We start from the raw sequence: 56,613 nt of genomic DNA, 5'->3' as shown, positions 1-56,613 counted from the left end.
CCGAACACATCCTGAAGGTGCCTGTCGGTCAAGACCTCTTTCACCGGACCAGCTGCCTGCAGGCGGCCACCCTTTAGCAAGACCATCCGGTCGGCAAAAAGCGCGGTCAGGTTGAGATCGTGCATGACGGCGATGACGCCGCCGCCGCGTCGGCAGAATTGCCGGGCGAGCGCCATGATGGTGAGCTGGTGGCTGATATCGAGGCTGGAGACCGGCTCGTCGAGCAGCAGCCAGCAAGGCCTGCCGTCGATGACGGGCTCGGATATCTGGCAGACAACGCGGGCGAGCTGCACGCGCTGCTGCTCGCCGCCGGAGAGCTCTTGGTAGAACCGCCCCTCGAAGCCGCCGAGGTCGACGGAAGCAAGCGCCTCGGCGGCAATGCGATCGGCCTGTTCAGGATGCCGGTTGCGACCGCTGGTGAGGCCCATGCGAACGATTTCGCGCACGGTGAAGGGGAAGGAGATCGAGCTTGCCTGCGGCAGGACGCCCCGCATTTCTGCGAGCTGCCATGGTTCCAGACCACCGACCTCGGCGCCGTTGATGTGCACCGAGCCTTTGTAGGCCAGTTCGCCCGAAATGGCTTTCATCGTCGTCGTCTTGCCGGAGCCGTTCGGGCCGCAGATGGCCGTCAGCGTTCCCGGTTCCGCCGCAAAGGATACGTCTTCGACGATAGCCTTGCCGGCAAGCCGGACAACGAGATTGGAAACATTGATCATCGCAGGCTCACAGGCTGAGGCGCGAGCGCTGCCTGAGCAGCATCCACAGGAAGAAGGGACCGCCAACGCCGGCGGTCAGAATGCCGATCGGCAGTTCGGCCGGGGAAACGATGGTGCGGGCGACGACGTCGGCAATGACCAGCAGCGAGCCGCCCAGCAGGGCCGAGGCGGGAAGCAGAAAACGGTGATCCGGCCCGATCACCATGCGCAGGATATGCGGGACGACGATGCCGACGAAGCCGATGCCGCCGCTGACGGCAACGGAAGCGCCGACGGCTGCGGCGACGCTGACGATGGCGACATTTTTCAACCGCTGTACGGCGACGCCCATATGAAAGGCTGCCGCCTCGCCGAGCGTCAGCGCATTCAGGCCGCGCGCCATGAAGGGAAGGGGCAGCAGCGAAAGCATGATGATCGGGCCGGCGCCGGCAACCTTGCTCCAGGTCGAGCCGGCCAGCGATCCCATGCTCCAGAAGGTCAGGTCGCGCAACTGCCGGTCGTCGGCCATATAGATGAGAATACCGGTTGCCGCCAGGGCGAGCGAGCCGAGCGCGATGCCGGCAAGCAGCATCGTTGCGATCGATGTCTGTCCGTGTCGCGTCGCAATCCGATAGAGCAAAATCGTTGTTATCAGGCCGCCGACGAAAGCGGCGATGGGCAGCGAAAAGATGCCGAAGATGTGCGCGACTGGGGCGAGTACGCTGCCGCCGAGCACGATCATGGCGACCGCACCGAGGCTGGAGCCGGCGGAAACGCCGATCAGGCCGGGATCGGCCAGCGGGTTGCGAAACAGACCCTGCATGACGGCGCCCGAAACCGCAAGCCCACCGCCGATCAGGAAGCCGAGAATGGCGCGGGGCAGGCGGATGTCGAAGATGACGATGCGGTCGCGAATGCTGAGCGCGTTTTCTGCCCGGCCGCTCAGCATGCTGGCGATCACGTCGACGATCGACGCGTTCGAGGCGCCTGTGGTGATCGAGACGGCAATGGCAGCTGCCGAAACCAGGACGAGGCTGACGATGACGAGGATCGCAAGTGCGGTGCGATCCCCTTCGCGACGGCGCGCCGTGGTTTGCGACATCTGCTTCAGCCCTGCCATGGCATTGTTGAATGCCACGTCAGCCTCCGTAGATGGCGGCGTTCAGCTCGCGGATCGCACTGGCGGTACGCGGTCCGAAGCCGAGCAGGTGCAGGCCATCCATGCGTATGATCGCCTTGCGGCTGGCGGCTGGCGTCAGCGAAATCGCCGGCTGCTTGAGCAGGTCCTCGTTCGACATCGACAGCGGGCCTTCGCGATCCATGATCAGGATGGCGTCGGGCTTGGCTTCGATGATCGCTTCGTCGGTGACAGACTTGTAACCGCTGAAGCCGCCGATGGCGTTGATGGAGCCGGAAAGCTTGATGATGCCGTCGGCTGCCGTATTGCTGCCCGAAGCGAGGATCTTGCCGTTCTGGTTGCTGAGCACGAAGAGCACGCGCTTGCGCTCGGCCTCCGGGCGCTTGGCGGAATCGCCGATGGCGGCATCCAGATCGGCGGCGACCTTATCTTCCAGGGCCTTCGTCTTTTCCGGCACGCCAAGCAGAGAACCGACGACGTCGATCTTCTTCAGAATGCCGTCGCGATCATAGGTCTGGGGCACGGTTTCAAACGGCAGGCTGGCATTGCGCAATACGGCCAGCGCCTCCGGCGGGCCGGAGCCTTCGACCGCGATGATGGCCGTCGGGTTGACGGCCAGGATGCCTTCCGGCGAGAGCGCGCGCATGTAGCCGACATCGGGAAGCTTGGTCGCTTCCTTCGGATAGAGGCTGGTGGAGTCGCGGGCGATCAGCCGCTTCTCCTCGCCGAGCGCATAGACGATCTCGGTGACATCGCCGCCGATGGAGACGAGGCGGGTGGTATCCAGCTTCTTCGGCGTTTCTGCGGCATAGGCATGCCGGACAAAGCCGCCATAGCCTGCGATGGGGCTTGCCGGCACGAGCGGCAGAGTCATCACCGCCATAGTCAAGGCAATTTCCCAAGGCCTGATGCGCTTGAAGTTCTTAAACATCGTCATTGACCATTTCTCATGCAGCGACGCTGGCGCCGTCTTTCGTCAGGTTTTCGATGATGGCGCGCCAGTCGGGGCGCTCGTCGAAGCCTTCTTTTCGCTTGCCGAAGAACTGGATGATCATCTCGCCCTTGGTGTTGTAGGCTTCGAGCGAAGTCACGTGGCCGTCCTTGGTCGGCTTGCGCACGGCCCAGGTCTCGGCGATCTGGTCCTGGCGCAGGTGCAGGTGGAAGGTCGGATCCATGACGTTGATCCACGGACCCATGGTCTGCACGTTGACGATCGGGCCGGAATGGATCTGCACGGTGCCTTCGTTGGCGACGAAGCACATGATCGGCAGGCCCTCGCGCACGGAGGCGTGCATCATCTCGGCGACGGCACCGGCATCCAGCTTCCATGCATAGTCGTCGCCGACGGTGCGGATGGCATCCTGGCGGCCGATCTTCAGCTTCTTCAGCATGCCGAAGAATTCGTGCGTGTCGGTCATGCGGCTCCAGTGGTCGCGCAGCTCGTCGCGGCTGACGTCGCCGTCCGCGGCGCCATTATCGTAGCCGGAGCGGTCCTCGACGAATTCCTGTGACTGATCTTCGATGCGCAGCTCTGCGACCATGGCGTGATAGGCTTCGACATTCGACGCGGGGCGCAGATGCACCTTGTGGACGGCATCGCCGGCCTTGTCGAAGAACTGCAGGCTCAGTTTCTGCTGATCGCCATCGAGCTTGGTGACGGCAAAGCCATGCACCCAGCGCTTCGGGAAGATGCGCAGGTCGATATTCTCGCCCAGCACGATGGCCGCCTGGACGCCGAACTTCATGTTTTCATAGACGCCGATCTTCTCGTGCACGGCGCTTTCGTTGCGCGACAAGGCCATGATTTCACCGAGCGAGGCGATTCGCGCCAGGAAGCGGTCGACGCTTGCGTCGATGCGGGTAGCTGAGATGCCGACTTCGGCAGCCACCAGGGCTGCTTCGGAAATGTTGAGGCGGGCGGCGATATCGCGTTCGCGCATCTTCGGGTTTTCGGCGCGGAAGGCGCGGATTTCGGCGGGTGTCGGTCGGGTCGTTTCAGTCATTTTTTCATGCCTATTTGTTGAGTATGAGCTTGCCTTGACGCGTAATCTTCATGCGATAGATGACGCCTTCGTGCCTGATCATGATTTCGGTCTGGCCTCGGAAAATATCCGTGCTCTCGACGATTCTTAATTGCGGTGCCGCCGTGCTTCGTGCCGGCGGCGTTGGGGTCTTGTCAGCAATCATCCTGTTTGGTTTTGCCTGAAAATTCATCGGTAGCCGAACTGCTGTCCGGTCAAATTTATCTTGACTTTAATACTCATGGTTTCATAAAGACGCAATAGGATACCAAGAAAGTCAAGTTTAAAAATTTCGACGGTACACGCCAGGGCGGTTAGTTGGTTGGCTGGCGCGCGTCGACACCTATTTCGGGAGACATGCCGATGCTGACGAAAACGATCTTGGCGCTCGCTGTCTCGGGGATTTCCATCGCGACATTCGGCGTCCCGGCCTTTGCCGAGGATGCAAGCGCGGCCCCGGCAACCGCCGCGCACAAGCTCAATGTCGAGCTCAATGCGCTGGCACCGTCACAGAAGGGCTGCATGATGACCTTCGTCGCCGAGAACGAGATGGCGACGCCGATCAACAAGATCTCTTTCGAACTCGCCTTCTTCAACGACAAGAATGCCGTCGATCGCGTCACCGTCCTCGATTTCCGCGATCTGCCGCTCGGCAAGAAGCGCGTGCGGCAATTCGACATGCCCGGCGTGAAATGCGAAGCCGTCTCCCGCATCATCATCAACGATACGCCCGTATGCGATGGTCCGGCGGCGGGCGAGTGCAAGGCCGCATTGGCGACCCGCTCGCAAACATCGGTTCCTTTTGAAGGCTGACGGCCATGGCGATGCGCTCGGTCAAGGTTTCCATGGAACGCCGCGACAATGGCGGCTTGAATGACAACTATCCGAGCGCGCTGCCCGGCCATGAATTGACCGGCCTCGAAGGCGTGCCACGCCCGCCGGCCGGCGAGACGGTGATACACTATGGCCGCCTTACGCAGATCAGCCCCTTCCCGGAGCATCCTGCCGAGCCGGCTCCAATTGAGGCGGCGGAACAGCTGCCGATGGATGCGCTGCCTGAGAAGCTTCAGGTGGCAGCTTCGGGCGGCGGAAAGCGGCTTGTTTTTTCCAGCCTGGGCTCCTGCCTGTTTCATGCGCTCGTGGTCGCATTATTGCTGCTAACCTTCATTGCGACGCCGGAGGAGGCGAAGGAAGAGGCGGGCGATAGCGTCAGCGTCGTCATGATCGGCAATTCCGATGCCGATCAGATCGCAGCCGGCGACGAGAATCAGCAGCCAGAGCAGCAGCAGGTGACCGCCGAAGCAGTCCAGGCGCAGACGGTGCAACCGGTCGAAGTCACCCCGGAGCAAGCCCGGCCACAGGCGCCGCAGCCCGATGTCGTTCAGCCGCATGCTGTTGAGGCTCAACCGGTCCAGACGGCTGAAGCTGTGCAGCCGATCGAGCAGGCGCCTCCCGAAACTATCGTTCCCGAGCAGCCGCAGATCTTGGCGACACAGGCACCGGCCGACACGACGGTGATCCAGCCAGTTGAGACCCAGATTGCCGAGATTCAGCCGACCCAGCCTCAGCGGGAGGTCGCGACGCCCGTTGCGAAACCGAAGCCGATCGAGAAGCCGAAGGACATCAAGAAGCCGGTCGCAAAGATCGTCAAGGCGAAATCGGGGTCGAAAGGGGAGGGTCGGGAGGACGCCAGGAGAGGTTCTGTCGACGGAACCGAAGTGGACCGATCCGATAACAACAACTCGGTTGTCAACGCTCGACGCACCGGTTCTGGCGACGCGGTCATGGCAAATTACAAGGGCAAGGTTGAGGCGCGCGTCAGGCGATTTGTCGGGCGCGTGCCCTCGAAATACAAGACGGGCCTGACGGTTGCCATGTCTTTGACGATCGGCGCAGGCGGCGAACTCCGCTCTCTCTCCCTGGTGAGGAGTTCCGGTAACCCCGAATTGGATCAGGCTGTGATGGATCTCATCCGCCAGGCTGCGCCATTTCCGCCACTGCCTCCTGAGTGGGGGAGGTCCGCATGGCCGGCCACGCAGGCCGTTCAGATTGGATCGCGATAGTCGGTCATCATGGCGTGCATGGTCTGCGATAAAATATGATGAAAACTATCAACTTTATACTTTACTATAAAACTCATGTTTACTAAGGTCGCCTCGCGCTCGGCGGAATCGAGCGTGCAAGAGCAACCAGCAAACGGGTGATGCATGGCGCGTAAGGGGAAGAAGGATTCTGGCCGCGGGAGCCGTGAGGTGCAGGCGACGGTACAGACCTCCGGGAAGTCCAATCTCGATGTGCGCAGCTTTCTCTATGTCGGCGGTCGCGATTGCCAGGTGGCCCATCTGCGCCAGATCGCCAGCAACTTCGGGGCCGAACTGATCCATCACGATGGCGGCCTTCGTGAAGCGGTGTCGCGTATCGATACGGTATTGCCCTCGGTCGACTGCGTCTTCTGCCCCATCGACTGTATCAGCCACGATGCGTGCCTGCGGGTGAAGACCGGCTGCAAGAAGTTCGGCAAGGCCTTCATTCCCTTGCGCAACGGCAGCAAGTCCAGCCTCGAGCGGGCGCTGCAGACCATGAAAGAACGAGACGTTTCCCAATGATCGATAATGGCCCTGACGGGGTTGTTCTGATCGGCCTGCACAAGCTGGCCGCGCAGAATGGCGATGGGCTTGTGCCCGAACTCTATGAATTGCTGATGCGCCGCGCCGAAGAGCAGCATCGCGCCGCGAATGTCGCGACCTTTCCGGCGTGGAAGGCGCGCATGCCGGGAGAAGCGCCGGATCAGCCGCTGGACGTGGCCAGCCGTGACGGCGCAAATGTCGTTGCCTTTGCGCTTGACGTGGATAAGACTGTCGCACGCCGCAAAAAGGTCTGATCGTCGAACGAGGTTGCCATGTACATCGCCATGAACCGCTTCAAGGTCGTCATCGGTTTGGAGGGCGAATTCGAAGAGGTTTGGAGAGGGCGCGATTCTCGGCTCTCCGACGTGCCCGGCTTCCTGGAGTTTCGCCTGCTGCGCGGCAAAGCGGATGTCGATGGTGGCTATACGCCGTTTTCCTCGCACACGGCCTGGCACAGCGAAGAGGATTTCATCAAGTGGACGAAATCCGAGCATTTTCGCATGGCGCATCGCCGCGCAAGCGATAACAAGCGGCTCTATTGGGGGCCGCCGCAATTCGAAGGCTTCAGCGTGGTTCCCGGCGTTTAAGCCGGTCTTCTCAGCTTGCCGATGACGACGCCGGCCCTAAGCTTTTTCGGCCTTCGTCCTGAAGAAGGCGCCAAGCGCGATTACGGCCCAACCGGCAATCATGCCCATTCCGCCCGTCGGTGCCGCCATCGGAAAGAGCGAGCTGCCGCCGAAGTGACGGTTGATCAGGTCGCCTGCGAAGATCAGCGTTCCCAATCCCAGCAGAACAGCGGCGACAGGCGCCGTGCGAATGCGGTCATAGCCGGCGTAGAGCGCCAGGAGGGCAGGGGCGTGGGCGAGGCTCATGGTGGAGGCTGCACCAAGGAAATGCGTATCGCCGCCATGAGTGGCAGCTGCAGCAAGCGCGACGCCGCCGCCGCCGAGAATGCCGGCGATAAACAGGGTGGCCGGACGGATTGTGGCGCCAATGCTCATATCTTCCTCATTCCCTATTCTGCATGTGGAAGGCCAGACGCTCGACGGGCTCCCAGATGATGGCACGCAGTTTTTCGTTCTCGATGGTTTCGTTCATGGCTCGGCGGAAGCAAAGTAGCCACTCATCGCGTTCGGTCGGGCCGATGGCAGCGACGAAATGCCGGCTGCGCAGGCGGGGATGGCCGCGCTTTTCGATGTAGAGCTGCGGCCCGCCAAGATAGCCCGTCAGATATTCGTAGAACTTCTCCTGCGAACCTTCGAGGCTCGGCGGGTGTACGGCGCGGCAATTGGCTGCCTCGGGCAGCGTATCCATCAATTCGTAAAAACGCGAGGTCAACGCCCGCACCGTGCGGTCGCCACCGATCGCTTCGTAAAGTGTGATGGTTTCTTCGCTCAAGCCTCGGCCCCTGTTTGCGATGCTCTACATGGCAACTGACGGGCGCTGCCGCAACCGCCGATATGGCCGGTGCGGCGTTTCGGCGCTGCCTTATTTGCCGGTCGTCAGGTGAAAGGCGTCGCTTTCGCCGGGAACGAGTTCGAGCGGCCAGGTCCTCTGGCGCTTCGTGTTGGGGTAGATATGGTTGTAGGCGGGCATGCTGGAAAGCAGGATTTCCGCGAGTTCGACCCCGAGATCGTGCAGCGAGGTGCGAAAGCAGGTCAGCGCCGGCTGCAGGAATTTGGCGCGCGGCGCCTCGCGAAAGCCGACGACGGCGATATCGCGACCGGGAATGATGCCAGCCTCCATGACACGCCGATAGAAGCCGATCGCCATCAGCTCATAGATCAGGATCACAGCCGTCGGCCTGTCTTCCAGGCGAAGCAGTTCATCGGCGACCTGATAGCCACCCTGTTCGCTCGATTTGGCGCGGATGACCAGCGCCGGATCATAGGGGATGCCATGCCGCTCCAGTGCACGGCGATAGCCTTCTACGAAGACGAAGCCGAGATTGATGTCGCTGGCGGGCGTGCTGATGGCAATGCGACGGTGCCCGCGCGCGACGAGGCGGTCGACGGCGCAATTGGCGACGCCGTCGAAATCCAGGTCGGCCCACGGATGCTGCACGCCCGAGAGGCTGCGGCCAAGCGCCGCGAACGGAATTTTCGCCTTGGCGAGCATATCGAAGCGCTTGTCGACGCGCTGCGTCTCGGAGAGGATCAGCGCATCGACGATGCGCCTTGCCACCATGCGTTTCAGATATTCGTAAGGGTCTTCGTCATGCGGGCAGGGGAGCATGATCAGATCGAGATTGTGCCGCGAGAATACGCTCTGCAGGCCGCCCGTCACGGTCAGGAAGAAGTTGTCGCTATTCTCGACCGTTTCCCGGCTGGACTGGATCATCAGGCCGATGACATTCGTCGTGCCTTGCCGCAGGCTGCGTCCGGACTGGTTGGCCACATAGCCGAGTTGTTCTGCGGCCGCGAGCACGCGCTTGCGGGTCTCTTCGTTCACATCCGGCTTGCCGTTCAATGCGCGTGATACTGTGCCGATCGAGATATCGAGATGTTCGGCAAGCTGGCGAATTCCCTTCATCGGCCGCGGTTTTCCTCCATGCGCCATTTTCCGTTGTCCTCCTCTATTGACACAGGAAAATCTTTTCGCATAGTATCGTAAACGTTTACGGAGCGCGTGTCATGAGGGGTTGATCACCGCCCGCTGGAGGACATCGTGAAATTCAATGCCATTTTGTGCGGGTGCGGAGCTATGTCTAAAGGCTGGCTCAGGGCCATCACCTCGACACCATCGCTTGCCGAATCCATCCAGGTCGTCGGCCTGGTCGATCTCAATCGTGCGACCGCTGAAAACCTTGCGAAAGAGTTCTCTCTGGAAGATGCCGTCATCGGCTCGGATCTCGGCGATGTCATCGCGGCGACGAAGGCCGATCTGGTTTTTGACGTCGTCATCCCGGCGGCACGCTTCGCTGTGGTTTCGACGGCTTTGAAGGCTGGCTGTCATGTTTTGAGTGAAAAGCCGATGGCGACGTCGCTTGCCGAAGGCGACGCCCTGATCGACCTTGCCGCCAAGGCCGGCAAGGTCCATGCCATCATCCAGAACCGCCGTTATATCTCCGGGATCCGTCGCCTGCGACGCTTCGTCGAGGAAGGGGCGATCGGCGAGCTGACGGGCGTCCACTGTGATTTCTTCCTCGGTCCGCATTTCGGCGGTTTCCGCGAGGAAATGGACAGCGTCCTGCTGCTCGATATGGCGATCCATACGTTCGACGCCGCTCGCTTCGTTTCCGGCAAGGTGCCGCTCTCGGTCTATTGCGTCGAAAAGAACCCTGCAGGATCCTGGTACAAGCATGGCGCATCGGCGCATGCGCTCTTCGATTTTTCCGACGACGTCGTCTTCAGCTATCGCGGCTCCTGGTGCGCCGAGGGCCGGCGCACGAGCTGGGAAAGCCAATGGCGGCTGACCGGCAGCAAGGGCATGCTGACCTGGGACGGCGAAGAGAATTTCGAAGCCAGTGTCGCCGGCAATGAGCCCGGCCTCCTGCATGGCTTCGCGCCGATCGAAGTTCCCGGACCGAAACATGAGGAAGAGACGCACGGCCACGCCAGCGTCATCGCCTCCTTCATCGAGGCGATCAGGACGGGCAAGGCGCCCGAGACCGCAAGCGAAGACAATATTCGCAGCCTCGCCATGGTTTTAGGCGCCATCGAGAGCGCCAAGACCGGCCGGCGCATCGATATTTCAGCACAAGGACAGTAAGATCATGACTAATCCGGCAAAGGCCATCCGCATCGGCACGATGATCAGGGCGACGAACGAGGACGCCGCCAGGAACATCGCCAAGATCGCCGATCTCGGCTTCGAGAGCTTCGAGCCCTTCTTCTGGCAGACTACCAATGGTCAGAACCTTGCGGATCTCGGCAAGCGCTGCCGCGACGCAATCGGCGATCGCGACATCACCATCTCGACCCTCGGCATGTTCGGCAATCCGCTCGAAGAGCGCGAGATGGACCTGCAGACGCTGCAGGGCTGGAAGGATTGCATCGACAACGCCCATCATTTCGGCGCCACCTGCGTTGCCGGCTTCACCGGCCGCATCCGCAACAAGCCGCTCACCGACAGCCTGCCGCGCTACAAGCAGGTCTGGAGCGAGCTTGCCAAGCGCGCTGCCGACAAGGGCATCAAGATCGCCTTCGAAAATTGCGCCATGGACGGCAACTGGGCGACCGGCGACTGGAACATCGCCCACAATCCCGACGCCTGGGAGCTGATGTTCAACGAGACCCCGGACGACAATCTCGGCCTGGAATGGGAGCCGTGCCATCAGATGGTCTATCTGATCGAGCCGCTGCCGCAGATCCGCAAATGGGCGAAAAAGATTTTTCACGTCCATGGCAAGGACGCGACGATCCGCTGGGAGGTCATCAAGGAGCACGGCATTTTCGGCAAGGAGAAGTTCGTCTTCATGCGCACGCCGGGCTTCGGCGACAGCAACTGGACTGACATCATCTCCGAGCTGCGCCTTGCCGGCTGGTCCGGCTCGATCGACATCGAGGGCTGGCACGATCCGGTCTATCGCGATGCGCTCGAGATGACTGGTCAGGTTCACGGACTGAACTATCTCAAGAGAAGCCGGGGCGGTGAATACGTCGAGTGACCCACGCATTGGCGAATCTGCATCGATTTAGGAGGCGAGTTGTGCGTTAATCAAAGGCGTGGGGCGGCCAACGCTCTGCGCGAGACGGGCAACCAAATGGAGGACTGCCGCGCATTTGCTGATCGTTCCGAGGAGGGCGGGCGAATGCACCGGCAGCAATGAGGGAAAAGCCGACGGCAGCGCGGGCCATGTCGTCGGTTCAAAACCGTCACGGTTCGCAGGTGGAGGAGAATATATGAATATTTTTTCGAAGCTGGCGATCTCGGCCGGCATGTCGCTTCTGTTGGCTGCCGGTGTGGCGCAAGCCCAGGGCAAGACATTTAACGTCTGGTGGTACGAGCTGCCCGACACGCCTCAGGCCGTGGCCTGGACGAAGGCACTCGGCGCATTCAAGGCCAAACACCCCGATGTAACCGTCAATTTCGAGCAGAAAACCTTCGATCAATTGCAGAAGGCTGGCAGCCTTATTCTGAATTCGGATCAGGCGCCTGATGTGCTCGAATACAATAAGGGCAATGCGACAGCGGGCCTCGTTGCCTCGCAGGGGCTGCTGACACCGCTCGATGATGAGTTCAAGAAGCGCGGCTGGGACAAGGTCTTGAACGAAACCAATACGCAGCTCAGCAAATATGACCAGAATGGCGTCTATGGCTCGGGTCCGATCATCGGCATCCCGGCACTCGGCGAGTTCGTCTCGGTCTTCTACAACATCGACATGTTCCAGGCTAACGGCATCAAAGTGCCGACGACGCTGGCCGAGTTTGAGGCAACGCTCGATACCTTCAAGAAGAAGGGCATCACGCCGCTTGCCTATGGTACGGTGGATTCGAATGCACAACACCTGCTTTACACGCTGGCGCTAACGCAAGCCGACGACACCTGGGTCAAAAACTATCAGGGTCTCAAGGCGCCGCTCGATACCAAGCCCTTCCTGTTCGCCGCTCAGAAGATTGCTGACTGGGTGGGCAAGGGATACATCTCGAAGGATTCGACCGGCCTCAAGGGAACGGACGCCGCCAACGTATTCTCTTCGGGCAAGGCGCCGATGTTCGTCAGCGGTACGTGGAACAACGGCAATTTTGCGAACACTATCAAGACGTTCAAATGGAGCCAGTTCATTTTCCCGACGACGAAGTACACTGTCGGCTCGACTGGCAGCATGTTCATGGTGCCGAAGAGCGCCAAGAACAAGGATCTTGCCTATGATTTCATCGATCTTGTGCTGAGCAAGGGCAATCAGAACGAACAGGCAAATCTTGGCGGTGTGGCGATTGATGCAGATCCGGCTGCCATCACCGATGAGGTCGGCAAGCGCAATGTCGAGCTCTTCCACCAGATTTCCAGCAAGGGTGGCCTCGGCTTCTACCCGGACTGGCCGGTGCCTGGCTATTACGAACTGCTGATCCAGGCGACCACCGGCCTGGTGAACGGCTCCACGTCGCCTGATCAATTGGCTGCACGGTTGAAGAAGGCCTACGACGACGTGCAGGCGGCGCAATAACACCATCGGCGACAATCACAACGGCGGGACGGCCCTGATGCCGCCCGCCGTATCGGACTGGAGGAATTCGATGGAAAAGTCGAAGAGCGCCGGCAGGGCGGGGTACTATTTCTACATGATCCCCGGAATGCTGGGATTTGTGCTGGTGGTGCTCATTCCCCTGATTGCCAATTTCGCGATCAGCTTCACGACATGGAAGGGCGGGGTCATTCCGCCGCGTTATGTCGGTTTTGAAAACTATCAGAGATTGCTTCTGGATACTCTCTTTTGGAGTTCGATCCAGCATACGCTGCTGTTCATCATTTCGATGACCATCGTACCGATCCTCCTCGGGCTGGTGCTGGCGGCGGTGCTGTTCGACTATATCAGCGCGCAATTCAGCGAGACGTGGTCGAGTTTCTTCCGCGCCGGTTTCTACCTGCCGCAGATCCTGCCCCTGACCGCGGCTGGCGTCCTGTGGGGGTGGATCCTCAACCCGATCGGTATCATCAACGCGGTATTGAAAGCCATTGGGCTCGATTTCCTCGCCAAGAACTGGCTGGGGGACGCAAATTATGCGCTTTGGGCCGTTTCCGCCGTCATCGTCTGGGTCCAGGTCGGCTACTGCCTTGTCGTGTTCATGTCCGGATTGGCGCGCGTCGACCCTTCGCTCTACGAGGCGGCCGAACTCGACAATGCAAGCTGGTTCGGGCGCTTCCGCTCCATCACCATTCCGATGCTGATGCCAGAGATTTTCGTGGTGGCGCTGACGACGCTGATCGCGGCGCTCAAGGTCTTTGCGCCGATCTACGTGCTGACATCGGGCGGCCCCGACAATGCGACCACGGTGCCATCCTATCTCTCCTACTATCATTTCTTCACCACGAACCGCGTCGGCTATGCCGCGGCCATCGCGACGCTGCAAACGGTCATTACCATCATACTGGGCGTTGTGTTCCTGCGCATGCAATCGAAACAGGCTGAGGGAGGCCACTGACATGGCGGTAACGTCTGCGATTTCCGCCCCGGCCGTTTCGGTGCATCACAGCCAGAAGAAAGGGATCGGCCGATGGGTCGTTCTGGCCATCCTGCTTGTTTTCCTGGCAGGTACGTTGTTTCCGTTCTTCCTGGCCGCCTTCAACGCCATCAAGACGCCGTCCGACTATGCCGCCAATGGCCCGCTTGCCTTTCCGCATAGCTTCGACCTGACGGCGCTCAAGAATTTCTGGATGAATGTCGATTTCCCCCGGAAACTCTTCAACAGCATTCTGATCAGCGGATGCACAGCGATCTTGGCCGTCGTTCTAAGCCTGCTGAACGCCTATGCCATCGGCATCGGCCGCGTACGCGGCGGACAGGTGATGCTCGTCATCCTGCTGATCTCGATCATGGCGCCGCAGGAAGCCCTGGTCTATCCGCTCTACTACATGTCCAAGCAGGTCGGCCTGTTCGATTCGATGCTCTCCGTGATCTTGATCATCGGCGTGCTGCACACCGCCTTCGGGACCTATCTTCTGTCTTCGGTGCTGGCGACCTTCCCCCGCGAAATCATCGAGGCGGCGCAGATCGACAATGCCACGCGCTGGCAGATCCTTTGGATGGTGATCGTGCCGGTGCTGCGGCCGACGCTGGCGGTGCTGGCGACCTTCTTCTTCATCTGGACCTGGAACGAGTTCCTGATCCCGCTGGTGTTTCTGGTCTCCAACAACAACCAGACGGTTTCCGTCGCCATGGGCGTGCTGTCGGGCGCCAATACGCAGGAGCCGACCGCGATTGCGGCGGCCTCGCTGCTCGGCATCACGCCGACGGTGATCTTCTTTCTGATTTTCCAACGGACCCTGACGCGCGGTGTCGCCGTAGGTGCCGTCAAATAACCAATGCGGAAGCCCCGTTCCGACTGTGATCGTCGGGCGGGGCGCGATGAATGGCAAGTCTGACGAAGTTCGATTTTTCCGCAGGAGGAGCAAAGTGGCAGGCATCAACATCAAGTCCCTCACCAAGCATTTCGGCGCCGTGCAGGTTCTCAACGATATCGATCTGACGATCGAGCGCGGCGAGTTCGTCGTCTTCCTCGGCGGCTCGGGCTGCGGCAAGTCGACATTGCTGCGCATGATCGCCGGTCTGGAGTCGATCACCAGCGGCGAGATCTGGATCGGCGGGCGGCGGGTCGATCAACTGCCGCCCGGCGAGCGCGGCGTGTCTATGGTGTTCCAATCCTATGCGCTCTATCCGCACATGACCGTTCGCGACAACATGTCCTTCGGCCTGCGCAACATCAAGACGCCGAAGGCCGAGATCGCCAGGCGCATCGAGGCGGCCGCGAAGATCCTCGAAATGCCACACCTTCTGGATCGCAAGCCTTCGGCTCTATCAGGCGGCCAGCGCCAGCGTGTCGCGATCGGCCGCGCCATCGTGCGCGAACCTGATGTCTTCCTCTTCGACGAGCCGCTTTCCAATCTGGATGCCGGATTGCGCACGCGTACGCGTGTCGAGCTGGCGCAGCTGCATGAGCGGCTTGGCGCGACAATGGTGTTCGTCACTCACGACCAAGTGGAGGCGATGACGCTTGCGGATCGTATCGTGCTGCTCAACAACAAGAAGATCGAGCAGGTGGCGTCGCCAGTCGAGATCTATACACGCCCGGCGACGCGCTATGTCGCTCAGTTCGTCGGATCGCCGGGCATGAACTTCATCAGCATTGCCGGCGTTAGCGAGGCAGGCGGATTGGCGACGGCGACGTTGCCGGATGGATCGGTCATCAAGACGGCGGTCGGGCTTAACGGCATTTCGAATTCCGGGCTGACGCTCGGCATCCGCCCCGAGCATCTGGTCGTCACGACGGCGGAAAAGGGCGATATCGGCGGTCAGGTCGAGACCGTGGAGCGCCTCGGCGACCGGTCGCTCGTTCATGTCCGGCTCAAGGACGGCTCGAAGATCATCGGCACCGATCCTGGCATGACGAGCATCACGACAGGTTCGCCGATCGCCTTCGCCGTCGAGGCAACGAAGGTGAGCATTTTCGATGCGAGCGATGCGGCACATCATTCGGTAAACTGAACTGAGGAGAGAGCCATACGAGGATCATTCACAAACAATAAGGCCTAGAAGTCGCCAATCAGATTATTGACGAAACCGTCCAATTGGTATGTTATGTCGCCATGTCCACTGCACACCATAGGAAGAAGCAGCCTTTGTTCGTCCGCCAGCAATTGCTGGAGGTCGCGGCGCGGCTTGCTTCCGAAAAGGGAATGGCCGCGGTGACGCTGGATGCCGTTTCCGGTGCGTCCGGGGTGAGTAAGGGTGGCCTGCTGCATCACTTTCCCAGCAAGAACATGCTTCTCGAAGCGCTGTTCGACAGCCTGCTGGAGCGGCTGGATGCGGCAATCGAGGAAGCGATGCGCGCGGATCCATTGCCGCATGGTCGCTTCACCCGCGGTTACCTGCATGCCTGCCTGGCACTGCGCGATCAGCCGCAGGGCAACAAGGACTGGGCACAGGTGACGATGGTGCTGCTTACCGAGCCGCAATTGCGGCAGCGCTGGCACGAGTGGGTGCGCGAGCGCAGTGAGGAATATGTCGGTACGGATTCCTCGGTGGATGCGGCAATCGTCAGGTTGGCGGCCGATGGGATCTGGCTCGCGGACCTGCTCGGCAGTCACGACATGGACGCAGGCGCGCGCGCGACGCTCATCGGGCGGCTTGTCGAGCTCACACACCTCTAGGAATCGTCGGAGACATGGGAATGGCGAATGCATCGGTCTATGCAATGCTGCTGGTTGCGATCGTGCTGGAGGTGATCGGCACGACGGCGTTGCAGATGTCGCAGCAGTTCACCCGCCTCGGTCCGACGGTCGTTCTGGTGGTCTGCTACACCGCGGCGTTCTATTGCCTTTCGGTAACGTTGCGGGTCATTCCGGTGGGCATCGCCTACGCAATCTGGAGCGCGCTCGGCATCGTGCTGATTTCGGTTGTGGGGGTCGTGCTTTTCCGTCAGAAACTCGACCTTGCCGCCATCATCGGCCTGGGGTTGATCATTGCCGGCGTGCTCGTCGTCAATCTCTTTTCAAAATCCGTGTCGCACTGAAAACAGAGGTGTTGTTCATGGCCAGTTTTGCCTTTGTCAAATCGCTTTGAAGGCTCTATGTCTCTATAAAGCAGGCTGATGAAGGTTTGAAGTATGGCGCTTTCCCAAAGCGCTTTGGATCACATAACCTATTCAATCCTAATAGAATTAGAGGAGTGCCGTAATGACTATTCGCGCCGTCGTTTGGGGGGAGAACATTCATGAGCAAACAAACAAGGTCGTCGCCGATATCTATCCGGAAGGCATGCACAACACCATCGCCAAGGCGCTGAATGCCGATGCCGGTATCCAGGCTACCACTGCAACGTTGCAGGAGCCGGAGCATGGCCTCAGCGAAGCGCGCCTGAAGGACACCGACGTGCTCTTGTGGTGGGGTCACAAGGATCATGGAGCCGTTAACGACGAAGTCGTCGAGCGCGTCGCCAAGCGGGTGTGGGAGGGCATGGGCCTCATCGTTCTGCATTCCGGCCATTTTTCCAAGGTCTTCAAGCGCCTGATGGGCACGCCCTGCGCGCTGAAATGGCGCGAGGCCGGCGAGCGCGAGCGCCTGTGGGTCATCAATCCCCGCCATCCGATCGCAGCCGGCCTCGGCGAGCATTTCGAGCTCGAGAACGAGGAAATGTACGGCGAGCAGTTTTCCGTTCCGGAGCCGCTGGAAACCGTGTTCATCTCCTGGTTCCAGGGCGGAGAAGTCTTCCGTTCGGGCATGACCTGGCGCCGCGGTGCCGGTAACATCTTCTATTTCCGTCCGGGTCACGAGACCTATCCGACCTATCACAACGCCACGGTCCACAAGGTTCTGATCAACTCCGTGAAATGGGCCCACAATCCGCTCGGCACCCAGGCCAGCATCCATGATGCGCCGAACGTTCCGGTCGAGACGGCGTTGGAGCCGATCGTCGAGCGTGGCCCGAAACTGCACCAGGCCGGCGAAGCCGGTTATCGCTGAGGTATCATATGCGTCTCATAGTAGTTGGCACGGGCGGCATGGCGAAGAACCATGTGGAGCATTTCGCCCGCATTCCTGGCGTCGAAATCGTCGGCGCCGTCGATACTGACGCGACGAGGCTCACCGCCTTTTGCGATACGTTCGATATCAAGAAGCGCTTCCTGTCGCTCGACGAAGCGCTGGCCTGGGGCGAGTTCGATGCGGTGACCAATGTCACGCCGGACAAGGCTCACCATCCGACGACCCTGCCGCTGCTTGCCGCCGGCAAGCATGTTCTCTGCGAGAAGCCGCTTGCGGAGAATCATGAAAAGGCTCTCGAGATGACGGAGGCTGCCGAGAGGGCAGGGGTCGTCAACATGGTCAACCTGACCTATCGCAATGTCGCGCAGCTGCAGAAGGCGCGCGAGATGGTGATCTCGGGCGAGATCGGCACGGTCAAGCATGTGGAGGCGTCCTATCTGCAGAGCTGGCTTGTCTCCAGGGCCTGGGGCGATTGGCGCAGCGAGTCCAAGTGGCTTTGGCGTCTATCGACCGGGCACGGCTCGAACGGCGTTCTCGGCGATATCGGCATCCATATCCTCGATTTCGCCGCTTATGGCGCAGCGACGGATATCGATCACGTCTTCGCACGCCTGAAGACCTTCGCGAAGGCGCCCGGCGAGCGGATCGGTGAATATACGCTTGATGCGAACGACAGCTTCTCGATGTCGGTCGACTTTGCCAACGGTGCGCTTGGGGTCGTCCATGCGAGCCGCTGGGCGACGGGACATCTGAACGAGCTGAAGCTGCGTATCTACGGCGAGCGCGGCGGCCTGGAAGTGACCCACAGCCCGAACGGCTCCGAACTGCGCGGTTGTCTTGGCGATGATACCGAAACAGCGACGTGGAAGGTCATCGAGGTGCCGCCGGTGCCGACCAACTACGAGCGATTTGCCGATGCCGTCATGACCGGCAGCAGCCAGGATCCGAGCTTCCGTCACGCAGCCAACTTGCAGCGCGTGCTGGATCTTGCCATGGTAACGGAAACGGAGCGGCGCGAACTGAAGGTCTGATGGCAACAGCGCCGCGCGTCGCATGTGAGGCGCATAGGTCGCTGTAGTACTTTAAATCTGCTGCATAATTTAATCCTTAAATCTGCTGCATAATTTAATCCTTGAATCGAATCCGATTGAAGGAATTATGCAGTAGGACACCTTCGGGCAAAGCCTTGGGAGCACACGCATGTCCACCGAGGAAAAAGTTGCCAGCCATTACACGCATGGATCGCTGGAAACGGCGATCCTGCAAACCCTTGTCGACAACGGCAAGGATATCGACAACCTGCGCATCCGCGATCTGGCGGGCGTCGATGAATTCCACCTGGGGCGGCATGCGGCCACGGTGGATTTCGCGCGGGATCTCGATCTTGCCGCCGGCCTGCGGCTTGCCGATATCGGATCGGGACTGGGCGGACCCGCTCGTCATTTCGCCGATTCCTATGGATGTATCGTCTCGGGCATCGATCTTACCGAGGAGTTCGTTCAGGTTGCCAATTTGCTGACGGCCCGCTGTGGTCTGGCCGACCAAGTCTCCTTCCGGCAGGGGAGCGCTCTCGCCCTGCCCTTCGAAAGCGATAGTTTCGATCGGGCGACGCTCATCCACGTCGGCATGAATATCGAGGACAAGGCGAGACTATTTGCGGAGATCAGGCGCATTCTCAAGCCGGGTGGCCGTTTCGGGCTCTATGAAATCATGCAGATGCGCGACGGCGCGCTACCCTATCCCATGCCCTGGGCGATGGAGCCGGAAACGAGCTTCGTCTGCAGCCCAGACGTTTACCGCAGTTTGCTCGAAAAGGCCGGCTTTGCTGTCGAGCTGGAACAGGATCGCAGTGCCCTGGCGATCCGGCTGGCGCATGAGGCGCGCGCCAAGGCTGCAGCAGGCGAGGGTCGGGACACTGGGTTCCGTACGTTGATGGGGCCGCGGGCAAGTGAGCGGAGCAGCAACGTCAACATGTCGGTGGAAGCAGGGTTGCTTGCGCCGATCGAGATGATCGCCCGGGCGGTGTGACGGAATGCATCTGGCGGGCCAGCTGCGGCGCATTGACAGCAGCGGGACTGTATCTATATTGAAAATTCAACGGTAATGGATTTCTGCCGGGCCATGGTGGCCGAACCGCTGCTCTGATTTTCCAGGGAAGCTGATGACTCCTACTCAAAACGCCTGAAAGGCGAAGGAGTAGAGTCATGTCTGTTTTCCTGCCGTTATTCCACTCATGTTTCCTATCTGGTATCCCCGGGAAACCGTCCGCCGGCTTCGCGGGAGGGGCAAACTGATGTCCGCATCCGCATATTTTCAACATCGTCTTCAGCAATTTCGCAGCCTGTTCAAATGGATCCTTCTGGTCGTGCCGATGGCCGTCGTCGTCGGCTCGCTCTGCGCCCTGTTTCTGTGGAGCCTGGACAAAGCGACCGCGGCGCGCTTCGACCATCCCTGGCTGATTTTTCTGATGCCGGCCGCCGGCTTCCTGATGGTCCTGGTCTACCAGCATTTTGGACGCGGCTCGGAAGGCGGCAACAATCTGATCGTCGATCAGATCCATGAATCGGGCAGCGGAGTGCCCTTGCGCATGGCGCCCTTCATTCTGGTCTCGACGGTTCTGACGCATCTGGTCGGCGGTTCGGCGGGGCGCGAGGGAACGGCGGTGCAACTCGGCGGCAGTATTGCCAGCGCCTTTGCAAAACTCTTCAGGCTCAGCCACGCGGAGATCCGAATTCTCCTCATGGCGGGCATAGCCGCCGGCTTCGGCGCGGTCTTCGGCACGCCGATCGCGGGTGCGGTCTTTGCGCTCGAAGTGCTGACGATCGGGCGAATGCAATATGAGGCTCTGATCCCCAGCCTTGCGGCTGCGATCGCGGCCGACTGGGCATGCCATGCCTGGGGTATCGAGCATATCCAGTATCAGATCGGCTATCTCGCCGGTACACCGGCAAGCAGCTTTCATCTGGATGCTTTGCTGCTCCTCAAGGTCGGCATCGCCGGCGTACTCTTCGGCCTGATGGCGCGTTCCTTCAGCGAGGTCTCGCACAGGGCCTCTGCGGCATTCAAGCGGTTATGCGCCTATGCGCCGCTCAGGCCCGTTATCGCCAGTGCGATCCTGATCGGGCTCGTCTATCTGCTTGGCACTCGGGAATATCTCGGGCTTGGCGTCTGGTCGCCCAACCCAGGCGATACGACGATCCTCGGTTTCTTCGATCCGGCTCATGTCGATTACTGGAGCTGGTTCTGGAAGGCGGTCTTTACGATCGTAACGCTCAGCGCCGGCTTCAAGGGCGGGGAGGTGACGCCGTTGTTCTTCATCGGTGCAGCGCTCGGCAACGTGCTTGCCGCCATTCTCGGCGCGCCGGCTGATCTCTTTGCCGCGCTGGGCTTTGTTGCCGTGTTTGCCGGGGCAACCAACACGCCGCTCGCCTGCATGATCATGGGCATCGAGCTTTTCGGCGCGACGCATACCGTCTATCTCGCCGTCGCCTGCTTCCTTGCCTATATCTGCAGCGGCCATACCAGCATCTATCTGTCGCAGCGTCTCGGCATTGCCAAGACCGCGGCCTCCGGAGAGATCCTCGCCGATATGCCGCTTCGCCACATTCGCGAACGCCACCTGGAGACGCGGCGGGAAAATGTCCACAAGATCGAAAAGCTTTAATGCAAGGACGACGGGAGATCGTCGTGTTCCATTTTGTCGCCTTTCGCGGCGGTATGTCGCAGGAGGTGCGGTTGCTTCTGACAGCGGGTGTTCTCGGCGGATTCACGACATTTTCGACCTTTGCGCTGGAAAGCGTGGTGCTCTGAGAGTGCGGCCTGTGGATACCGTCCATCGCCTATATTGCCTTGTCCGTTTTCCTGTCGATTGTGGCTTTGATAGCGGACTTGCAATTGTCCGGCTAATAATTCACGCTCAATCGGCTTAACGAAAGAGGGTCGGCGGATTTCGCCGTATTTTTGCCGATTCTGAGGTGAATGCCTCCGGGAATTGCCAGGGATTCCTTCCATCACAAACTACCGCTCGTTGCGAACGGACTCTCTTGCGAAATTCGACCTATCAACTCATATAATCGCCTATTGCAATCACCGCATAACAAAGGAGTTGGGTGTCAATCGGGAAGGGGCAGGCGAATATCCCAAGTTCTAAGCCTGCTACCCCTTCGGGATTTGCATTCCTCCGGGCCGGCAACTTCCTCCCAGGCAGCCCTTAAAGACAGACATGACGGAGAGCCCCTTGAGCGCACCTGCTCCCACTTCCAACCAATCTCATACTCCGGAACAGACCTTCGGCACGGCCGGCATCGCGCCGATGGATCGCCCCAGCGCCATGACGCGCTTTTTCATGGGCATCGTCGCCTGGGCCGAAAGCCTCAATCTTAAATACGCCAAGCTCGGCAATCCGCCTGTTTACGACACGGCGACCTTCCCTTGGGCTGCAGAGATCGAGAAGGATTACCCCGCAATCCGCGCCGAGCTGGAAAAGGTGCTGCTGCGCCAGAGCGAGCTGCCGACTTTCCAGGACATCTCCACCGACGTGAAAACGATTTCGACCGATACCCGCTGGAAGACCTTCTTCCTCCTCGGTTTCGGCGTGAAGTCCGAGCAGAACATCAAGGCATGCCCGAATACCTGGGCGGCTGTGCAGAAGATCCCCGGCCTGACGACGGCGATGTTCTCGATCTTCGAGCCGGGCAAGCATCTCCCCGCCCATCGTGGCCCGTATAATGGCGTGCTGCGCCTGCATCTCGGCCTCATCGTGCCGGAGCCGAACGAGAAGCTTGCTATCCGCGTCGACAAGCAGGTGTGTCACTGGCAGGAAGGCAAGGCGCTGATCTTCGACGACGCCTATGAGCATGAAGCCTGGAACCATTCCGACAAGACCCGCGTGGTGCTCTTCGTCGATTTCGTAAAGCCGCTGAAGTTCCCGGCCCGCATCGTCAACTGGGCCCTGATGAACCTGGCGATCTTCACGCCCTTCATCAAGGAAGGCCTCGACAATCACAAGGAATGGGAAAAGAAGTTTTACGCTGAAGCCGAGGCGTTCAGAAACCGCCCGAAGGCCTGATCGCCTTGGCCGGCGAGTTTAACGAAAACTGACCGATTGAATTTAGGATGACTTAAAATTGAAAATTTTTGCCTCATCCTGAAAGGGTCAGTGCCTCCTATTCCATTGTATTAAAAGAAAAAATTGGTTCGCTCGATGAAGCTTCGCGGGCGAACCTTAGATGTCCCAACTCGATGTACGCTTTCGTTATCATCAGCGAAAATGGTCACACGAATTGAAAATTTCTGACTTAGCGGAGTTGTCTGAACATTTTTGACTTGGAAGCAGTAAGGCCGGAGAGGTGCCTGCTTCAAGCATTCTAGCTACGAGGCAGCGGAGTCATTCGATTTCGCCGGAGGGTACGTCGGCCCGTTATTGGTGCTCTTCCCTTGTTGCGTCGGCAAGCTACCAAAGGTAACTCATTCAAACAAGAGCACGCGTTTCGAATTGCAGGTTCCGAAAGCGGAGGGCAAGCGCAGAGTCCGGTTAGAGACCGCCGAGTGGAGGTCGGGAGCAAGTGGTCCAGACTACCTGCCTTCTTTTTGGACCGACCTGTTGCGCACCACCACACTCTCCAGCTTGTTGAGCCGAAAGTCATCACCAACCGCGTTGTTGTTGACAAGGCCCCAACCGGCTCCGCTGGTCGGTGGGAGAAATTCGATGCCACTGTTCTGATAGAATTTCTGCAATTCGACCGCAGAATTCAGCACTCCGCCGCGTCCCCGTTCGACCCGTTGGATGGTCGATCGTGAAACGTGAGTATGCGCCTCGACCTCATCCTGGGAGAGCCCGAGGAATTCCCTGGCGAGTTTAAGAATGATCGCGGGCACTACCAACATAAGGATTCATTGGCATGGATCAGAACGCCGATCAAATCGGCGAAAAGAGATCTTGACCAATGAAGCTTTGGGCGTCAAAGAAGACGCCATTGGCGTCAAATATGACGCCAAGCGAATCCTTTGGGCATGGTGAAGAAATGGAATCACGAATCATGAGTTCGCGGCTATCGGTGGAAATCGACCGGCTTGAGAGTCTTCTTAGAGATCTTCGGCGCGTTGAGATGGGCACGCTCCGCGCGAGCGACCTGGGAGACGCGCTGCCGACGCTCGAAGGATACAGCCTTTCAATAGGGCACGTATCATGTTTGGAAGGCATCGCGTTTGGCCATCCGAAGCTCCCCGATGGAGAGAGGATTGTCACCAGTCAGATATACGCCTTCCTCGAATGCGATGGACAGCTTTTCGGGCGAACGAAGAACCGCTGGTACAGGTTGAATTCGATCGAAGATCGAGGAGGCCGGGTATGAAACATCGGATCACCGCCGCGGCGTTCAAGGAACTAAAACGGAATCTCGGCCTCTTTCTTTCCACTTGCTCCCTCCGGGCGACCTTGAGACCCTTCTGCCAATTCAGGCACGACACGCGGGGAATCTTTGTCGTGATAGTCTCGGCCAGGTGGATCCGAAGGTATGAGCGAGCTGCCGAGCTCCTGATTACAGGCGAGCGCAGGGTTCTCTTCCAAAGGGACGTGTCACGCCGGCTTGTTCATGTCATCGAGCCTTCGTCGAAGCAACGGAACGATGAACGGATCGATACGCTCGGCGTGCATCATCAATTGATTGTTCTCACCACTTCGTTCGATATCGTACCGGCAAATGTGCGCCGCGCGGCGGATGTGATCATCGATGTCCGGTCGCCGACGGCGCGACACATTGCAGCGGGGCGCAGGCTCGCGGGACTTCCTCCGCTTCCGCGCGATCTCCTGCGAAAGCTTGCACAGCAGGATATGAACACAATCGAATCCTTGGCAGGCCGTCAATCGTTGTCGGAGACCGATTTCCCACTCGTAGATGCGCGGCAAAGCGTGAACAAGATTCCTAGACTCAGCGGGCTTCCAGGATTCGCTATAGCTCGAACCTGGGTCGCCGAGCTTAAAAGGGACTTGCGGGACTGGAAAGCCGGCACGTTGGGCTGGAAGGATGTCGACCACGGTGCAATCCTTTCGGGGGCTCCGGGGACGGGTAAGACATTCTTCGCCGCGGCGCTCGCGGCCGAACTCGAGATTCCATTGATCGCGACGTCCGTCGCAGCTTGGCAGGCCAGCGGCGACGGATACTTGGGCGATATGCTCAAGGCGATGCGGGCGTCTTTCACAGAGGCCCGCTCGAAGAAGTGCGCGATCCTTTTCATCGACGAAATCGATGGTATCGGGAGACGGGGATCCCGTGGGCGAAACGCGTATTACGAGTCCAATGTCGTCAACTGCTTCCTGGAGCTGACCGACGGGCTGGTCGATATCGAGGGGGTCATTCTCCTAGGGGCGACCAACCGCTTGGAGGACATAGATCCAGCCGTACTTCGATCTGGGCGCTTCGAAGAGCATTTCTACTTCGATCTTCCCAACGACGAGGAACGGGCCGCGATATTATGTCATCACGTCTCACAGGTCGTCGACGTCTCGCAGGTTCGAAGCGTCACTGACGGCCTTCGCACTGCGACGCCAGCCGATCTTCAGAAGCTGGCACGGAAGGCGAAGCGCAGCGCGCGAAGCAGGGGGAGCGCGGTGACGCTGGAGGACCTGAAAACGAGTCTTCCCGCGAGGAGAAAGCTTCCGGAAGCTGCGGTCCATCGCATTGCCGTGCACGAATGCGGTCACGCTATCGTCGCGCTGGCGAGCAGGTTGGTCGATGAACTCGTCGTGGAGCTGGAGGACAGCGTTCTCGAAGAACGTGTCGACCTCCAGCAAGGCGGAAGGGTGCACTATCAGATGACGGAAACCGTTCTTCCCACCGAAGCAACGCTTCTCGCTCGAATCCGCATTGCGCTCGCCGGCATGGCTGCAGAGGAGGTCGTCCAAGGCTCTCGTTCGATCGGAGGCGCGGGCGCAACCGGGTCCGACCTCGACACGGCGACGCAAATCGCGAGCAAAATGGTTCTTTCTTATGGGATGGGCAAAAGCCTGAGATTCCATGCCGACCAGCAGAGGATTGCAGCGGGCTTCATGCCCACGATGGAATTTCATGCGGAGATCAGCGGTATCCTCAGTAAGGAATATCGAGCCGCCAAGGAATTGCTTGGCAAAGAGAAGGCCAGACTGATGAGAATGGCTGCCGAGCTTGTCGTCGATCGGCGAATGGAGATCAAACGAGATGCACGGTTGCAGTGATGACGTCGTGACAGCGCAGTCTAGTAGATAGATTGAGCATTGCACCCCCTACACGTTTCGAACCCGTCGATGCAGAGCTTGGTGGTCATTCCGCCCGTGATATCCTTGCCACCCGGTTGCCAGTCCTCATGCCCGATGCTTCGTGTCGGAAACACTGGCTCGGCTGGGGCGGGTGAACAGGAGATTATCATCCGGTCTACCGAACGTCTCCAAGGGGCAGGTGAAGTATTGTTCAGCGTCTTCAAACGGGGCCCAATGGCAGCGGTGTATGTCGACACCGATGGTGTTGTCGTCGCTGAGCTCTCCCGTATTAGTGTACCCTAAGGCGACTTCGCTCGGCTTCCCAAGTCGGGCGCATTCTCTTTTCATATAGCTGGGCCTTTACATCAGGGTCGTCCCGAATTGGATCATAGATCATCTGCTTGTGCCTCCCGTTTCGAATACCCACCAGTCAGGTACGGTTTGAATTTCGCCACCACTGGGGTGAAGACGTCATAGTGAAATCGGACCGCCACGATCCCCGCACGAATCCTCCACGCGCGATTGTTTGTCGGGGGATCAGCATCCCACAGGCCTAGTGACACCATTTGCACGACCTTAGCACGGATCGGCCCTTGCTGAGCCCCATCTTGGTAAAGATACGTGTGGAGGAGATCTTGGAGCTTCACGCTGGACCCGTCTTTAGGATCTTTTCCGTCCGCCACGAGCTGCAGATAGGTCCTCATCAATCTCTCATGTAGAAACCATTCGGCCAAGTTCGTCGACTTGTCGTTGTAGCTGTTCGCGTTTTTCGGAAGTCCCTCGATCTCATTCAAAATGCCGAGAAAGCGAGAAGCACCTTCTGCAAAGGTCTTCAGCCGCAATGCGGAAAACCGGAGATCAAGTCTCATCTGATCATCGGTTTCGTCAAGATCAGGCAGGGGCACGTCTTCCAGTCGAATCCAAGGTTCACACTCTCCGATGCCTCCATGGATAGTGGGCGTGTGATCATATTTGAGCAGGAAATCCCTGGTCCGGGGGACACATTCCTCGACCTTAGCGCGCGTCCCCGGCTGGCAATACCAGTCCTTGAATTTCTCTATCAAGTCGGCCGCTTCATCCGCCATCACAGTGTTGAGATGCATCGGTATTTGCGGGCGCGTGTCAGGTTCTTTGGGCATTGGGTCCCCCTTCTACGTCGCGATAGTAGGTAGTTCATCTACGATCTTAAGCACACCTTCTATAATCTAGGAAATTATAAAAATTCCTTTTTAAAAACAATATGTTACTGTGACGACATCGAAAGCGAAATCACTCGCCAACGAACAGAAATAGGAGCCCTGAAATGCGCACCATCCTCGTTGCAACCCTCATCACCCTCGGCGCCATCGCGGCCCAGGGCACCGTTGCTCAGGCCGGCGGCTGGACGAACACCGGCGGTTTGGCCTGGTTCAAGTAACCGATGCGCCGCGGCTACGTGCCGCGGCGACCACCTCTCTCGGCGGACTGTCGGCAGAGGTGCGGCAACCTAACAGATGGAGACTTCGTTGAGGAAGATTACCACGATCTACGTTACGATGCTGAGTTCGGCAGCGCTGATGGTCGGCGTTGTCCCTGCCTCCGCGGGCGGCTGGGGCCATGGCCCGAGTTTCTCTCAAGCTCGGCGCTTTGCCCATGACACCATCCATCAGGTGGTCGTTCCGACCGTACTGGGAACGATTAACACCCTAAGCGGCGGGGCGGTATCCGTCGGAAATAGAACGTACAGGTATTGCCGACTTCGATTTCGGGATCGATCTTCTCGTTAGTGGTAACCCGCTCAAATTTTAGAAGCTCACCGCTCGTATTTTCGACGATCACATAGGCGTAGTGCCAGATGTCGTCGATGACATCCAGGCCATTACGGCCCATGAAAGTTCTTCCGTTGATTTCCCGGATCGTGCCGGTGACCTTGATGACGTTCGGGTTGTTCCCGATGGACATGTGCATCTCCCTGTTGTTTCGGGCGACGCTGCCTTATTTCTATTAAAGGATTCGTCATTGAGCTAGGGCACGAGTGCCCGATTTGGATCAGCGAAGAATGGCACCTAGCCAAGCTCGTTGTGGGTCGCCACTAATGCGGCTTCCAATGGTGAGGTTGACTGCGCATTGCTGCTGTCAAAAACCTTTCGACCTAACTGCGGGGTCGTCTGGGCGCCCCTCGTCATGGCCGGAAAGGACTCAAGCCTGCCGCTCATCGAATACGCGAAGCCCGAACGACAGAAGTTAGCGCACCGACGAACCTATCGATTTTTCGAACGCCGGGAAGATCGCAACCCTCCTCAAGCTATCGGTCATAGTTCGTGGTGAAAACATGAAGCCGCTCCCACGAGGCAGATCGTCGAAAATCAAACAAGCAGAGAATATACGCGGTTCATTGTCTTTATGCGCATTAGTTGTTCTTGCAGAATCACTAATTCTATTCTCAATTGTCTTGCACTGACGATGCGAGGATCTTATGCCGCTAGACAATTTGGCAATCAATCGAGTTTGCTTGCACGAGGTGTATCAGAGAGCAGATAGCGGAGCAGTGGTGCCTCCGACCTATGGAGCCGGTCTGCTCGTGCTGGATGATCGGGCCTTGCAGGCCTTTCGGAGCAGAGTGAGCGCAGCGTTTCAGAGCTCGTCGCAGTGCATGGAGATGTCAGTCCGGGTGCATGGGCAAGGAAGTGTGCTGGCGAACGGCGTTGACGCCCTTGCTACAAATAGCGATCGCTTTGCGCAGCATTCGAGGTTGTTCGCAGACGCCCTCGCCAGCGCACAGACGTCTAGGCAGATGCCAGGCGGTCTGGTCGTCGTTTTCGACGGAACGGTTGGGAATCCGGCAGCGCCATTTTTCGCCGTTATGAAGGCGGAGTTGCATGAGGGTTTCGTCAAGACTAACGACCTGCAAGCGCAATTCGTCTCGGATCTATTCCTCAGTCCCAAGACAAAGCTTTATAAGATCGGCATATTCATCAGCGATGGCGCTCATCCTCGTCCAGCACTGCCCGAAGGATGGAGCGCGATCGTTTACGACAGCGCGATGACGGCGTCGCAACGCGACAATGCTGCTACCTATTTCTATAGCGGCTTCTTGGGCCTAGACATACCCGTGAACGCGGCCCAGCAAGTGCGCAAGTTTTTCGAGGAAACAAAGGCTTTCATCCGCGCGGCAGAATTGGCCGAGGAGCGAAGGGTAGATCTTTATAATGGTCTCTACGTTTACTTGAAGCTCGATCAGGGTAATATAATTCAAACGTCGCGTTTCGCGGAAACATATATGGACGAGGATCTCGCGGAAGATTATCTGACACACATGCGACGAGTTAGGTTCCCCGTCGCTGCCGTGGCAAAGGATCTCTCGGAAGTAGCGGGAAGCCTCCGACTTCGAAAATTCAAGTTCGCGCGTTCAATCACCCTGAGTGGGCCGCCGGATGCGGTTCGTGACCTGGTAACCGTACAGGCCATCGAAGGCGAGCACGGAGCGACTTGGACACAGGTAACGATACGCGGACGGATAGAGGCTCAAGAGTGACGCGGGAGCAAGAATTCCTCGATCGTTGGGAAGCCGAAAAGAAGATCTATTTCGCATGGGGGCGGCTAGTCTCCCAGGAGATCCAGTCCCGCCTTACGGATATCGTTGCGCCTCAACAGCCGGAATATTTTCTTCGTATCCCGGCTGTGCCCAGAATCAAGGAAAGCCAGAAGCTGATCGAAAAGGCGTTCTATCGTAATAAAGATTATACCAATCCATATGACGATATAACCGACAAGGTTGGAACCCGATTCGTTGTCTTGCTCGGAAGCGAAATACGAAAGGTCGAACAGGTCCTTACCTCTGTTGAGCATTGGCAGCATTCAAAAGATCGAGATTTTGAAGAAGAACAAAAAGGGAACCCTTTAAAATTCGATTATGCGGCTGTACATTATGTCGTGCGGCCTGCCGTTGATTTTGAATATGAGGACCTACTGATTCCAGCAGGCACGCCCTGCGAAGTGCAGATCAAGACCATTCTGCAACATGCTTATAGCGAGTTAACGCACGACACCATCTACAAGCCCCAAATCGCGGCGACGCCGATCATGCAACGCGACGCTGCTAAAGCAATGGCTTTGCTCGAGGCAACGAACGATTACTTTGAGAAGGTTGCGAAAGATGTGGAAGTCGCGCTATCGAGCGTCCGTCACATGACAACTGATCTGTCATCCGTATATCGCGACGCCTTGGGTATCGATCCTAAGCCATCCGTGCTTGAGGGGCTCCTTCTTGCTGCCTACGAGAAGACGGTTGGGGCAGATTATCGGTCGGAATTGGACTCCCTGTTGGCTGAGAAACCATTCATTGCGGAGCGGATCAAGGACCATATCAAGCGCCACAATCCAATATTCAATCAACCAGCGGTTCTTCTGGTTTATCTTTCTGTGTGGAAATCTCCCAGAAAGGCAAAGACGGCCTGGCCATTGACCCAGGCTGAGATGGAACCGCTCTTGAACGATTTAGGTGAAAGCATCCATTAGCGGGTTCACGATAGCGGCATTGGCTCACGTCCGAACGATACGCCACGCTACGAGCACGACCTTCCCGATCAGTCCAAGGCGAACATTCTCAATGAATCGCCGTCACAGTGAACCTGATACTTCATATTATACTACCTCGGACTCGGCTTCACACAATACGCCTAGAGGACCCGATCAACCACATCTTCTCTCCGAGACATCCCGACGAAGTAGGTGCAGAAATGGTCGCTGACGCGAAAGCGAAAGGTTTTCTGCCGCCTGCTCATCGAATCGTCGTCGGAGTCTTCGACTTCTACGAATACAAGGGTGCGCGTTGGTGATCGTCCTGCATTCTGGATGCCCTATCTCGTAGGCCGCGTCGTATCGGCTTGATCGAGGCTCTCGGAGCTTCGCCTGATCTCATCGCAGAGTTCAGTAGCGGTCAGTGATTTCACGCGTTCGCGAGAGAACCGGACATTCTTACGAGTTACCTCAATTGCGGATCGTAAGCTAGCATCCTCGACGATTGGGAGCGTTAAAGCGATTACCCTTTCACGGCAACGCAACTGCAAACCGATACAGGCCGCAATGATCGCTTTGACAATGGGATCTGACATCGCCTGCTCCATACTGCGAGAAGCACCGGCCCTGATTTTCAGGGCCATAGAAACGAAAAAGGCTCCCGCAAGAAGCCCTTCCCATGGCGTTGCCGCCGAACGTGTGTGCCTTACCGTGGTGTACCCACCTTCTAAAGGTGCATTTGCAACAGCGACCTTCCGGAAGCATCTTTGTCTGCTGCTGACGAAAAATATAACCCGATAGGCGCCAAATTCAAACGAGGACATTTTTGCTTTGATCGTAAACGCTCATTTCCCTGCACGTTGACGCCCGCGATTCCGGCGCGGTGTTCGACTTGGGAACGGTTTCTGCGTTGATCAGGCCGCTGCGGCCTTTGGAAAGTTGAATGGCAGCAGGTCAGAGATGTCGGCGTCGTCGGCGCGCTGCGGCAACTCGGTGAGGACGTGGCGCAAGTAGGCCAGTGGCTCGACGCCGCAAGCCCGGCATGTCAGCATGAGGCTGTAGACCACGGCGCTGGCCTTTGCTCCATCGACGGTGTCGCTGAACAGCCAGCTTTTTCTGCCAGTTGCAAAAATCCTGATGTCACGCTCCAGAAGGTTGTTGTCGATCGGCATCCTGCCATCATTTGTGTAACGCGTCAGATATTCCCATTGGTTCAGCGTGTAGGAGATGGCATCGCCAAGCTTGCTGTCCGGCAAGACCTTCGGGGCGATTTCATCGAGCCATTTTTTCAGGGCATTCAGGATGGGAACGCTATGTTCCTGGCGAAAGCGGCGAATGCAATGATCTCGCGTTTCGCCGTCATCCGGTATTTCGTCGCGCGCTTGCTTTTCAATCCGGTAGAGTTGTTCGAAGAACTTGAGGGCCTGCTCCGGTGGGCCGCCGGGTTTGTTTCTCGTCTTGAGAGCATTGACAAACCGCCGTCTTGAATGGGCCATACATCCAATGTGGGTGGCCCCCTCCAGCGTGCGCCAGGCGGAATAACCATCGCTCATCAATATGCCGCGGTAATCGCCGAGAAAGGCCTGCGGATAGATCTGTCCGCGGCCCGGCTGATAATCGAGAAGCACGATCGGCTCGGCACTGTCCTCACCGCTGCGATAAGCCCACATGAAGGATGTGTCGGTGGCCGCTCTGTCCTTTTCCTTCAGGACCTGAACAGTCGTCTCGTCGCCATGGATGAGAGACTGTGATCGAAGCCGCAGCTTCAGCGCGTCATAGATGCGGACGAGATGCTTCTCGCTCGAGCCGATCACCCAGTGCCCCAGAGCACCGCGGCTGACAGGAACGCCGGCGCGCTCGAAGGCCTGTGCCAGACGATAGAGTGGCGTGCCATCGACATATTTGTGCACCAACGCGAAGGCTAGCGTCGAGGCCGTGGCAATGCTGCCCGGCAAGGGTTGCGCGGGCATCGGCGCAATGATGACCGGCGTGTTGATGCCGGTGCGGTCGCAATTCCGGCAGGCATATTTGAACCGCACATTCTGAAGGACCTTTGCCTTCACCTCGATATGAAGCTGCTCGCTAACGGCCTCACCCATGCGATGCATTTGGTGATGGCAGCAGGGGCAAGCCTTCTGATCGTCGGGCAGGTCATATTCGACGCGTTCGCGCGGCAGGTTTTCCGGTAACGGTCGGCGGCCGCGCTTCTTGCCTTCCTGCTTTTCTGCCGGCGGCAAGCCGGTGTCCGGAAGATCGACGACATCGCCTTCTTCGCTGTCATCCTCACCGGCGACCTGTTCGGCTTCATTGAAGAGGCGATCAATGTGCTTTTCGCTCTTCGGCGCAAAACGATGTGAGCGAGCAAGCGCCAGCTCTTCCTCGAGTTTGACGACGCGCTCGGCAAGTTGACGGTTTTCCGCCTGCAGCGCGGCAATGCGCGCCATCAGCTCCTCAACAGTCGGTTCGCCAGTTCGATTCATCAGATTCTTGAATCGAAAGCATGCCGCCGCGTCAACCGCTCAATTCGATATCCTTCAGCCAGCGACTTGATATTGCCGCACCGGATGGCGAACCATCGCGTCAATGTCGATGCCGTCGAGAATCCAGTGGAGCTGCTCGGTCGAAAGCGTCACCACCGCAGTCTCCCGGCGTGGCCATCGGAACCTGTCTTCCGTCAAGCGCTTCAGGACCATCACAAAACCGGACCGATCGAAGAACAACAACTTCATCCGGTCGCGGCGGCGATTGCAAAACGCAAAGATCGCAGGCGCGAACGGGTCAAGCTCCATCACCTCCTGCACCAGGACCGCAAGGCTGTTGATGCCGGCGCGAAAGTCGATCGGTTCGCGATGCAGATAGACGTTGAGATCAGCGCCCAGTCTGAACATGGCCGAGAGCTCCGATGATTGCCGTCAATGCATCCACATCACCGCATTCCAGCGTCAGCTTCACGCCATTCGGCAAAGCCGCGCTCACCTTGGCTGGGAGTGGCGACGACCTCGACAGCCGCTCCTCACCAGGCAAAGCAGGCCAGCCCACCGAACTGCTCTGCATCGGCAAACTGTGCTGCGCAGCGCTGACTTGAACCGGAATGAACGCCGACAGCGCAGGTGGCGGCAAAGCAACGGCGTCCTTGGCCGTCTTTATCCATTTCCGAAGAAGGTTGGCATTGATCCCATGTTCAAGCGCAAGCCGCGATACCGACACGCCGGGCTCCAGGCAGGCAGCAACCAGCCGCTCTTTCGACGCCGGATCGTATCGACGGCGGCCGTTGCGCAAAATCCGCCTCACCGCCAGTTTCTGTTCATCGCTCTCAATCACGTGGTGTCCACCTCCGTTAAGTGGACACTTCATGCCAAAACACGCTCAATGCAAAAAGGTGCGGCGAAATTCGCGCTTACCTTTGATCCCGTAGCGCATTGAACATCAGCGCAGGAATGTCGCGCGTTAGGCGGGCATCACAAAATCGAATCCGGCATTCGGCTCCTCGGTCCGATTACGCAGCTTCCCAGACCTGATTGAGTATGCGTGCGGCCAGAGCTGCCTTATCCTGTGGCAGGAAGCGGCCGTAATGCTTCGCCACCATGTCCGCAGTGTCTTGGATGGCGTAGCTCGCCTGCTCGTAGGAACCCGTCTGCTTAAGAATGTGGGTTGCCAGCACATCGCGGACATTGTGGGGGCCATGAGGTAGCAACCCCTTGATCGCGCCTCGGCCCGTGTATGGGTTATAGATGCCGTATCGCTGAATAATGAGCCGCCAGGCCTCATAGAAGCTGGTGATATCGTAAGCGGCTTCTGTGCTCGTGGTCTTCACCGTTTTGACAAAGAAGGTGCCCGGATCCGACGCCGTCCGCAACAACACCGCCCGATGGGTTTCGACATAGGCGTCAATGTATTTGTAGAGGTCCAGCAAATCGGGAAGAACCAACCGGAAGGGCTTGTCACCGAAGAACGAGGAGTGTGCGTTTTTGAAAGCGATTGCTGGGATAAGGACTTCCCAGCCTCCAAGAGTGTCGCTCCACCGGATTTCGCCACGTTTCATCTTCTCAAGAATACGCTCGGAGCGGGGCGTTTGACCACGCGGGCACAACATCAGTTGGCGCAGGTTCTTTTGCCGAAGACCGAGATGCAATCCGAGCCGCAGCATCAAAAAGGAGCGCACTGCTTCAGCGGCTGGGCGCGGGTAGCGCCCTTCATCCGGCATAAGACGAAGGATCTCTTCGGTAATCTTGCGGTACTCGCCCACGGGACTCGCCGACTCGAGCACCGGCATGATTGGCTCGAATGGATCGCGGTGCACGCGGGCAATGCGCTGGATTTCCTTCACCCTGTGTGACGCGTGTTTATGAAAATCGGCACATGCACCGTGCCAGTCGTCCCTCGCATAATCGATTTCGCTTTGCGAGATGAGACCAGAGATCGGCTGGACCCGCTGGAGAAGTTCCGGATGCTGCCGAAGCCAACCGGTATCCTGCTTGGTGATAGCCAATGCAATGCGCAACATATCCACTTCCCAGGTGGTATAGAATCCGCGCCGACTCTCCCGCCACTGCAAATACCAGTCCCAGATGCCGGGAAACAGAAGCAGGCCGAAGGTCAGTTGGCGAACAGGCACGCCGTACCCACTGACCTCGCCTTGCTTTGAAGCGGCCAGTGCGCCGAACATGAGCCCCAAATGTTCGATCTTCTGAGAAGCGGTATCCTCTGCCCAGATCCCGTTGCGCTGAAACCCAATAGATGTCAGGGCCGACGTCTTGAAACGCACAAGATCTGCCATTTCCATGGCAAGTGCCGGCGGCGCATCGATAACGCCGGATAGAAGATCGGGATCCTCAATCCACCCTTGCTCATCGTCGACAGGTACCGCAATCTTCCCGTTCTGCGGCGCCTGTCCTCCATACGAAACGCCGGGAAAGCGGATTGCGTAACGCTGCCTTACTGCGGCCGCCTGAAATTGCCGATAATCGGTCGATCCACTGATGACCACCCGACGAACCCATTCGACAATTTCCTCCCGTTTCTGAAACGAGAGCGAATTGAAATCCTCCGGCAGGTGCCATGCCATGCGCCGTCGCTCCGCGGGATCGATACCAGAGAGATTAAACCCTGATGCCGAGCGTGATGGATGCGGCAGTTTCGCTTTAAAGTACCCTTCCGGTAACCGATAACGCCGCTCAATGCGACCAAGCACCTCGAAGCTACGGCCGATCTTGCGGTCTGGCGCCCAAAAGCAGTCATGCTCATATTGTCTTTTATTACGATTTGCTTTCGCTTCCGCCGCCTCTGGCGATCCCCGGCAGCATGCTGGACGAGCATTTTAGGTTTCCGGTGCGTGCCGCCATTGAGCGAGTAAACACGTATTTCATCGAACGTTTACATGCTCTTATTGAGCAGGACCCGTGAGAGAAACGGCTGTGCGGGGATACGATTGAGGATGGCCCTCCTCACGAATTCTTGAACTCTGTTAGAATATTACTTTTTAGGTAAATCTGCAGTTGGCGACGAATCAACCTTGCTGTCGCTTCTGATTGGAAATGACTAATCTTCTGACAGTGGCGCAATAAAAGCTGGCGGCGCTGTTGGTCAGTGTCGAGATGCGAACGCTTACGTTTGAAGTTGTCAATTGGCGCTAGGACGTGTCCTCGCGATGTCCGCTTGTGGGAGGCGTCTAACGCACGTAGACGACCGAAGTGAGGGCGCGAAGCTGCGCCTACCTCCCAGCCCGCTAAAGTCCGCTTTGGGCCGATAGCGAACTTCTCTCCGAAGCGATCTGCGCCTTCACCTCGTCCGGCCTGTGCCGGTGAACCTCACGTCCAGACCCCTGGACGTGAGAACCTCCAATGTATTCTCGATGGAGAAACTCCCGTTGTTCGTCCAAGGAAAGCCGATCACAGATCAAGGCGGCGAGGACAACGTGGGAGCGGAACACCGGTTACGGATCACATCGTTGGGAGAAAGGTGATCCTAGGCTCGCCGCTGGATTCGTGAAGGTTTCACGGGAGGTTTTGCGCGGAGCGCTGCTTTAGCCACTCGATGAACGCGTCCATGTCGTCCGCGTGCAAAGGCTCATGACTGTGGGTCTCCAGTTCCAACACAGCGCGACGGACCACGGTGATGACGAAGCCCTCCATCTCACCGCGGCTGCGGCCGAGGCGCGTGTTCAGGGTCGACCAGCTACCGCAAAGAATGCGAAATCGCAGCGGTGCATGATCTCGGTATCGAATCCATCAACCGCGTGAGTCTCGGATGGCAATATTGTCAACAATGGGGTTTGCCCCTAGCGAGTCGATCTGCTCCATATGCGGGCTGCGGAATCGGCAGGTGCAAAGTCGCCTGCCGATTCCGCAGTATAGCAACCCAAGGCAGGCCGAATCCTTCATGTTGATAAGAAGCCACGGATACGCCTATTCGAATAATTTGAAGGATTCGGGGCGTCCTGTCTGTAATGTTGACAATTCTCCGGGGATGCGCGGCTATGATCCACGAAGCGCGCCGACTCCTAAGTCAGAGAACCAGTATCCACCCTCAGTATGCACGAATTCCTCCGCTCCCCAGAGAACTCTTCCGATCTGCTTGACCGGGTTTTCGACAGACAAGGAAATCCCCTTGGACGACATTGCCTGATAGATCTCCAGCGCGGACATCGGGCGTCGGGTATCACGAAGTATTTCAGACGTATGGCGGCGCACCAGATGCGCCGTGCTGTTGAGATGAAGCTTCTTTCGTCGCTTTGGTGCGCTGGAAAGGGGCAGAGAATCAGACGTCAGCGCCCTTAGAGCCTCTTCGAGCCGTGCTTTCTTAATTTGCATCGCCTCCAGTCGCGCGCAGGTCGCACGCAATTCCTGCTCGAGGCTTTCGACCAGTTGGTCCACTCTTGCCTCGTCGTACATAGGAACTTCGGAAGCGGACTGATCGACCGGGCGATGAGCCAAATCACTTTCCATCTTCATTTTACCTTCGAATCAGCTCATTGTATTGGAAGCTTTATTGAGGGTTTTTCGAAGAGACTACCGCTCCGAAGCGCCCGAACCTTAACTTAGCATGTGTAGCTGCGTCCTCGTACAAAAAATCACCAGTCAGATTTTTCGCCTGGTCTGTCGCGAAGGAGCCTATCGATGCATCACCCGGCGTCCTGCGCCACCGCGCGCGTGATCTCCGCCAGGATCGTCCGCTCGACGGACGGCGGGCCTATCCGGAACATCATAACTGGCAGGCATAAGAAACCCACTGGAAGGTATCCAGCCTTTAAGGCGTCAGGAAGGGCGATGCCTGAGGAATCACCGGCAGAAGTTTCGGTTATGCAGATATGCGAGGTGTCGCCCTACGTGCAAAGCTTCCTTGCTCAGCCTCACAGGCTTGAGATCGTGGTCTGGGGCCGCAGCCGCCCCCTGGTCTATTTTCCTGACCTCGAAATGCAGGCCGATGCAAGGCTTGCAGCTCTGCTCGACGAGCACCGCCCATTCGGCCTTGCAGCGCTAGAATGGCCGCCGCGTGCGACAGGATCTGGCCATCTCCACACCATCGTGGCCGAGGTTAAGAGACCTGGAGACAATAGGCTTGCGGATCCAGAATACAGGCTGAAGCTGCGTCTCGCTCGTGAAGTCTACCAAAGCCTCGGCTTCCACTTTGCCATAATCGAAGAGGGTCGGGACATAACATGCGTCGATGGCCGAACGCTGCGCCTGATCGCGTACCACACCTTCGTCAAGGTGGATATCCTCAGCCGCTCGTCGAGGTGGCGGACCAGGAGGCGCTGGATTTCGTGACCGGGTTGGTCGATCCGGATCCGGGCCTGAGGAGGGCCGGATCCGGCTATCTTCACTCCGACCTGGAGAGCCTGTCGAGGGGCGAGGTGTTCGAAATGGTGGTATCGCTCTGCTGCGCCATCATTCCAGAAGCTGGCGAGAGCCCGAACTCCTTGTGGCGCCCGCTTAATAAGGAGGCCTATCGACGCTTCACTCCGGAGCTGGTCGCCAGGGCGGGACGAACTATCCTGGGATGTCGGAGATCTTCTCGATCGGCTTGACGGCTTCGGCAAGAGCGGCTGGCACGATGCGGATGCGCTCGCGGGTGATCTCGAATTCGATGATGGCGGGGCTGAGCTTGTTGCGGGCTTCGTTAAGCAGCGCCTCGCTTTCGGCCGTCGCCTTACCGGTTTCCAGAATGCCCTTGGCCTTGATGATGGCGGCATCGGCTTCTGCCGTTGCCAGCGTCTTGATGGCATCCGCCTGGTCTGTCGCCGCCTGCTTTTCCGCTTCTGCAGCGATCGTAACGGCGGTCGCCTGGGTCTGCGCACGCTTCTGCGCGTCGATCACGGCGATCTGCTTTTCACGTTCTGCAATCTCAACGGCCTTGGCGGTGCCGACCTTTTCTTCGGCAGCGATAGCGAGTGCGCGGGCAGCCTCTGCCTTCGCCTTGGCTTCCGACTCCTCGCGGCTCTTGTTGGAGACCGCAATGGCGCTTTCCTGCGCGACGATCTGAATGTCGCGGCGGGCTTCGGTGTCGCGTTGCTGCACGGCGCGGGTCGAGTCGATGTTGGCGGACTCGCGGGCCTGCTTAGCGGCGGCTTCGCGTTCGGCAATCGCCTGTTCGGCGGCGATGCGGGCTTCCTCTTCCGCACGCTTGGCGGCCTGTTCCTGCTGCGCGGTTTCGGCGCGGGTCGCGGCGGACTTGTTGGCGATGTCGCGCTGCTGGTTCAGCTCGGCTTCGCGCTTCGTCCGCTCGATCGTCAGCGACTGCTGACGGGCTTCGAGGTCCTTCTGGGCGATGGCTACTTCGGTATCGCGGACGACCTCGTTGCGCTCCTTCTTGCGCGCCTCGGTGACGCGGGTCAGCGCGGCAAGACCATGGGCGTCGAAGAAGTTGTTGGCATTGAAGTGCTTGATATCGGTCTGGTCGAGGCGCGTCAGCGACACCGATTCCAGTTCGAGACCGTTGGATTGCAGGTCGGAACCAACCGCATCCTGCACCGCCTTGACGAAGTCCATGCGCTGCTCTTGCAGGGCGTCTAGGTTCATCGTGGCCGCGACAGAGCGCAAGCTATCGACGAATTTCGCTTCGATCAGCTGGCGCAGCTGCTCGCTGTCGTTGGTGCGGCTGCCGAGCGTTTGTGCGGCAAGGGCGATGGACGAGCTGTCGGGTTTGACGCGGACGTAGAATTCGGCGCCGATATCGACGCGCATGCGGTCCTTGGTGATCAGTGCGTCATTCTCGCCGCGCTGAACTTCCAGGCGCAGGGTCTTGAGGTTGACGCGGGCGATCGAGTGGAAGATCGGCAGGACGACGGAGCCGCCGTCGAGCACGACTTTCTGACCGCCGAGGCCGGTCCGCACATAGGCTTCATCCCGGCTGGAGCGGACATAGAGCGAGGCAAGGACAAAGCCGATCCCGAGGATCAGGACGAGGCCGATGCCTGCGGGAACAATAAGGTCGTAAAGGTCGGTCATGAATGTTTCTCCGTAGAGGATTTGTCACCGGGCTCCACAAGGTCCGATGGGGCGGAAACTGCGATGAAGATGTCGGCCTTGCGGTCGACCAGCAGGACTTTGGCGCCGATCGGCAAAGGGTTCTCGCCCTTGGCGGCGCTGGCGCGCAGCTGATGCCAGTTGCCATAGGCATCCTTGACGCTGACGCGGCCGGGCAGACCCTGGTCCAGAGGGCCGATGGTGACCGTGCCGGTGCGGCCGACGAAGTCTGCGGTGTCGACGGCATAGGTTTCATCGCGGGGGATGAGCCGCGCGATGGTGCGGGTTGAGCCTCTCACCAGCGGAATGGTGAGAACGGTGGCGGGAACGACCGCGACGATTGCCGGCAGCGGTGCAGAGATACTATCGGCGACCGTCTGTACGGCGAAACCGGTGATGGCGAACATGCCGAGCAGCAGCATGATCAGGATCAGCAACGGCACGCCGCCGATATTGATCCACGAAAGCAGGCCGGCGAGGGCACCTTCATGCCCATCGAAATGCGGCTTGCCGATGAGTTCGCTCAGCGAGAAGCCGAGCAGCATCGACAGGATTTCGATTGCCGTCAGTCCGATCAAGATCATTGCCGCAACGGCAAAGGGCGCACATTCGGGTGCGAGAAACAGGTGCATCGTTTACTGGCCGTTGGCCTTGAAGCGGGCAAGGCGTGCTTCGATGGCCTGCTCCCGGTGCAGGCGGTCGAGCTCATCGAGCTCGGCACTGGTTGCGGGTTCGCCAGCCGGCACGCCTGTCAGGCGGGAGACGGCTGCTGCTGCGCGTGCAGCGCCGGACGCCGGCTTTGCACGTGGATTTCCGCCCGTTGCTTCCTCCGGCGTGTGGCGGGCAACGCTGCGCTTGAAATCGACGAGCCGGGCCTCCGCCTCGCGGCGGGTGGCAAGCACGGCCTGCAGCGCCTTCTGGCCCTCGTCGATCTGCTCGTTCGCATCTGCCAGCGCCTTGTCGAGCGCGGCGATCTGAGCTTCGAGATCGATCTGGCGGGCAACGCCGGCCTTGGCGAGGTCGTCGCGGCCGGTGGAGACGGCAAGCCGGATCTTGTTGTCGAGGGCCATAAGGTCATCGCCGATTTCGCTTCGGCGGCTCTGGATGCGATATTCTTCGGCGCGGGCCTTGCCCAGATCGGCGCGGGCTTCGTCTGCGGCCGCATCGATCTCCCGCAACGCCTGCTCGATGACCGCGATCTTGTTTGCGCCTTCCACCTTGTCGATGGCGGTGTTGGCGAGGCCGGCGATCAGCCGCCCCATGCGGGAAAGAATGCCTTCATTCGTCATGATGTTTTCCTCCGTTCGGGGGGAGTTGGGCGTTACGCCGATGTGAATCGCGTAGTGGCCGTCATCGGCGATCAAATAGGCGGGAAAGACGCTCTCCCAGCCCTTGAAATAACCGGCCACATCGAAGGGCACGGCGACGCGGCCGCGTACCGTCGAGATTGTCAGGTCCGACGGGCCCTTGATGGCAAAGAGTTTTTCATCGAGAGGCAGGCGGTTGGTATCCGCCAAATCACCTCTGCTGGCCGCAAAGACACGCAGGCCGAGCGTTACGAGGCGCGCGGGCAAAGCGGTGCGTTCGCGGATGGTTTCATAGGCAAGCTCATGAAGCGTCACCAGATTCGCGCCGGCTCTGTCCGGAACGATCTCTGCCAGCAGCGTCATCATCCGCCTGTATGCGGCGAAGGTCTCCTCCATTGCCTGTCGTGCCGTTGCATCGGGGGCAAGTTCGTATCGCAGATGCGTCGCATGCGCTGGAGCAGGTGCCTTGGCCATGCATATTTAGTAAAGTACCGCTCAGGTGCTTTTCAAGGGATTGCACAGTCAAAGATGGATGAATTGTAATGAAACATGGGCCGCATAGGTTGCAAAAACTTGATGCTTCGTGCTGCCTATGCGTGATCGCGCCCGAGATCGCCTTCCCGTTTCTGTGAAAAACGCGGCTGAATTGCTGCCATAGTCGAGCGATGCCGCGCCCCCGGGAGAGGGGCGCGAAACATCTGTCCGATGAAGGTCGATGCTGTGTTGGCTACTTCACGGTTCGCACGATCGCTGCGCCGGCCGTCATGCCGCCGCCGAAAGCGACGAGGCCGAGATTGAGCGGCTCGGAGTGTTCTTTGGCGACATGCAGCATGGCAAGCGGGATGCTGGACGAGCTGGTGTTGCCATAGGTCTCGATGACGCTGAGCGCCGGACGGCCGCTGCGCTTGGCGATGGTATCGATAATGCGCTGGTTGGCCTGATGCGGCACCAGCAGATCGATATTGGCAAGCTCGATGCCTGCGTCGACGCAGGCATTCTCGATCGAGCGGGTCATGGAATGAACGGCTTCGGTGAAGACCGTGCGGCCATTCATGGCGATGACGCCATCGTCCGGCAGCGGAACGTAGAGCAGATCGCCCGGTTCCGGCCGGCCGCTGACGATCGGGCGGTTCGCGGTAAAGAGCGGATTGCGCGCCATGTCGCGGCTGGTCACGAGGCTTGCCGTCGCGGCGTCGCCGAAGAGGATCGCCGTGGAGAAATCCTTCATGTCGAGCAGCGGCGACAATACTTCCGAGGTGATGATGAGCACCTTGGCGTCGTTCTGCTGGGCAATGAAATCATAGGCCTGCTGCAATGCGTAGAGATAGCCGGAGCAGGCCGCACCCATGTCGTAGGCGGCAAGCGAGGGGCGCACGCCATCTTCGGCGACGGCAACCGCCACACGGCTTGCCAGCGACGGGGTGGCAATATCAGGCGTTCCGGTGGCGGCGATCACCAGATCGATATCGTGGATCGAGATCTGGTTCTGCTGCAGCAGGTCGCGCGTGGCTTTCGTGGCAAGGCTCAGCGTGCCTTCGTCGGAGTCGACCCAGAAGCGGCTCTTGATGCCGGTCAAGGCGAAGATTTCGTCGGCGCGACGGCTCGGCCAATGATGGATGATCTCTTCATTGGTGACGCGGCGGCCGCCGGTCGCAAAGCCGATGCCGTTGACGGCGATTTCCGAGAAACTGCCGGTATGGCGGCGCAGCGTCGGAATGGTGTGCGATTTCAGGCGGCGCAGCACGAATTTGTTCTGCACTTCCGAAGCAAGTGCGAAATTCCGTTCGCTGGTCTCGCGATTGGCGTCGACGGTCAATAGCGGGCTGTCGGTGGCGATCTGATCACCGATCTTGGCAAAGACTTCCTGCACGACACCGCCGATATTGGCGCAGATCTCCACCGAAGCCTTCGTCGCTTCGACGACGGCGACAAGCTGGCCGACCTCGATCGTGTCGCCCGGCTTGACCAGCACGTCCGTGACCAGCACGTTTTCGTCGGCGGGGCCGGAGCCGATTGCCTTGATGGCTGCGGTCGGACCGCTGTCATCCTCTTCGTGCCAGGTGACCTCGCATTCGAGAAGCTCGGCCATCAGGTCGACCAGCTTGCTGTAGGACGGCAAGGTCTCGAGCTGATTGCGGAAATTGAAGGGAACGTGGGCATCCGAGCGGGCAAGCCTGCGAACGACGACCGGTACGTCGGTCTTCTCGGTGACGGTCGCGATGATCTCCGCGCCCATGCCGACGGTGCGGTTGTCCTCATGCACGACGATCAGGCGGCGGGTGCGCCTTGCGCTTGCCAGCACTTCCTTTTCGTCCCATGGCGAAATCGAGCGAAGGTCGATCACTTCGACCGAGAAGCCCTGGGCTTCGAAGGCCTTGGCGGCATTGGCGCATAGCGAGACCGTGTTGCCGTAGCTGACCAGCGTCAGGTCGCGGCCGCGTGCAACGTGGCGCGACAGCCCGGGATGGACGAAATGCTTGTCGAGGTCGGTCGAAGTACGTCCGTCCGAATTGTTGAGCACCGCTTTGGGATACAGGAAGACGGTGGGGCGCCGCGATTGGAAGGCGGCATTGAGCAGACCGGCTGCATCGCCGGCGCTTGATGGCATGACGACGTCGATACCGGGCGTATGCGCCAGCATGCCCTCGAAGCTCTGGGCGTGGAAGGGCCCGAGGCCCGGCTTGTAACCGCCGCAGCTCACCATGAGGATGACCGGCGCTTCCCAGGCACCATTGGTGCGCCAGAACATGCTGCCCATTTCCGAAACGATCTGGTTATAGGCGAGCGGCAGGAAATCGGCGAATTGCAGGAAGGCGACCGGCCGCTGGCCGGCGAGCGCGCGGCCGACCGCGGTGCCGACGATGGTGGATTCGCTGAGGGCCGCATTGCGCACGCGGTCGGGATATCTCGTGCTGAGGCCGCGGGTGACGCCGAAGACATCGCCCTTCGGGTCTTCAATATCCTGGCCGAACAATACGACTTCGGGATTGGCGGCGAGTTGGCGCTCGAGCACGTCGTTCAGCGCCTCGCGCATCGTAAGCGTCGCTTGGCGCTCGTTGCCGCGATATTCTGCGGTTTGGCCGAAAGATGCGGGATAGGGGGCCTTGGCTTCCGGCTCGACCTTGGGAGCATCTTCCTTGCGGGCAAGGGCGGCTTCCGCCTGCACTTCTGCCGTCAGCTCACGCTCGATCCTCTCAAGCGCACCGGCGTCGACGCCTGCCATGTGCAGCATGGCCCGAAGGCTGGGGAGCGGATCGCGGGTGGAGCTCGCTTCGATCTCTAGTGTTGTGCGGTAAGTCTTCTGATCGTCGGCGTTGGTATGGTCAGACAGGCGCTCAACGTTGAGAAGCACGATGCTCGGTGCGCGGCTGTCGCGGCTGTAGCGAACGGCCTTGCGGAAGGCTTCACGCGAGGCCGTCAGATCGTCGCCGTCGGTGCGAATGATGTCGATGCCGTAGAAAGACGAGGCCGGGCCGTCTGGCAAGTCGAAGAAGGTCTGCTTGCTGGTTCGCGTCGAGATCGAGAAGCTGTTGTCTTCGATGACGAAGACAACGGGATACTGGCTGCGCACGGCTTCGGCGACAGCTTCCACGAACTCGCCCTGCTGCGTCGTGCCATCGCCGACGCAACAGATGGCGATCGGCTTGCCGTGCCTGTGCTTCAGCGCCGCGCCGACGCCGGCAGCGTGCAGCGCGTTGTTGCCGACCGGGCCGACGATCGAGGTGATGTTGAGCGCGGGGGAAGAAAGATGCGCGCTCATCTGCCGACCGGCGGAATGGGAATTGGCAGTCGCGAGGAGGCTGGAGAAAAACTCACGAATGGGCATGCCGCGGGCCAGCATAAGGGCCTTGTCGCGATAGTGCAGATGCAGCCAGTCGTCGTCCTGAAGGAATTCGTTGAGAAGCGCCGTCGACTCATGCCCGGCGCCGGAAACGTGGAAATGTGCTATGCCTTGCTTGATGAATTCTCGCTCAAGGCGATCTATTTCTCTCGAAATAAAAAATATTCTATGAAGTTGCTTGAGGTATTCTGTGCTGAACCTCCCTTCCATCTCAATGATTTTCCTAATCTTTCATTGCTAATAAATTGCGTGGACCTAGGTAATCCCCTAGGGGGGCTTTTTCAATACACGTTAAATGACAATATCTCCCCGGTTTGAAACGGAATTACGGGGCTTGTCGGGTCGATGTTTTTCGGAATGTTTCTATCCACAGGGTGTGCCTCGATAAACGCATCCGTCGGGGTGCCGGACGGATGACGATTTTTCGAAAGCGGTTCTAGCCTGATTTGCGGATGGTGGCGTTGCTGCCCCGCCTTGCCGCCGTGGCCTGTTCTTCCTTCAGGATCAGTTCCTTCGGCTTCTTGCCGATGATCTCCTTGCGGCCCTTCTTCGAGAAGGGCTGGGCAAGTTGTGCAAGGAAGCCTTTGGCGACTTTGCCGGTGATGCCGATATCCGTGGAGGAAGGACGCGCGGGGTTGTGGAAGGTGCCGAGCAGCTGATCCCAGATCACGAGATTTTCGCCATAATTGGTGTTGCCCTCGGCAAGCACCTTGGAATGATGCCAGCGATGCAGCTGCGGCGTCGAGAAGATCCAGTCGAGCGGCCCGGTGCGCATGTCGACATTGCAATGCGTGAGCAGGCCAATAAAGGCCGTCACAGCACCGATCCACAGGAAGACGGGCAGCGGGGCGCCGAGCAGATAGAGCGGGATCTGGCTGAGCGCGATCTTGAACAGCGAGTCGATAATATGGAAGCGGCCGGTGTTGATCACCCATAAGCGCTCGACGCTGTGATGCAGCGCATGGAAGCGCCAAAGCGACAAATGCTCATGGGCGAGGCGATGCGCCATATAGAGGCCGAACTCGGCGATGACGAGACCAAGCACCACCTGGAAGATCATCGGCCACTGGTCCGGCCAGAAGCGCGAGTGATAGCTCAGCACCGGCTGCGCAACGGTCGCCACGGCCATGGGGAAGGACGTGCCGATGGCGGCGGCGATCTGTACGCCGCCCTTGCTCAGCAGCGTATGGGCAACATCGTTGAATGTCTCGCCATCGCGCTTCAGCCAGGTTTTCTCATAGGGCATCAGTCGCTCGAAGAACGCGATCACCGCCACGGTCGAGAGGTAGACGACATTGAACCAGAGAAGGTGCGTGTTCGATTCAAAGGCGAAATAGGCGCCGGTCAATCCAGCGCAGAAAATTGCTGGCCACAGCAGAGCTGAAACAGCAGCGTAAAGACGCGAACTGCTTTGAAATGTCATGCCATCGCCCTCAAATTCTGATCGTCGCATAATTTTCGCGTGAGCAAGCGCGATATGTAGCGTGATGATTGTGGAGTCGAAAGTGAAATTTTTCCGTTTTCTCTGACGGCCCGCGAAACGCTGAGGAGGTTTCTGCATGCGGATAGAGACGGCTGGAGATCAGCATCAGGGCGCATGGGCGCGTTTGCGCGCCGAACTTTGGCCCGATGGTTCGATCGAACATCATCGCTCCGAGATCGAGAAGATTTGTTCGGCTGAGGGCAATATCGGGTTCGTCGCGATCGATGCTGCAGACCATGTCATCGGTTTTGCTGAAGCGACATTGCGGCACGATTACGTCAACGGCTGTGAAACCTCGCCGGTCCTATTTCTCGAGGGCATTTACGTTCGCAAGGAAAGCCGCCGGCAGGGCGTTGCGTGGGCGCTATGCGCGGTCGTTGCCGAGTGGGGACGGGCGGCCGGATGCACGGAGTTTGCGTCCGACGCCTTGATCGACAATCTTGAAAGCCACGCCCTTCACGACGCGCTCGGCTTCGTGGAAACCGAACGCGTCGTCTATTTTCGCAAGTCTTTGTCGTAAAAATTGCCGCCGGAAGGGTTGGCTTATCCGAATGTCAGCTTGGTCTTCTGCTGTCCGGCCTCGTCAAAATTCTCAGGGCTCAGCCAGCGCTCGTAACCGGCTTTCAGCTTCGGCCAGTCGGCATCGATCATGGCGAACCAGGCCGTGTCCCGGTTCTTGCCCTTGGCGACCATGTGCTGGCGGAAAATGCCTTCGAAGGTAAAGCCGAACCGTTCGGCGGCGCGCTTCGAGGGTTCGTTGAGATTGTGGCATTTCCATTCGAATCTGCGGTATCCGAGCGTGTCGAAGACGTAGGATGCGAAGAGATAGAGCGTTTCGGTCGTTACCCGGCTGCGGGCGATGGCCGGTCCCCAGAGGATGCTGCCGATCTCGATGACGCCATGGGTGGTGTCGATCCGCATCAATGCCTGACGTCCTTCGACGCGACCGGTTCGCTTGTCGATCGTTGCGAAGAACAAGGGATCGGCGCTGGAGGAGGCTTTCTCAAGCCAGGGAGAAAAGGCTGCGTAGTCGGCGGGCACGTCTTCGAAGAGATAGCGGAATCGACCGTCGGCGCCGGGAGCCTGAGCCGAGGCAAACAGCTCGGTGCCGTGGCGTGCCGGATCGAGCGGCTCGATCCGGGCATAGCGACCTTCAAGGGTGGTGCGTTCGGGGCGAGGCACGCCGCTCCAGTTGGCAAGATCCATATCAACGTCCTTTGGTCTTCAAATGCAGATCAGCGAATTCGGCCTGATGCTATCAGGTCTGCGAGCGCTTGCGGTAGCTCAATATTGCCGGGCATGCCGGGCGCGGTTTCGGCCGGCGCCAGATGGCTTTTTATCGGCAGGACACCGGCCCATACCGGGTAATCCGCTTCGTCGATATCGCCCGGCGGGGCGTTGCGGACCTTGGCGGTGGCCTCGTCGATTTTCATTCGCAGGACGGATGTCGCCTTCACTTCTTGCGTGGTCATCGGCCGTAAGCTGTCCCAACGTCCGGGAAACAGATCTTCGATGAGTTGGCGCAAGGCGTGGTTCTTTTCATCGGGATCATCGACCAGGCGCGCCGTGCCGAAGACCATGGCCGAGCGATAGTTGACCGAATGATTGAAGGCGGAACGGGCAAGCACGTAGCCGTCCATGATGCTGCAGGTCAGGCTGACCGGCATGTCCTCGGCCGCGCGCAGGAAGCGACTGGCGGATGAGCCGTGCCAGTAGACATATTCCCCCTCGCGCCAGTGCAGCGTCGGCGTCACATAGGGGGCGCCGTTGATGACATAGCCGACATGACAGAGGGGGGAGGCATCTAGAATCGCGTGAACGTCCGCGCGGCCATGAGTGCCGCGTTTCGGGCTGCGACGCACGCGACTGCGTTCGGTGGTGGGGTAATCCTCTGTCGCTGGCGGGTATTGGTCGGCCATGTCGTCCTCATCGATTGATCGTTGATCTCTGCCAACAAAGAGGTAGGTTATAAACAGCCAGTTTTTTGATTTTGAGCAGACCAGTTGGAGTCTCATGACATCCGTAGCGCAATGGCCGGCACTTGACCGGGTTTCGGGCGATCTGGAGGGCCAGGTTTACCGTCTCATGCGTGACCGCATCCTGCACGGGCATATGCCGGCAGGCCAACGCGTGCCTTCGACGCGCGGATTGGCCATATCGCTCGGTGTTGCGCGCTCGACCGTCGTCAATGCCTATGATCGCCTGAAGGCGGAGGGCTATCTGCAATCGACCACGGGTGCGGCAACCCGGGTCGCGGCTTTCCCATCGCCGTTGCTGGGGCAATCCGAGACGCTGAAACCCAACCTGCCCCAGGCAATCGAGTTCGCAAGCGGCGGCTTGTTCGAGCCCGGCGTTCCCGATGTGGCCGCTTTCCCTCATGCCGCCTGGGCGCGATGTCTCGGCGCTCGCGCTCGTTCGCTTCGGGTGCATGATCTCGGTTATTCGGCTCATGGCGGCATTCGCGAGCTGCGAGAAGCGATCCTCGACCACATCGCGGCGACACGCGGCGTGGTTGCCAGGCCGGAGCAGGTGGTGATCGTTCCATCGACGGGTGCCGCGATCAATCTGCTCGCCAGCGTCCTGCTCTGGGCAGACCATCCGAATGATGGCGTCATCTGGATCGAGGATCCGGGCTATGCCACTGCACACGCATTGTTCCGCATGGCGGGCGCCGCGCTCGTGCCGGTTCCTTGCGATGGAGAGGGTATCGATATTTCGCGCGCAGCGGGGCCGCCGCCACGGCTGATCTACGTCACGCCATCGCATCAATATCCGACCGGTGCCACCATGAGTCTGCCCCGCCGTCTTGCCCTGCTGGAGTTTGCCCGCACCAATGGCGCGATCGTGCTGGAAGACGATTACGACAGCGAATTCCAGTATGCGTCGCGCCCGATTGCCGCGCTGCAAGGGATCGACCGCGGAGAGGTCGTCGCCTATCTCGGCACGTTCTCGAAGACCCTCGCACCTGGTCTGCGCGTCGCCTATGCCGTGGTGCCCTCCAGGCTAATAGCCTCCGTCGAGGCGGCGCAGCGGCTGAGAGGAGCGGTTGTCCCGGTCCATGTCCAGGCGGCGCTCGCCGACTTTATCCGGGAGGGCCGGTTTCGCGCTTATCTGCGCCGCATGAATGGCGTCTATGCGGAGCGCATGGCTGCTTCCGTCGTCGCCCTCAAACGCCATTGCGGCGCGTGGCTTTATGTTGGTGCGGGAGGGGGCGGGTTGCAGCTGGCAAGCTGGTTTCGGGACGAGACGGTCGATGACCTCGCGGCCATGCATGCCGTCAATGCTCGCGGCTTCGCCTTGCGCGCGATGTCGTCCTTGCATCTCGGGCCTGCGCGGCCGGGACTGCTGCTCGGTATTGCGCGCATGGAAGCCGCAGCGGCGGATGCCGCCGCGGCGAAAATTGCCGGAGCGCTTGCGGTGGCAACGGTCAGCGGCTGACGAACATCGCCCGATATGCGCGCGGCGTCATGCCTTTCAGGGCCTTGTACTGCCTGTTGAAGTTGGCAAGCGAGACCTAGCCGACGGTGTCGCTGATGTGATGGACGGCCTGATCGGAGGATGAGAGACGGGCGCAGGCGTCACCGATACGCGCTGTGATCGCCGATGAAGCGTTGGCCGATGGAGCTCAGGGTCAGCATCAGCTCGAAACGTTTGTGGAGATGTAGCAGAGTGCTGCGCCTTGGTCAGATCTGGTTCCAGCGGCGGATGACGGGCTCGGTCAGATCATGCTCATAGCCGAGCACGCTGATGCTTGTCGTATCGAGGACCAGATGCGCGCCGCCTTCCGGCGGCAGGCCGACCCAGCGGGCGGCGAAGACGCGCAGGAAATGGGCGCTGGAGAAGATCAGGACGGGGCCGTCGATGCCGCGAAGTTCGCCGATGATCCGGTCGGCGCGTGCGCCGACATCGGCTGCCGTCTCGCCATTCGGGCAGCCGTCACGAAAAACCTGCCAGCCCGGGCGTTCCGCCAGGATCGCCTTGGTGGTGATGCCCTCATAGGCGCCGTAGTCCCATTCCGCCAGATCGTCCTTGATGATGCGCCGGTCGCCGAAACCAGCCAGCGCGCAGGTATTTTGCGCGCGTTGCGACGGGCTCGACCAGACGGCGGCGAAATCGATGGCAGGCAGGCGGGCAGCAAGTTTGCGAGCCGCTTCCTCGCCGGCGGCGGTCAGGGGAATATCCGTGCGGCCGGTGTGCCTGCCGGAAAGGCTCCACTCCGTCTGTCCGTGCCGTACGAGATAGACGTCGGGATAGGCGCTGCTCATGCCGTTTCTCCTTTGCGCTTGGTGTGCGGAATTTTTCGCATCCGCGAGCAGCTCTGTCGAGAGCTAACGCTGATTGGCAGACGGCATGATAGCCGCCTGCAAAACCACTGCATAATTCCTTAAATCGGCATCGATTTAAGGATGAAATTATGCAGCAGCTTCACAGTGCTACAGCGACCTTTGCGCGTCATTTATGACGCGCGGCGCTGTAGAGCCTTGCAGGCGGTTGTGAATCTCATCGCTTCACGGCGCGACGGACGCTGTAGAGCAGGATAGCTACGCAGCCGATCAGCAGGAGGAGTCCGCCCGCAAGCGGCGGCATGGCGAGAAATTCCACTGCGCCGGCAACGGCAAGGATGAGGACGAGGCAGAGCGTGGCAAGGCTGCCATCATCGATGAACATGCCGATGAGCTCGGAGAGGGCGATGCGCAGGACGGTCATTGGGCTGCCTTTGCTGTTGGGTTGCTGCCGGAGCCGCGCAGGCTGCGGATGATGGCATAGGAGGCGAGCGAGACGATCGCGAAGATGGCGATCAAGGCGAGGTCCTCTCCGGGCCAATGCGCGCCGATACCTTCGCCGGTCCAGAAGATGCCGAAGCTGGTCAGCATCAGGCCGACGACGAATTTGAGGGTATTTTCCGGCACGCTGGCGAGCGGTCGATGGACCAGCAGGCCGATCAGCATGACGAGCACGAAGGCGGCAAGCGCACCGAGACCGGCATAGGCCGTGAGCCCATGCGCGCCGCCGACGGCGATGACGATGAAGACCACTTCGACACCTTCGAGCAGCACCGCCTTGAAGGCGGCGAGGCCTGCGAGATAATCGGCGCGGCGATCGGTGGACTGCGCCTGCAACACCGCCGTCTCCTTCGAAAAGGCAGCTTCCTCGTCATGCAGGGCGATGATGCCGAGCGAGCGGAGAATGGCCTTGCGCAGCCAGCGCATGCCGAAGAGGATCAGCAGAACGCCGACGACGAATTGCAGTATTTCGATCGGTATCAGCGCAAGCAGCGGTCCGAAGATGAGGACGAGGGCTGCCAGCACGGCAAGGGCAAGTGCCGCGCCGGTCAGTGCCGGGCGCCAGCTGCGGGTGACGCCGACGGCGAGCACGATGGTGAAGGCCTCCACGACCTCGACAAACGAGCCGAGAAAGGATGCCGTCACGGTGGATAGAATGGGTGTGAGGCTGTTCATGAAGTGATTCCCGAATGACGATTAGGATTTTGAATTTGCATGATATTTTCCGGAGCATTTTCTTGATGTGCTGGATGAGCTCGCAAGGGGAGCATTCCTGTCTGCCGATCGAGGTCGCCGTTCACTTGCGCTTCCTCGTGCCGCGTTTGCTCCACGACTTTTCGATGGCGCCACGCAGCTGGCTTAGTTGGTCAAGGCTGTCTATGGCGACGTCCTTATTCTTTGCCGCTAGCGCAACGACCAGCGCTTCGATCAGCACCAGCGTGCCGCCATGCATGGCGAGGTGGCCGGCATTGCCGCGCGGGACGGGTAGGACTTCCGCCACCTTGTCCGCAACCAGCAGGCCAAGATCGTCGCTGATCAGGATAACGGGCACGCCGTGGCGACCAGCATGCTCGAGCAGCACTTCCACCTCGCGGTAAAGCGGCGCATAGGCGATCATCAGCACGACATCGCCGGCACCGATCCAGAGCAGGCGATCGGCGAGCGCGACGCCCGAGGTGGAGAGTGCGTTTGTCGGCAGGCCGATGCGGTTGAACTGCAGGCTGGCATAGTCGGCCATGGCGCCCGATGGCCCGATGCCGAAGATATGGCGCCGGGTAGCGCCCGCCAGAATATCGACGCAGCGCTCGAAACTCGCGGCAAATTCCTCATGTTGCAGGACGCTCAATGCGTGTTGATGCATGTCGACGACATGGCGAAGGGCGTTGGTCGCCTGGCTGCCCGTTTCAGCCAGTGTGCGTTCCATCCGTGCGCCGGGCGAGGGCGTTCCCGTCAGTTCGGCAAGCAAGTCTGCCCGCAATGTCGACAGGCTTTCGAAGCCGAGGGCGCGTGCCGTGCGGACGACCGTCGCATCGCTGGTGCCGGCGAGTTGCGCGATCTGGGCAGCCGAATTCAGCAGGGCGGCCTGCTTCTGATCGACGAAGAAGCGGGCGATGCGTTGTTCCGCCGGCGCCAGCGTCTCGATCATGCCGAGAACGCGGTCGTCGAAAGTGTGAGGCTTTTGCATCTTGTCTCGTATTGGAAATTTCTTTGTAGTAATTACTACCGATTTTATTATCTGTAGCATTTACTTCAAGAGCATGACAGCAAAAAACAACGGGCGCTTCGCTGTGTTGCGAAGCGCCCGTCGAACCGAGCGATCATGGTAGGCTAGGGCGGGACATCCGACCCCGGATTACGCCGCCAGTGTGGCGCGCACCGCCGGGATCACCTTCTGGCCGTAGAGTTCGATACAGCGCATCATCTTCTCGTGTCCGAGGGCGCCTGCGCTGTACTTCAGCTGGAAGCGATCGATGCCGAGCGTCTTGATAACCGGGGCGAGCTTGGCGGCGACCGTTTCCGGTGAGCCGACATAGAGCGAACCCTTTTCGATCTCGTTGTCGAACTCCGCACGCGTCATGGGCGGCCAGCCACGCTCGCGGCCGATCCGGTCACGCATCGCCTTGAAGCAGGGCCACAACTCCCCGCGCGCCTGTTCGTCCGTTTCGGCGATATAGCCGGGCGAATGGATGCCGACCGGCCGTACGGGCTTGCCGAGCTGCTCGAAGGCGCGGTGATAGAGGTCGACATAAGGCTGGAAGCGGTAGGGGCTGCCGCCGATGATCGCCAGCATCAGCGGGAGATCGTAATGAGCGGCGCGCACCACCGATTCCGGACTACCGCCGACGCCGATCCAGGTCTTCAGCTGGCCGCTTTCGATGGTCGGGAAGACTTTCTGGTTGCGCAGCGGCGGGCGGATGCTGCCCTCCCAGTTCACCGGCTCGTTCTTGAGCAGGGCTGCGAACAGATCGAGCTTTTCCTCGAAGAGCTGTTCGTACTGCGACAGCTCGAAGCCGAACAGCGGGAAGGATTCCGTAAAGGAGCCGCGGCCGAGAATAACCTCGGCGCGGCCGTTCGAAACCGCGTTGAGGCTCGAGAAGCGCTGGAAGACGCGGATCGGGTCATCCGAGCTCAGCACGGTTACGGCCGATCCCAGGTGGATTTTCGATGTACGGCTGGCGATGGCGGCCAGGATCGTCTCGGGCGAGGAGACCGCGAAGTCTTCGCGGTGGTGCTCGCCAATGCCGAAGAAGTCTATTCCTAGCTGATCGGCGAGAACGCCTTCCTCGACGACATTGCGGAGGACCTGCGCATGCGGGAGCGGCGTGCCCTTGCCGTCAAAGGTGACGTCGCCGAAAGTATCGAGGCCGAATTCGACATTGTTTGTCGTCATGATTTTTCCTGTCATGTGTCGAAATGATGATGTTGAAACAGCATGTAGTGTCGCTCCCGGTCGCCAACTACCCGGAAAGTTTCGGCTGAAACCTTCGAAGAATTCGATATGCCGATGGCGACCGGCCGGCATTCGGCAGCGCCGGCGTTGCGCTTGGTGACACGCCCGCCAATATTAGTTTCGACATTAGCCCAGTTGGATCAAAAGGAGGAAACACGTGGTCGCACTGAAAAAAGTCAATCTTACCAAAGCCTTTGCAGCCTTCGATGAAACTTGGAGTCCGCGCGTCGGTGGCGATATCAACGATTTTCAGGTCAAACTCGTCAAGCTGGATGGCGCGTTCCACTGGCACCATCATGAGGAAGAGGACGAGCTGTTCCTCGTCGTCAAAGGCACGCTGCGCATGAAGCTGCGCGAGGAAAACGGCGGCGATGTCGTCCTTGGTCCGGGCGAATATATCATCGTGCCGCATGGCGTCGAACATTGCCCCGTAGCCGAACCGACGTGCGAGGTCGTGTTGTTCGAGCGCAATACGACGCTGAACACCGGCAATGTCGAAAACGAGCGGACGATCCGCGAGCCCAAGCGGCTTTAAGGGATTTCGGCATATCGGCGGCCCGGCACGGTGAGGGGTCGCCGATCGCTACAGTTCCCGTCTCAGTTTTTGGCCAGCTTGTTTGATGGCGTACGGCAACCGGCAAATACGTCCAGGCTTGGATCATAGACTTTCGTCGAGATGTCCATCATGCCGAGAACGCTATGGAAGATGTTGTCGTGGGAGTGGGTGCCTGCGGTGGCGCTCTTGGCGAGGCAGGCCATGTCGTAGCCTGCCGCCTTGGCCAGATCGTCGGCCATCCATACCAGCATCGGCACCTGCGTCTGTTGTACGGGTGCGATGATATAGGGTGTGCCGTGCAGATAGATGCCGTTCTCGCCGAGCGACTCGCCGTGGTCCGAGAAGTAAAGAACTGCACCGGATATCGCGTTCGAGCGCTGCTTCAGCTTGTCGATGATCATCGAGACGATGTGATCCGTATAGAGGATCGTGTTGTCATAGGCATTGGTGATTTCTTCCCGAGAGCAGGAGCTGAAATCGTTGGAGCGGCAGTCGGGGCGAAAGCGGCGGAACTCATCGGGATAGCGCTGATAGTAGGCAGGGCCGTGACTGCCGAGCTGATGCAGCACCAGAACGCTGTCCCCCTTCACCTTGTCCAGCCAGCCGTCGACCTTGTCGACGAGGATTTCGTCTCTGCACTCGCCGTCCTTGCAGAAGCGCGGATCGTTCGATGGCGGCAGATAGGTATATGGGACGCGATTGGTCACGTCGTAGCTGCCGGTGTCGTTGTCCAGCCAGCTCACATCGACCTTTGCATGAGTCAGCACATCGAGCAGGTTTTCCGTCTCCAGCCCCTTGCGATGGCTGTATTGCTCGCGCGTGTAGACGGAGAACAGGCAGGGGATCGAGGTTGCCGTCGCCGTTCCGCAGCTGCTGGTGTTCGGGAAATAGACGACATTGTGCTTTGCCAGTTCCGGGTTTGTCGGCTTATCGTAGCCGCCGAGAGAAAAATTCTGGGCGCGCGCGGTTTCGCCGGCCACGATGATCGTGACGCGCGGCTTGCTTTTGTCGACGACACCAACCCTGCGGGCGTCCGTGCCCAATGGGGTTGCGACAACATTGGCGTCCCTGGTGGAGTCGATGACAAAGCGCACCGCGTTGGTGACCGGCATCACCGGGTTGAGGGTGTCCATGAGGTCGCGATGGGCGCGCCCGATACCGGCATAGGTTTTGTAGAAACTGGTTCCGGCGGCGACGAAGATCGCCGAGCAGGCAAGAATGACGACGGTATTGTGGGCGAGCTTCTTGAAGATGGGGCGATGGAGGACCCGCACCCAGACGATCAGCAGGGAAGGGAGAACGCCGGTCAGCAAGACATACGTTGCAAAGCGTGCCGTGATCAGGTGCCCGGCTTCAGCCCCCGTCGAGACCGCGGCGTTGCGGATCATTTCCTTGTCGATAATGACGCCGAACTGATCGTTGAACCAGGAGGATACCGATGCCACCAGCACGAAGAAGATCAGGACCGGCTTGATGACGTATTTGGCGGAGAAGAACGTGAAGAGCGCCATGATGGCCACAGAGATGCCGATCGCGAAGGCGGCATACGCAGCAGGCTCGGCAGTGAAATAGCCGTAGGACTTGGTCCAGAACATCCGGTTTGTCACAAGAAGCACATAAAACGTGGCTAGGAGACATAGCGTGACACTGCCGATGGCTGGCCTGACGAAGCGCCAGCCAGATAAAGTATTGTCGTCGTTCAAATATTTTCTCCGAGGCATGTGCTATCGGCGGAGCCGGAAGGCCCTTATCGCAGGGCGCGGCTTTCAGCGCCAAAGCCCATGACCTTGGCTATCATTCCTGACATTTACCTGAATGACTGATGATCGAACGTGGGCGTCGGCTGCAAAACCGCTAGCGATAAATGCCGGACT

55 protein-coding genes, 3 pseudogenes and 1 riboswitch (1 of these 59 only partly in view) are annotated in these 56,613 nt (G+C 59.3%); of the genes and pseudogenes, 27 read left to right on the top strand and 31 right to left on the bottom strand.

Features of this window, described 5'->3' with window-relative positions:
- The 5 genes in view from RHSP_RS00285 to hemP are tightly spaced (at most 19 nt apart) and all read right to left on the bottom strand, a layout consistent with a single transcriptional unit that may run on beyond the window.
- Positions 1–716 carry the 5' portion of a heme ABC transporter ATP-binding protein gene (locus RHSP_RS00285; protein WP_004107026.1) on the bottom strand. Its footprint begins 76 nt before the window's first position, so 716 of the gene's 792 nt are visible here — the first part of the coding sequence; its start codon is at positions 714–716; the stop codon falls past the left edge of the window.
- Between the two features lie 7 nt (positions 717–723).
- Entirely contained in the window at positions 724–1,815 is a 1,092-nt protein-coding gene (locus RHSP_RS00280; protein WP_420820079.1) for a FecCD family ABC transporter permease, read from the bottom strand.
- Positions 1,816–1,834: 19 nt separating this feature from the next.
- Positions 1,835–2,770, bottom strand: coding sequence for a heme/hemin ABC transporter substrate-binding protein (locus tag RHSP_RS00275; RefSeq protein WP_004107019.1), 936 nt, complete (start codon positions 2,768–2,770; stop codon positions 1,835–1,837).
- Between the two features lie 10 nt (positions 2,771–2,780).
- Positions 2,781–3,836: a hemin-degrading factor gene (locus RHSP_RS00270; protein ID WP_004107017.1), complete on the bottom strand. Its 1,056-nt coding sequence runs from the start codon at positions 3,834–3,836 to the stop codon at positions 2,781–2,783.
- 10 nt (positions 3,837–3,846) lie between these two features.
- Positions 3,847–4,020, bottom strand: coding sequence for a hemin uptake protein HemP (gene hemP / locus RHSP_RS00265; protein WP_004107015.1), 174 nt, complete (start codon positions 4,018–4,020; stop codon positions 3,847–3,849).
- A 197-nt stretch (positions 4,021–4,217) separates the two neighbouring features.
- On the opposite strand from hemP, the gene RHSP_RS00260 reads away from it, so the two are divergent.
- From RHSP_RS00260 to hmuQ, 5 genes are all read left to right on the top strand, one after another.
- Positions 4,218–4,667, top strand: coding sequence for a hypothetical protein (locus tag RHSP_RS00260; RefSeq protein ID WP_004107013.1), 450 nt, complete (start codon positions 4,218–4,220; stop codon positions 4,665–4,667).
- A 5-nt stretch (positions 4,668–4,672) separates the two neighbouring features.
- The gene (locus RHSP_RS00255) at positions 4,673–5,917 is read left to right on the top strand and encodes an energy transducer TonB (RefSeq protein ID WP_004107011.1); all 1,245 of its coding nucleotides are present in this window, start codon (positions 4,673–4,675) and stop codon (positions 5,915–5,917) included.
- Positions 5,918–6,061: 144 nt separating this feature from the next.
- Positions 6,062–6,460 (top strand): DUF2325 domain-containing protein, encoded by a 399-nt coding sequence (locus RHSP_RS00250; RefSeq protein ID WP_004107009.1) that lies wholly within the window; start codon positions 6,062–6,064, stop codon positions 6,458–6,460.
- The gene (locus tag RHSP_RS00245; RefSeq protein ID WP_004107007.1) at positions 6,457–6,735 is read left to right on the top strand and encodes a hypothetical protein; all 279 of its coding nucleotides are present in this window, start codon (positions 6,457–6,459) and stop codon (positions 6,733–6,735) included. Before RHSP_RS00250 ends, RHSP_RS00245 begins: the two co-directional genes overlap by 4 nt.
- Positions 6,736–6,753: 18 nt before the next feature.
- Positions 6,754–7,068, top strand: a complete 315-nt coding sequence (gene hmuQ, locus RHSP_RS00240) for a heme-degrading protein HmuQ (RefSeq protein WP_004106992.1) — start codon at positions 6,754–6,756, stop codon at positions 7,066–7,068.
- 36 nt (positions 7,069–7,104) lie between these two features.
- Here the strand turns inward: hmuQ and RHSP_RS00235 are convergent, their stop codons facing one another.
- The 3 genes from RHSP_RS00235 to RHSP_RS00225 all read right to left on the bottom strand — a co-directional run bounded on the left by RHSP_RS00235 (position 7,105) and on the right by RHSP_RS00225 (position 9,013).
- On the bottom strand, positions 7,105–7,482 hold the full coding sequence (locus RHSP_RS00235; RefSeq protein WP_004106989.1) for a DUF423 domain-containing protein: 378 nt from the start codon (positions 7,480–7,482) through the stop codon (positions 7,105–7,107).
- 7 nt (positions 7,483–7,489) lie between these two features.
- Positions 7,490–7,879 carry a group II truncated hemoglobin gene (locus tag RHSP_RS00230; RefSeq protein ID WP_004106987.1) on the bottom strand — a complete coding sequence of 130 codons (390 nt, stop codon included), beginning with the start codon at positions 7,877–7,879 and terminating at the stop codon, positions 7,490–7,492.
- A 90-nt stretch (positions 7,880–7,969) separates the two neighbouring features.
- Positions 7,970–9,013, bottom strand: coding sequence for a substrate-binding domain-containing protein (locus tag RHSP_RS00225; protein WP_037148619.1), 1,044 nt, complete (start codon positions 9,011–9,013; stop codon positions 7,970–7,972).
- A 135-nt stretch (positions 9,014–9,148) separates the two neighbouring features.
- Here RHSP_RS00225 and RHSP_RS00220 point away from each other — a divergent pair, with 135 nt between their 5' ends.
- From RHSP_RS00220 to olsC, 14 genes and pseudogenes are all read left to right on the top strand, one after another.
- Positions 9,149–10,192 carry a Gfo/Idh/MocA family protein gene (locus RHSP_RS00220; protein ID WP_037148616.1) on the top strand — a complete coding sequence of 348 codons (1,044 nt, stop codon included), beginning with the start codon at positions 9,149–9,151 and terminating at the stop codon, positions 10,190–10,192.
- Between the two features lie 4 nt (positions 10,193–10,196).
- Positions 10,197–11,090 (top strand): sugar phosphate isomerase/epimerase family protein, encoded by an 894-nt coding sequence (locus RHSP_RS00215; RefSeq protein ID WP_037148613.1) that lies wholly within the window; start codon positions 10,197–10,199, stop codon positions 11,088–11,090.
- A 235-nt stretch (positions 11,091–11,325) separates the two neighbouring features.
- The gene (locus tag RHSP_RS00210) at positions 11,326–12,591 is read left to right on the top strand and encodes an ABC transporter substrate-binding protein (RefSeq protein WP_004106982.1); all 1,266 of its coding nucleotides are present in this window, start codon (positions 11,326–11,328) and stop codon (positions 12,589–12,591) included.
- A 70-nt stretch (positions 12,592–12,661) separates the two neighbouring features.
- The gene (locus RHSP_RS00205) at positions 12,662–13,567 is read left to right on the top strand and encodes a carbohydrate ABC transporter permease (protein WP_004106981.1); all 906 of its coding nucleotides are present in this window, start codon (positions 12,662–12,664) and stop codon (positions 13,565–13,567) included.
- Position 13,568: 1 nt separating this feature from the next.
- On the top strand, positions 13,569–14,444 hold the full coding sequence (locus tag RHSP_RS00200) for a carbohydrate ABC transporter permease (protein WP_004106977.1): 876 nt from the start codon (positions 13,569–13,571) through the stop codon (positions 14,442–14,444).
- Positions 14,445–14,538: 94 nt separating this feature from the next.
- On the top strand, positions 14,539–15,627 hold the full coding sequence (locus tag RHSP_RS00195; protein WP_004106975.1) for an ABC transporter ATP-binding protein: 1,089 nt from the start codon (positions 14,539–14,541) through the stop codon (positions 15,625–15,627).
- Positions 15,628–15,728: 101 nt separating this feature from the next.
- Positions 15,729–16,292, top strand: a complete 564-nt coding sequence (locus RHSP_RS00190; protein WP_037148608.1) for a TetR/AcrR family transcriptional regulator — start codon at positions 15,729–15,731, stop codon at positions 16,290–16,292.
- 14 nt (positions 16,293–16,306) lie between these two features.
- Complete coding sequence (locus RHSP_RS00185) at positions 16,307–16,654, top strand: DMT family transporter (RefSeq protein ID WP_476705480.1); 348 nt, start codon at positions 16,307–16,309, stop codon at positions 16,652–16,654.
- Positions 16,655–16,817: 163 nt separating this feature from the next.
- Positions 16,818–17,603, top strand: a complete 786-nt coding sequence (locus RHSP_RS00180) for a ThuA domain-containing protein (RefSeq protein ID WP_004106967.1) — start codon at positions 16,818–16,820, stop codon at positions 17,601–17,603.
- Positions 17,604–17,611: 8 nt separating this feature from the next.
- Positions 17,612–18,655: a Gfo/Idh/MocA family protein gene (locus RHSP_RS00175; RefSeq protein ID WP_004106964.1), complete on the top strand. Its 1,044-nt coding sequence runs from the start codon at positions 17,612–17,614 to the stop codon at positions 18,653–18,655.
- A 169-nt stretch (positions 18,656–18,824) separates the two neighbouring features.
- Complete coding sequence (locus RHSP_RS00170; protein ID WP_004106961.1) at positions 18,825–19,652, top strand: class I SAM-dependent methyltransferase; 828 nt, start codon at positions 18,825–18,827, stop codon at positions 19,650–19,652.
- Between the two features lie 62 nt (positions 19,653–19,714).
- Positions 19,715–19,802: riboswitch (Fluoride riboswitch) on the top strand.
- 115 nt (positions 19,803–19,917) lie between these two features.
- Complete coding sequence (locus RHSP_RS00165) at positions 19,918–21,288, top strand: voltage-gated chloride channel family protein (protein WP_004106957.1); 1,371 nt, start codon at positions 19,918–19,920, stop codon at positions 21,286–21,288.
- 44 nt (positions 21,289–21,332) lie between these two features.
- A pseudogene (locus tag RHSP_RS35405) lies at positions 21,333–21,431 on the top strand (CrcB family protein); the annotation flags it as partial.
- A gap of 415 nt (positions 21,432–21,846) precedes the next feature.
- Positions 21,847–22,692, top strand: coding sequence for an ornithine lipid ester-linked acyl 2-hydroxylase OlsC (gene olsC, locus RHSP_RS00155; protein WP_081615270.1), 846 nt, complete (start codon positions 21,847–21,849; stop codon positions 22,690–22,692).
- Positions 22,693–23,198: 506 nt separating this feature from the next.
- On the opposite strand, the gene RHSP_RS00150 is transcribed toward olsC, so the two are convergent.
- The gene (locus tag RHSP_RS00150; RefSeq protein ID WP_004106951.1) at positions 23,199–23,510 is read right to left on the bottom strand and encodes a helix-turn-helix domain-containing protein; all 312 of its coding nucleotides are present in this window, start codon (positions 23,508–23,510) and stop codon (positions 23,199–23,201) included.
- Positions 23,511–23,569: 59 nt separating this feature from the next.
- Between RHSP_RS00150 and RHSP_RS35040 the strand changes: the two genes are divergently transcribed.
- A complete protein-coding gene (locus tag RHSP_RS35040) occupies positions 23,570–23,977 on the top strand; it encodes a hypothetical protein (RefSeq protein ID WP_037148605.1) in 408 nt (135 codons plus the stop codon).
- 224 nt (positions 23,978–24,201) lie between these two features.
- Here the strand turns inward: RHSP_RS35040 and RHSP_RS35400 are convergent, their stop codons facing one another.
- Positions 24,202–24,531 (bottom strand): hypothetical protein, encoded by a 330-nt coding sequence (locus tag RHSP_RS35400; protein WP_240535329.1) that lies wholly within the window; start codon positions 24,529–24,531, stop codon positions 24,202–24,204.
- Positions 24,532–24,534: 3 nt separating this feature from the next.
- Here RHSP_RS35400 and RHSP_RS00140 point away from each other — a divergent pair, with 3 nt between their 5' ends.
- The gene (locus RHSP_RS00140; protein WP_240535328.1) at positions 24,535–25,836 is read left to right on the top strand and encodes an AAA family ATPase; all 1,302 of its coding nucleotides are present in this window, start codon (positions 24,535–24,537) and stop codon (positions 25,834–25,836) included.
- A 407-nt stretch (positions 25,837–26,243) separates the two neighbouring features.
- On the opposite strand, the gene RHSP_RS00135 is transcribed toward RHSP_RS00140, so the two are convergent.
- Both RHSP_RS00135 and RHSP_RS00130 read right to left on the bottom strand, forming a co-directional pair.
- Entirely contained in the window at positions 26,244–26,996 is a 753-nt protein-coding gene (locus RHSP_RS00135) for a hypothetical protein (protein WP_004106949.1), read from the bottom strand.
- A gap of 538 nt (positions 26,997–27,534) precedes the next feature.
- Positions 27,535–27,798 carry a hypothetical protein gene (locus tag RHSP_RS00130; RefSeq protein ID WP_004106948.1) on the bottom strand — a complete coding sequence of 88 codons (264 nt, stop codon included), beginning with the start codon at positions 27,796–27,798 and terminating at the stop codon, positions 27,535–27,537.
- Between the two features lie 514 nt (positions 27,799–28,312).
- Here RHSP_RS00130 and RHSP_RS00125 point away from each other — a divergent pair.
- The gene (locus RHSP_RS00125; RefSeq protein ID WP_004106946.1) at positions 28,313–29,371 is read left to right on the top strand and encodes a nucleoid-associated protein; all 1,059 of its coding nucleotides are present in this window, start codon (positions 28,313–28,315) and stop codon (positions 29,369–29,371) included.
- The gene (locus RHSP_RS00120) at positions 29,368–30,354 is read left to right on the top strand and encodes a GTP pyrophosphokinase (protein WP_004106943.1); all 987 of its coding nucleotides are present in this window, start codon (positions 29,368–29,370) and stop codon (positions 30,352–30,354) included. Before RHSP_RS00125 ends, RHSP_RS00120 begins: the two co-directional genes overlap by 4 nt.
- A gap of 914 nt (positions 30,355–31,268) precedes the next feature.
- Here the strand turns inward: RHSP_RS00120 and tnpC are convergent.
- The 5 genes from tnpC to RHSP_RS00090 all read right to left on the bottom strand — a co-directional run bounded on the left by tnpC (position 31,269) and on the right by RHSP_RS00090 (position 37,304).
- Positions 31,269–32,834, bottom strand: a complete 1,566-nt coding sequence (tnpC, locus tag RHSP_RS00110; RefSeq protein WP_004118315.1) for an IS66 family transposase — start codon at positions 32,832–32,834, stop codon at positions 31,269–31,271.
- A 54-nt stretch (positions 32,835–32,888) separates the two neighbouring features.
- Positions 32,889–33,242, bottom strand: coding sequence for an IS66 family insertion sequence element accessory protein TnpB (gene tnpB, locus RHSP_RS00105; RefSeq protein ID WP_004118312.1), 354 nt, complete (start codon positions 33,240–33,242; stop codon positions 32,889–32,891).
- Positions 33,223–33,672: an IS66-like element accessory protein TnpA gene (gene tnpA, locus RHSP_RS00100; RefSeq protein ID WP_120671011.1), complete on the bottom strand. Its 450-nt coding sequence runs from the start codon at positions 33,670–33,672 to the stop codon at positions 33,223–33,225. The genes tnpB and tnpA overlap by 20 nt, the downstream gene beginning before the upstream one ends.
- Before the next feature lie 178 nt (positions 33,673–33,850).
- Complete coding sequence (locus RHSP_RS00095; RefSeq protein WP_240535327.1) at positions 33,851–35,419, bottom strand: hypothetical protein; 1,569 nt, start codon at positions 35,417–35,419, stop codon at positions 33,851–33,853.
- A 1,408-nt stretch (positions 35,420–36,827) separates the two neighbouring features.
- The gene (locus RHSP_RS00090) at positions 36,828–37,304 is read right to left on the bottom strand and encodes a hypothetical protein (protein ID WP_037148593.1); all 477 of its coding nucleotides are present in this window, start codon (positions 37,302–37,304) and stop codon (positions 36,828–36,830) included.
- Positions 37,305–37,469: 165 nt separating this feature from the next.
- Here RHSP_RS00090 and RHSP_RS00085 point away from each other — a divergent pair, with 165 nt between their 5' ends.
- The gene (locus RHSP_RS00085; protein ID WP_157385270.1) at positions 37,470–38,120 is read left to right on the top strand and encodes a hypothetical protein; all 651 of its coding nucleotides are present in this window, start codon (positions 37,470–37,472) and stop codon (positions 38,118–38,120) included.
- A gap of 231 nt (positions 38,121–38,351) precedes the next feature.
- On the opposite strand, the pseudogene RHSP_RS00080 reads toward RHSP_RS00085, so the two are convergent.
- The 5 genes and pseudogenes from RHSP_RS00080 to olsE all read right to left on the bottom strand — a co-directional run.
- Positions 38,352–39,800 (bottom strand): annotated as a pseudogene (locus tag RHSP_RS00080) (flotillin); the annotation flags it as partial.
- Complete coding sequence (locus RHSP_RS00075; protein WP_004106911.1) at positions 39,797–40,450, bottom strand: OB-fold-containig protein; 654 nt, start codon at positions 40,448–40,450, stop codon at positions 39,797–39,799. The gene RHSP_RS00075 and the pseudogene RHSP_RS00080, both read right to left, overlap by 4 nt.
- Positions 40,451–40,453: 3 nt before the next feature.
- Complete coding sequence (locus RHSP_RS00070) at positions 40,454–41,599, bottom strand: PspA/IM30 family protein (protein WP_037148590.1); 1,146 nt, start codon at positions 41,597–41,599, stop codon at positions 40,454–40,456.
- Positions 41,600–41,852: 253 nt separating this feature from the next.
- Positions 41,853–45,176, bottom strand: coding sequence for a thiamine pyrophosphate-dependent enzyme (locus RHSP_RS00065; RefSeq protein WP_004106898.1), 3,324 nt, complete (start codon positions 45,174–45,176; stop codon positions 41,853–41,855).
- Between the two features lie 226 nt (positions 45,177–45,402).
- Complete coding sequence (gene olsE / locus RHSP_RS00060) at positions 45,403–46,389, bottom strand: ornithine lipid hydroxylase OlsE (protein ID WP_037148587.1); 987 nt, start codon at positions 46,387–46,389, stop codon at positions 45,403–45,405.
- 136 nt (positions 46,390–46,525) lie between these two features.
- On the opposite strand from olsE, the gene aac(6') reads away from it, so the two are divergent.
- The gene (gene aac(6') / locus RHSP_RS00055; RefSeq protein WP_004106892.1) at positions 46,526–46,969 is read left to right on the top strand and encodes an aminoglycoside 6'-N-acetyltransferase; all 444 of its coding nucleotides are present in this window, start codon (positions 46,526–46,528) and stop codon (positions 46,967–46,969) included.
- A gap of 23 nt (positions 46,970–46,992) precedes the next feature.
- Here aac(6') and RHSP_RS00050 read toward each other — a convergent pair whose 3' ends face one another.
- Both RHSP_RS00050 and RHSP_RS00045 read right to left on the bottom strand, forming a co-directional pair.
- Entirely contained in the window at positions 46,993–47,655 is a 663-nt protein-coding gene (locus tag RHSP_RS00050) for a GNAT family N-acetyltransferase (protein ID WP_004106889.1), read from the bottom strand.
- Positions 47,656–47,684: 29 nt separating this feature from the next.
- Positions 47,685–48,368, bottom strand: coding sequence for a pyridoxamine 5'-phosphate oxidase family protein (locus RHSP_RS00045; protein ID WP_004106886.1), 684 nt, complete (start codon positions 48,366–48,368; stop codon positions 47,685–47,687).
- Positions 48,369–48,462: 94 nt separating this feature from the next.
- Here RHSP_RS00045 and pdxR point away from each other — a divergent pair, with 94 nt between their 5' ends.
- Positions 48,463–49,887 (top strand): MocR-like pyridoxine biosynthesis transcription factor PdxR, encoded by a 1,425-nt coding sequence (pdxR, locus tag RHSP_RS00040; RefSeq protein WP_004106882.1) that lies wholly within the window; start codon positions 48,463–48,465, stop codon positions 49,885–49,887.
- On the opposite strand, the pseudogene RHSP_RS35395 reads toward pdxR, so the two are convergent.
- From RHSP_RS35395 to RHSP_RS00015, 6 genes and pseudogenes are all read right to left on the bottom strand, one after another.
- Positions 49,877–50,038: pseudogene (locus tag RHSP_RS35395) on the bottom strand (AraC family transcriptional regulator); the annotation flags it as partial. The gene pdxR and the pseudogene RHSP_RS35395 overlap by 11 nt on opposite strands.
- A 94-nt stretch (positions 50,039–50,132) precedes the next feature.
- Positions 50,133–50,714 carry a histidine phosphatase family protein gene (locus RHSP_RS00035; RefSeq protein ID WP_004106879.1) on the bottom strand — a complete coding sequence of 194 codons (582 nt, stop codon included), beginning with the start codon at positions 50,712–50,714 and terminating at the stop codon, positions 50,133–50,135.
- 235 nt (positions 50,715–50,949) lie between these two features.
- Positions 50,950–51,156, bottom strand: a complete 207-nt coding sequence (locus tag RHSP_RS00030) for a hypothetical protein (RefSeq protein ID WP_037148583.1) — start codon at positions 51,154–51,156, stop codon at positions 50,950–50,952.
- Positions 51,153–51,908: a COG4280 domain-containing protein gene (locus RHSP_RS00025; protein ID WP_004106876.1), complete on the bottom strand. Its 756-nt coding sequence runs from the start codon at positions 51,906–51,908 to the stop codon at positions 51,153–51,155. Before RHSP_RS00025 ends, RHSP_RS00030 begins: the two co-directional genes overlap by 4 nt.
- A gap of 121 nt (positions 51,909–52,029) precedes the next feature.
- Positions 52,030–52,917 (bottom strand): MurR/RpiR family transcriptional regulator, encoded by an 888-nt coding sequence (locus RHSP_RS00020; RefSeq protein WP_004106874.1) that lies wholly within the window; start codon positions 52,915–52,917, stop codon positions 52,030–52,032.
- Between the two features lie 168 nt (positions 52,918–53,085).
- Positions 53,086–54,123 (bottom strand): LLM class flavin-dependent oxidoreductase, encoded by a 1,038-nt coding sequence (locus RHSP_RS00015; RefSeq protein WP_037148580.1) that lies wholly within the window; start codon positions 54,121–54,123, stop codon positions 53,086–53,088.
- 217 nt (positions 54,124–54,340) lie between these two features.
- Between RHSP_RS00015 and RHSP_RS00010 the strand changes: the two genes are divergently transcribed.
- Positions 54,341–54,718: a cupin domain-containing protein gene (locus RHSP_RS00010; RefSeq protein WP_004106866.1), complete on the top strand. Its 378-nt coding sequence runs from the start codon at positions 54,341–54,343 to the stop codon at positions 54,716–54,718.
- Positions 54,719–54,780: 62 nt separating this feature from the next.
- On the opposite strand, the gene RHSP_RS00005 is transcribed toward RHSP_RS00010, so the two are convergent.
- Positions 54,781–56,442 carry a phosphoethanolamine transferase gene (locus RHSP_RS00005; protein ID WP_240535325.1) on the bottom strand — a complete coding sequence of 554 codons (1,662 nt, stop codon included), beginning with the start codon at positions 56,440–56,442 and terminating at the stop codon, positions 54,781–54,783.
- Positions 56,443–56,613 lie beyond the last annotated feature (171 nt).

The sequence above is a fragment of the Rhizobium freirei PRF 81 genome (assembly GCF_000359745.1).
GTDB lineage: Bacteria > Pseudomonadota > Alphaproteobacteria > Rhizobiales > Rhizobiaceae > Rhizobium > Rhizobium freirei.
This window is presented reverse-complemented; position numbering and strand designations above follow the sequence as displayed.

Bases quoted from the DNA above. Each gene is read 5' to 3' on its own strand.
- RHSP_RS00280 (WP_420820079.1), bottom strand. From the start codon at position 1,815: ATGGCAGGGCTGAAGCAGATGTCGCAAACCACGGCGCGCCGTCGCGAA.
- RHSP_RS00275 (WP_004107019.1), bottom strand. From the start codon at position 2,770: ATGACGATGTTTAAGAACTTCAAGCGCATCAGGCCTTGGGAAATTGCC.
- RHSP_RS00270 (WP_004107017.1), bottom strand. From the start codon at position 3,836: ATGACTGAAACGACCCGACCGACACCCGCCGAAATCCGCGCCTTCCGC.
- hemP (WP_004107015.1), bottom strand. From the start codon at position 4,020: ATGATTGCTGACAAGACCCCAACGCCGCCGGCACGAAGCACGGCGGCA.
- RHSP_RS00260 (WP_004107013.1), top strand. From the start codon at position 4,218: ATGCTGACGAAAACGATCTTGGCGCTCGCTGTCTCGGGGATTTCCATC.
- RHSP_RS00255 (WP_004107011.1), top strand. From the start codon at position 4,673: ATGGCGATGCGCTCGGTCAAGGTTTCCATGGAACGCCGCGACAATGGC.
- RHSP_RS00250 (WP_004107009.1), top strand. From the start codon at position 6,062: ATGGCGCGTAAGGGGAAGAAGGATTCTGGCCGCGGGAGCCGTGAGGTG.
- RHSP_RS00245 (WP_004107007.1), top strand. From the start codon at position 6,457: ATGATCGATAATGGCCCTGACGGGGTTGTTCTGATCGGCCTGCACAAG.
- hmuQ (WP_004106992.1), top strand. From the start codon at position 6,754: ATGTACATCGCCATGAACCGCTTCAAGGTCGTCATCGGTTTGGAGGGC.
- RHSP_RS00235 (WP_004106989.1), bottom strand. From the start codon at position 7,482: ATGAGCATTGGCGCCACAATCCGTCCGGCCACCCTGTTTATCGCCGGC.
- RHSP_RS00225 (WP_037148619.1), bottom strand. From the start codon at position 9,013: ATGAAGGGAATTCGCCAGCTTGCCGAACATCTCGATATCTCGATCGGC.
- RHSP_RS00215 (WP_037148613.1), top strand. From the start codon at position 10,197: ATGACTAATCCGGCAAAGGCCATCCGCATCGGCACGATGATCAGGGCG.
- RHSP_RS00210 (WP_004106982.1), top strand. From the start codon at position 11,326: ATGAATATTTTTTCGAAGCTGGCGATCTCGGCCGGCATGTCGCTTCTG.
- RHSP_RS00205 (WP_004106981.1), top strand. From the start codon at position 12,662: ATGGAAAAGTCGAAGAGCGCCGGCAGGGCGGGGTACTATTTCTACATG.
- RHSP_RS00200 (WP_004106977.1), top strand. From the start codon at position 13,569: ATGGCGGTAACGTCTGCGATTTCCGCCCCGGCCGTTTCGGTGCATCAC.
- RHSP_RS00190 (WP_037148608.1), top strand. From the start codon at position 15,729: ATGTCCACTGCACACCATAGGAAGAAGCAGCCTTTGTTCGTCCGCCAG.
- RHSP_RS00185 (WP_476705480.1), top strand. From the start codon at position 16,307: ATGGGAATGGCGAATGCATCGGTCTATGCAATGCTGCTGGTTGCGATC.
- RHSP_RS00180 (WP_004106967.1), top strand. From the start codon at position 16,818: ATGACTATTCGCGCCGTCGTTTGGGGGGAGAACATTCATGAGCAAACA.
- RHSP_RS00175 (WP_004106964.1), top strand. From the start codon at position 17,612: ATGCGTCTCATAGTAGTTGGCACGGGCGGCATGGCGAAGAACCATGTG.
- RHSP_RS00170 (WP_004106961.1), top strand. From the start codon at position 18,825: ATGTCCACCGAGGAAAAAGTTGCCAGCCATTACACGCATGGATCGCTG.
- RHSP_RS00165 (WP_004106957.1), top strand. From the start codon at position 19,918: ATGTCCGCATCCGCATATTTTCAACATCGTCTTCAGCAATTTCGCAGC.
- olsC (WP_081615270.1), top strand. From the start codon at position 21,847: ATGACGGAGAGCCCCTTGAGCGCACCTGCTCCCACTTCCAACCAATCT.
- RHSP_RS00150 (WP_004106951.1), bottom strand. From the start codon at position 23,510: ATGTTGGTAGTGCCCGCGATCATTCTTAAACTCGCCAGGGAATTCCTC.
- RHSP_RS35040 (WP_037148605.1), top strand. From the start codon at position 23,570: ATGAAGCTTTGGGCGTCAAAGAAGACGCCATTGGCGTCAAATATGACG.
- RHSP_RS00135 (WP_004106949.1), bottom strand. From the start codon at position 26,996: ATGCCCAAAGAACCTGACACGCGCCCGCAAATACCGATGCATCTCAAC.
- RHSP_RS00130 (WP_004106948.1), bottom strand. From the start codon at position 27,798: ATGTCCATCGGGAACAACCCGAACGTCATCAAGGTCACCGGCACGATC.
- RHSP_RS00125 (WP_004106946.1), top strand. From the start codon at position 28,313: ATGCCGCTAGACAATTTGGCAATCAATCGAGTTTGCTTGCACGAGGTG.
- tnpC (WP_004118315.1), bottom strand. From the start codon at position 32,834: ATGAATCGAACTGGCGAACCGACTGTTGAGGAGCTGATGGCGCGCATT.
- tnpB (WP_004118312.1), bottom strand. From the start codon at position 33,242: ATGTTCAGACTGGGCGCTGATCTCAACGTCTATCTGCATCGCGAACCG.
- RHSP_RS00095 (WP_240535327.1), bottom strand. From the start codon at position 35,419: ATGGCATGGCACCTGCCGGAGGATTTCAATTCGCTCTCGTTTCAGAAA.
- RHSP_RS00090 (WP_037148593.1), bottom strand. From the start codon at position 37,304: ATGAAGATGGAAAGTGATTTGGCTCATCGCCCGGTCGATCAGTCCGCT.
- RHSP_RS00085 (WP_157385270.1), top strand. From the start codon at position 37,470: ATGCATCACCCGGCGTCCTGCGCCACCGCGCGCGTGATCTCCGCCAGG.
- RHSP_RS00075 (WP_004106911.1), bottom strand. From the start codon at position 40,450: ATGCACCTGTTTCTCGCACCCGAATGTGCGCCCTTTGCCGTTGCGGCA.
- RHSP_RS00070 (WP_037148590.1), bottom strand. From the start codon at position 41,599: ATGGCCAAGGCACCTGCTCCAGCGCATGCGACGCATCTGCGATACGAA.
- RHSP_RS00065 (WP_004106898.1), bottom strand. From the start codon at position 45,176: ATGGAAGGGAGGTTCAGCACAGAATACCTCAAGCAACTTCATAGAATA.
- olsE (WP_037148587.1), bottom strand. From the start codon at position 46,389: ATGACATTTCAAAGCAGTTCGCGTCTTTACGCTGCTGTTTCAGCTCTG.
- RHSP_RS00050 (WP_004106889.1), bottom strand. From the start codon at position 47,655: ATGGATCTTGCCAACTGGAGCGGCGTGCCTCGCCCCGAACGCACCACC.
- RHSP_RS00045 (WP_004106886.1), bottom strand. From the start codon at position 48,368: ATGGCCGACCAATACCCGCCAGCGACAGAGGATTACCCCACCACCGAA.
- pdxR (WP_004106882.1), top strand. From the start codon at position 48,463: ATGACATCCGTAGCGCAATGGCCGGCACTTGACCGGGTTTCGGGCGAT.
- RHSP_RS00035 (WP_004106879.1), bottom strand. From the start codon at position 50,714: ATGAGCAGCGCCTATCCCGACGTCTATCTCGTACGGCACGGACAGACG.
- RHSP_RS00030 (WP_037148583.1), bottom strand. From the start codon at position 51,156: ATGACCGTCCTGCGCATCGCCCTCTCCGAGCTCATCGGCATGTTCATC.
- RHSP_RS00025 (WP_004106876.1), bottom strand. From the start codon at position 51,908: ATGAACAGCCTCACACCCATTCTATCCACCGTGACGGCATCCTTTCTC.
- RHSP_RS00020 (WP_004106874.1), bottom strand. From the start codon at position 52,917: ATGCAAAAGCCTCACACTTTCGACGACCGCGTTCTCGGCATGATCGAG.
- RHSP_RS00015 (WP_037148580.1), bottom strand. From the start codon at position 54,123: ATGACGACAAACAATGTCGAATTCGGCCTCGATACTTTCGGCGACGTC.